The organism is Rhizobium sp. BR 315 (assembly GCF_050577975.1).
Taxonomy (GTDB): Bacteria; Pseudomonadota; Alphaproteobacteria; order Rhizobiales; family Rhizobiaceae; genus Rhizobium; species Rhizobium miluonense.
On sequence record NZ_JARWKZ010000002.1, the window covers coordinates 230195 to 287555 of the forward strand.

General features: G+C 60.2%; 50 protein-coding genes (2 of these 50 cut by a window edge). 24 read left to right on the forward strand and 26 right to left on the reverse strand.

Annotation, left to right across the window (positions count from 1 at the left end):
* The 4 genes from kynU to QD409_RS03585 all read right to left on the reverse strand — a co-directional run.
* Positions 1 to 1131: the 5' portion of a kynureninase gene (kynU, locus tag QD409_RS03570; protein ID WP_092845616.1), read on the reverse strand. 117 nt of this gene lie to the left of the window's left edge; the window shows 1131 of its 1248 coding nt (coding positions 1–1131); the start codon lies at positions 1129 to 1131; the stop codon falls past the left edge of the window.
* Between the two features lie 19 nt (positions 1132 to 1150).
* A complete protein-coding gene (locus QD409_RS03575) occupies positions 1151 to 2074 on the reverse strand; it encodes an ABC transporter permease (RefSeq protein ID WP_092845674.1) in 924 nt (307 codons plus the stop codon).
* 7 nt (positions 2075 to 2081) lie between these two features.
* Positions 2082 to 2861, reverse strand: coding sequence for an ABC transporter ATP-binding protein (locus QD409_RS03580; protein ID WP_092845618.1), 780 nt, complete (start codon positions 2859 to 2861; stop codon positions 2082 to 2084).
* 88 nt (positions 2862 to 2949) lie between these two features.
* Complete coding sequence (locus QD409_RS03585; protein ID WP_092845620.1) at positions 2950 to 3936, reverse strand: ABC transporter substrate-binding protein; 987 nt, start codon at positions 3934 to 3936, stop codon at positions 2950 to 2952.
* A 185-nt stretch (positions 3937 to 4121) separates the two neighbouring features.
* Here QD409_RS03585 and QD409_RS03590 point away from each other — a divergent pair, with 185 nt between their 5' ends.
* Positions 4122 to 4889 (forward strand): GntR family transcriptional regulator, encoded by a 768-nt coding sequence (locus QD409_RS03590; RefSeq protein WP_092845676.1) that lies wholly within the window; start codon positions 4122 to 4124, stop codon positions 4887 to 4889.
* Between the two features lie 44 nt (positions 4890 to 4933).
* Here QD409_RS03590 and QD409_RS03595 read toward each other — a convergent pair whose 3' ends face one another.
* Positions 4934 to 6157 carry a TIGR03862 family flavoprotein gene (locus QD409_RS03595; RefSeq protein ID WP_092845622.1) on the reverse strand — a complete coding sequence of 408 codons (1224 nt, stop codon included), beginning with the start codon at positions 6155 to 6157 and terminating at the stop codon, positions 4934 to 4936.
* Between the two features lie 257 nt (positions 6158 to 6414).
* Here QD409_RS03595 and QD409_RS03600 point away from each other — a divergent pair, with 257 nt between their 5' ends.
* From QD409_RS03600 to QD409_RS03615, 4 genes are all read left to right on the forward strand, one after another.
* Complete coding sequence (locus QD409_RS03600) at positions 6415 to 7122, forward strand: TetR/AcrR family transcriptional regulator (RefSeq protein WP_092845624.1); 708 nt, start codon at positions 6415 to 6417, stop codon at positions 7120 to 7122.
* 128 nt (positions 7123 to 7250) lie between these two features.
* Positions 7251 to 8408 (forward strand): Gfo/Idh/MocA family protein, encoded by a 1158-nt coding sequence (locus QD409_RS03605; RefSeq protein ID WP_092845626.1) that lies wholly within the window; start codon positions 7251 to 7253, stop codon positions 8406 to 8408.
* A 12-nt stretch (positions 8409 to 8420) separates the two neighbouring features.
* Entirely contained in the window at positions 8421 to 9596 is a 1176-nt protein-coding gene (locus QD409_RS03610; protein WP_092845628.1) for a dihydrodipicolinate synthase family protein, read from the forward strand.
* Between the two features lie 29 nt (positions 9597 to 9625).
* Entirely contained in the window at positions 9626 to 10450 is an 825-nt protein-coding gene (locus tag QD409_RS03615; RefSeq protein ID WP_092845630.1) for a sugar phosphate isomerase/epimerase family protein, read from the forward strand.
* A gap of 86 nt (positions 10451 to 10536) precedes the next feature.
* On the opposite strand, the gene QD409_RS03620 is transcribed toward QD409_RS03615, so the two are convergent.
* The 8 genes from QD409_RS03620 to QD409_RS03655 form a co-directional block, all read right to left on the reverse strand.
* On the reverse strand, positions 10537 to 11643 hold the full coding sequence (locus QD409_RS03620) for a branched-chain amino acid ABC transporter substrate-binding protein (RefSeq protein WP_092845632.1): 1107 nt from the start codon (positions 11641 to 11643) through the stop codon (positions 10537 to 10539).
* A gap of 293 nt (positions 11644 to 11936) precedes the next feature.
* On the reverse strand, positions 11937 to 13340 hold the full coding sequence (locus QD409_RS03625; RefSeq protein ID WP_092845634.1) for an FGGY-family carbohydrate kinase: 1404 nt from the start codon (positions 13338 to 13340) through the stop codon (positions 11937 to 11939).
* The gene (gene rhaM, locus QD409_RS03630; protein WP_092845636.1) at positions 13337 to 13663 is read right to left on the reverse strand and encodes an L-rhamnose mutarotase; all 327 of its coding nucleotides are present in this window, start codon (positions 13661 to 13663) and stop codon (positions 13337 to 13339) included. Before rhaM ends, QD409_RS03625 begins: the two co-directional genes overlap by 4 nt.
* The gene (locus tag QD409_RS03635) at positions 13660 to 14676 is read right to left on the reverse strand and encodes an ABC transporter permease (RefSeq protein WP_430761899.1); all 1017 of its coding nucleotides are present in this window, start codon (positions 14674 to 14676) and stop codon (positions 13660 to 13662) included. Before QD409_RS03635 ends, rhaM begins: the two co-directional genes overlap by 4 nt.
* Positions 14673 to 15677 (reverse strand): ABC transporter permease, encoded by a 1005-nt coding sequence (locus QD409_RS03640; RefSeq protein WP_092845640.1) that lies wholly within the window; start codon positions 15675 to 15677, stop codon positions 14673 to 14675. The genes QD409_RS03635 and QD409_RS03640 overlap by 4 nt, the downstream gene beginning before the upstream one ends.
* 112 nt (positions 15678 to 15789) lie before the next feature.
* A complete protein-coding gene (locus tag QD409_RS03645; protein ID WP_092845678.1) occupies positions 15790 to 17325 on the reverse strand; it encodes a sugar ABC transporter ATP-binding protein in 1536 nt (511 codons plus the stop codon).
* Between the two features lie 74 nt (positions 17326 to 17399).
* Positions 17400 to 18395, reverse strand: coding sequence for a rhamnose ABC transporter substrate-binding protein (gene rhaS / locus QD409_RS03650; protein WP_092845642.1), 996 nt, complete (start codon positions 18393 to 18395; stop codon positions 17400 to 17402).
* 53 nt (positions 18396 to 18448) lie between these two features.
* Positions 18449 to 19261, reverse strand: a complete 813-nt coding sequence (locus QD409_RS03655) for a DeoR/GlpR family DNA-binding transcription regulator (RefSeq protein WP_068393884.1) — start codon at positions 19259 to 19261, stop codon at positions 18449 to 18451.
* A gap of 207 nt (positions 19262 to 19468) precedes the next feature.
* On the opposite strand from QD409_RS03655, the gene QD409_RS03660 reads away from it, so the two are divergent.
* The 3 genes from QD409_RS03660 (at position 19469) to QD409_RS03670 (ending at position 24270) form a co-directional block, all read left to right on the forward strand.
* Entirely contained in the window at positions 19469 to 21565 is a 2097-nt protein-coding gene (locus tag QD409_RS03660) for a bifunctional rhamnulose-1-phosphate aldolase/short-chain dehydrogenase (RefSeq protein ID WP_092845644.1), read from the forward strand.
* Positions 21566 to 21629: 64 nt separating this feature from the next.
* Positions 21630 to 22922 (forward strand): L-rhamnose catabolism isomerase, encoded by a 1293-nt coding sequence (rhaI, locus tag QD409_RS03665; RefSeq protein WP_092845646.1) that lies wholly within the window; start codon positions 21630 to 21632, stop codon positions 22920 to 22922.
* A gap of 556 nt (positions 22923 to 23478) precedes the next feature.
* A complete protein-coding gene (locus QD409_RS03670; protein ID WP_092847436.1) occupies positions 23479 to 24270 on the forward strand; it encodes an HpcH/HpaI aldolase family protein in 792 nt (263 codons plus the stop codon).
* Between the two features lie 155 nt (positions 24271 to 24425).
* Here the strand turns inward: QD409_RS03670 and QD409_RS03675 are convergent, their stop codons facing one another.
* Complete coding sequence (locus QD409_RS03675) at positions 24426 to 24572, reverse strand: hypothetical protein (RefSeq protein ID WP_167667966.1); 147 nt, start codon at positions 24570 to 24572, stop codon at positions 24426 to 24428.
* Positions 24573 to 24777: 205 nt separating this feature from the next.
* Here QD409_RS03675 and QD409_RS03680 point away from each other — a divergent pair, with 205 nt between their 5' ends.
* Entirely contained in the window at positions 24778 to 24993 is a 216-nt protein-coding gene (locus QD409_RS03680) for a hypothetical protein (RefSeq protein WP_092847433.1), read from the forward strand.
* Between the two features lie 45 nt (positions 24994 to 25038).
* Here the strand turns inward: QD409_RS03680 and QD409_RS03685 are convergent, their stop codons facing one another.
* The 5 genes from QD409_RS03685 to QD409_RS03705 form a co-directional block, all read right to left on the reverse strand.
* Positions 25039 to 26100, reverse strand: coding sequence for a class I SAM-dependent methyltransferase (locus tag QD409_RS03685; RefSeq protein WP_092847431.1), 1062 nt, complete (start codon positions 26098 to 26100; stop codon positions 25039 to 25041).
* 183 nt (positions 26101 to 26283) lie between these two features.
* Complete coding sequence (locus QD409_RS03690; protein WP_092847429.1) at positions 26284 to 26835, reverse strand: glutathione peroxidase; 552 nt, start codon at positions 26833 to 26835, stop codon at positions 26284 to 26286.
* A gap of 162 nt (positions 26836 to 26997) precedes the next feature.
* The gene (locus QD409_RS03695; RefSeq protein WP_092847427.1) at positions 26998 to 28785 is read right to left on the reverse strand and encodes a gamma-glutamyltransferase family protein; all 1788 of its coding nucleotides are present in this window, start codon (positions 28783 to 28785) and stop codon (positions 26998 to 27000) included.
* A 198-nt stretch (positions 28786 to 28983) separates the two neighbouring features.
* Positions 28984 to 30426, reverse strand: coding sequence for a M81 family metallopeptidase (locus QD409_RS03700; protein WP_092847424.1), 1443 nt, complete (start codon positions 30424 to 30426; stop codon positions 28984 to 28986).
* 7 nt (positions 30427 to 30433) lie between these two features.
* The gene (locus tag QD409_RS03705) at positions 30434 to 31465 is read right to left on the reverse strand and encodes an ROK family protein (RefSeq protein WP_245297991.1); all 1032 of its coding nucleotides are present in this window, start codon (positions 31463 to 31465) and stop codon (positions 30434 to 30436) included.
* A gap of 503 nt (positions 31466 to 31968) precedes the next feature.
* On the opposite strand from QD409_RS03705, the gene QD409_RS03710 reads away from it, so the two are divergent.
* The gene (locus QD409_RS03710; protein ID WP_092847414.1) at positions 31969 to 33465 is read left to right on the forward strand and encodes an MDR family MFS transporter; all 1497 of its coding nucleotides are present in this window, start codon (positions 31969 to 31971) and stop codon (positions 33463 to 33465) included.
* Between the two features lie 60 nt (positions 33466 to 33525).
* Here QD409_RS03710 and QD409_RS03715 read toward each other — a convergent pair whose 3' ends face one another.
* Positions 33526 to 34311 carry a FadR/GntR family transcriptional regulator gene (locus QD409_RS03715; protein ID WP_092847412.1) on the reverse strand — a complete coding sequence of 262 codons (786 nt, stop codon included), beginning with the start codon at positions 34309 to 34311 and terminating at the stop codon, positions 33526 to 33528.
* A gap of 424 nt (positions 34312 to 34735) precedes the next feature.
* Here QD409_RS03715 and QD409_RS03720 point away from each other — a divergent pair, with 424 nt between their 5' ends.
* A complete protein-coding gene (locus tag QD409_RS03720) occupies positions 34736 to 36190 on the forward strand; it encodes a DHA2 family efflux MFS transporter permease subunit (RefSeq protein WP_092847464.1) in 1455 nt (484 codons plus the stop codon).
* A 21-nt stretch (positions 36191 to 36211) separates the two neighbouring features.
* Here QD409_RS03720 and QD409_RS03725 read toward each other — a convergent pair whose 3' ends face one another.
* On the reverse strand, positions 36212 to 36352 hold the full coding sequence (locus QD409_RS03725) for a hypothetical protein (protein ID WP_159432158.1): 141 nt from the start codon (positions 36350 to 36352) through the stop codon (positions 36212 to 36214).
* Positions 36353 to 36609: 257 nt separating this feature from the next.
* Between QD409_RS03725 and QD409_RS03730 the strand changes: the two genes are divergently transcribed.
* The gene (locus tag QD409_RS03730) at positions 36610 to 37656 is read left to right on the forward strand and encodes an NAD(P)-dependent alcohol dehydrogenase (RefSeq protein ID WP_092847410.1); all 1047 of its coding nucleotides are present in this window, start codon (positions 36610 to 36612) and stop codon (positions 37654 to 37656) included.
* Between the two features lie 170 nt (positions 37657 to 37826).
* Positions 37827 to 39569 (forward strand): cation:proton antiporter, encoded by a 1743-nt coding sequence (locus QD409_RS03735; protein ID WP_092847408.1) that lies wholly within the window; start codon positions 37827 to 37829, stop codon positions 39567 to 39569.
* A 71-nt stretch (positions 39570 to 39640) separates the two neighbouring features.
* Here the strand turns inward: QD409_RS03735 and QD409_RS03740 are convergent, their stop codons facing one another.
* A complete protein-coding gene (locus tag QD409_RS03740) occupies positions 39641 to 40552 on the reverse strand; it encodes an acetamidase/formamidase family protein (RefSeq protein ID WP_092847406.1) in 912 nt (303 codons plus the stop codon).
* 388 nt (positions 40553 to 40940) lie between these two features.
* Here QD409_RS03740 and QD409_RS03745 point away from each other — a divergent pair, with 388 nt between their 5' ends.
* Together QD409_RS03745 and QD409_RS03750 are read left to right on the forward strand one after the other, a co-directional pair.
* On the forward strand, positions 40941 to 41945 hold the full coding sequence (locus tag QD409_RS03745; protein WP_425348530.1) for an alpha/beta hydrolase: 1005 nt from the start codon (positions 40941 to 40943) through the stop codon (positions 41943 to 41945).
* 351 nt (positions 41946 to 42296) lie between these two features.
* On the forward strand, positions 42297 to 43130 hold the full coding sequence (locus QD409_RS03750; protein WP_092847462.1) for an alpha/beta fold hydrolase: 834 nt from the start codon (positions 42297 to 42299) through the stop codon (positions 43128 to 43130).
* 83 nt (positions 43131 to 43213) lie between these two features.
* Here the strand turns inward: QD409_RS03750 and QD409_RS03755 are convergent, their stop codons facing one another.
* Positions 43214 to 43387 (reverse strand): hypothetical protein, encoded by a 174-nt coding sequence (locus QD409_RS03755; protein ID WP_086005378.1) that lies wholly within the window; start codon positions 43385 to 43387, stop codon positions 43214 to 43216.
* 915 nt (positions 43388 to 44302) lie between these two features.
* Between QD409_RS03755 and htpG the strand changes: the two genes are divergently transcribed.
* From htpG to QD409_RS03775, 4 genes are all read left to right on the forward strand, one after another.
* Positions 44303 to 46189: a molecular chaperone HtpG gene (htpG, locus tag QD409_RS03760; protein WP_092847402.1), complete on the forward strand. Its 1887-nt coding sequence runs from the start codon at positions 44303 to 44305 to the stop codon at positions 46187 to 46189.
* A gap of 277 nt (positions 46190 to 46466) precedes the next feature.
* The gene (locus tag QD409_RS03765; RefSeq protein ID WP_092847460.1) at positions 46467 to 47240 is read left to right on the forward strand and encodes a siderophore-interacting protein; all 774 of its coding nucleotides are present in this window, start codon (positions 46467 to 46469) and stop codon (positions 47238 to 47240) included.
* A 330-nt stretch (positions 47241 to 47570) separates the two neighbouring features.
* Positions 47571 to 49307, forward strand: coding sequence for a type I secretion system permease/ATPase (locus QD409_RS03770; protein WP_092847456.1), 1737 nt, complete (start codon positions 47571 to 47573; stop codon positions 49305 to 49307).
* Positions 49304 to 50614, forward strand: coding sequence for an HlyD family type I secretion periplasmic adaptor subunit (locus tag QD409_RS03775; RefSeq protein WP_092847399.1), 1311 nt, complete (start codon positions 49304 to 49306; stop codon positions 50612 to 50614). The genes QD409_RS03770 and QD409_RS03775 overlap by 4 nt, the downstream gene beginning before the upstream one ends.
* A gap of 29 nt (positions 50615 to 50643) precedes the next feature.
* Here QD409_RS03775 and QD409_RS03780 read toward each other — a convergent pair whose 3' ends face one another.
* Together QD409_RS03780 and QD409_RS03785 are read right to left on the reverse strand one after the other, a co-directional pair.
* Complete coding sequence (locus QD409_RS03780; protein WP_092847397.1) at positions 50644 to 52086, reverse strand: family 16 glycosylhydrolase; 1443 nt, start codon at positions 52084 to 52086, stop codon at positions 50644 to 50646.
* 210 nt (positions 52087 to 52296) lie between these two features.
* Positions 52297 to 53292, reverse strand: coding sequence for an ABC transporter substrate-binding protein (locus QD409_RS03785; protein ID WP_092847395.1), 996 nt, complete (start codon positions 53290 to 53292; stop codon positions 52297 to 52299).
* Between the two features lie 406 nt (positions 53293 to 53698).
* On the opposite strand from QD409_RS03785, the gene msuE reads away from it, so the two are divergent.
* From msuE to QD409_RS03805, 4 genes are all read left to right on the forward strand, one after another.
* On the forward strand, positions 53699 to 54259 hold the full coding sequence (msuE, locus tag QD409_RS03790) for an FMN reductase (RefSeq protein WP_092847451.1): 561 nt from the start codon (positions 53699 to 53701) through the stop codon (positions 54257 to 54259).
* 61 nt (positions 54260 to 54320) lie between these two features.
* The gene (locus QD409_RS03795; protein ID WP_245297990.1) at positions 54321 to 54497 is read left to right on the forward strand and encodes a hypothetical protein; all 177 of its coding nucleotides are present in this window, start codon (positions 54321 to 54323) and stop codon (positions 54495 to 54497) included.
* A 58-nt stretch (positions 54498 to 54555) separates the two neighbouring features.
* Positions 54556 to 55140: an RBBP9/YdeN family alpha/beta hydrolase gene (locus QD409_RS03800; protein WP_092847392.1), complete on the forward strand. Its 585-nt coding sequence runs from the start codon at positions 54556 to 54558 to the stop codon at positions 55138 to 55140.
* 116 nt (positions 55141 to 55256) lie between these two features.
* Entirely contained in the window at positions 55257 to 55916 is a 660-nt protein-coding gene (locus QD409_RS03805) for a peroxiredoxin (protein WP_092847390.1), read from the forward strand.
* Positions 55917 to 55976: 60 nt separating this feature from the next.
* On the opposite strand, the gene QD409_RS03810 is transcribed toward QD409_RS03805, so the two are convergent.
* A complete protein-coding gene (locus QD409_RS03810) occupies positions 55977 to 56879 on the reverse strand; it encodes a LysR family transcriptional regulator (protein ID WP_092847388.1) in 903 nt (300 codons plus the stop codon).
* 93 nt (positions 56880 to 56972) lie between these two features.
* On the opposite strand from QD409_RS03810, the gene QD409_RS03815 reads away from it, so the two are divergent.
* Positions 56973 to 57361, forward strand: the beginning of a protein-coding gene (locus tag QD409_RS03815; RefSeq protein WP_092847386.1) for an aldo/keto reductase. It continues 646 nt past the right edge of the window; the window shows 389 of its 1035 coding nt (coding positions 1–389); its start codon is at positions 56973 to 56975; the stop codon falls past the right edge of the window.

Here is a 57361-nt window from a genome sequence, read left to right on the forward strand (position 1 = left end):
AAAGCCGAAGCGCAGTGTCGAGGGCGCGCGGAAGTCGCCGATGACGCCGCGCTCGATCAGCGCCTGCATGATCTCATAGCCATTGCTGTGGGTGAAGGAGACCTGGCTGCCGCGTTTCTCGCTGTCACGCGTGGTGTCCAGAACGACGCCATACTGGCCGCATTTCGCTTCGACCAGCCGGATGAAGAGATCGCTGAGCGCTATGCTTTTCTGGCGCAGCGCGTTCATGTCCACTTCGTCCCATATGGAGAGGGCACCCTTCAGCGCTCTTAAGGACAGGATGGGTTGTGTGCCGCAAAGAAAACGCTTGATGCCGGCATCGCCGTCAAAGTTTCGCTCGAAAGCAAAGGGGCGGGCATGGCCCCACCAGCCGCTGAGCGGCTGGGCGATCGATGCGAGATGGCGGCGGGCTGCATAGATGAAGGCCGGAGCGCCGGGGCCGCCATTCAGATATTTATAGGAGCAGCCGACGGCAAAGTCGGCACCCGCGCCGTCGAGATCCACAGGAAGCGCGCCGGCACTGTGGCAAAGATCCCAAATGACCAGTGCTCCGGAGGCCTGGATGCGCTTTGTCAGCGCTGCCATGTCGCGCAACTCGCCGCTCTTGTAGTTGACATGATTGACGAGCACGACGGCGACATTCTCGTCGATCAGTTCCTCGATAGTGTCGGCATCGCGACCTTCGAGACGGAGCGTGACACCCGGACGGGTCGAAGCGACGCCCTCGGCCATATAGAGATCGGTCGGGAAACTATCGCCCTCGGCAACGATAACGTTGCGGCTTGGCCGCATCGTCAGAGCGGCATGAAGCGTCTTGTAGATGTTGATCGACGTCGAGTCGGTCACCACGGTCTGGCCTTCGGCGGCGCCGATCAGCCGGCCGATGCGGTCGCCGAGTTCGAGTGGCAGGTGAAACCATCCGGCGCTGTTCCAACTGCGGATCAGGCCGTTCCCCCATTCCTCCATGGCAGCCTGCCGCACTTCGGCAAAGACTTCGTGTGATGCCGCGCCGAGCGAGTTGCCGTCGAGATAGATGACGCCCGCCGGCAAGGCAAAGCGGCTGCGGAAGGCGCGCAGCGGGTCGGCCTCGTCCATAGCCTCGATGGCTGCGAGATCGGGAAGGCTGTCCATGATGCTGTTGCCTCTTGATTTATTCGCGAATGGTTTCCCGGGCGACTGCCCCGCCGCGGCTGCGGCGGATGCTGGGCAGTGCGAGCATGATGAGCACGAAGAGGCCCGTGGCGAGCTTCAGGTTCGGCGGCGGCATGCCGGCGGCGAGACACAGCGATACCAGCTGATAGTAGATGATCGATCCTACGAATGGGGCCAGCAGCTGTCGCAGCACGGTTTGCTTGCCGGTGAAAGCTTCGCCGATCATGAGGGCAGCAAGGCCGTTGATCAGGATGCCGATACCCATATTGACGTCGGCAAAGCCTTGCGACTGCACCATCAAGGCGCCACTGGCAGCGGAAAAAGCGCTGGCGATACCGACGCCGCCGATGGTGGCAGCCCAGACGTTGATGCCTTGCGCCTCTGCCATATCTGGATTGGAGCCGACGGCGCGCATGGCCGTGCCCTTTTCCGTCTTGAAGTAGAGATTGAGGGCGACCAACACGATGAGCGCGAGCAAGCCTGCAATGACGATCTTGCTTGCGGGAAAGCCTGGCTCGGTAAACGGCACGACGTCGAATACGGTTGGCGAACCGAAGACGGACAGGTTGGACTTGCCCATGATGCCGAGATTGACGCTGTAAAGCATGGTCGACATCAGAATGCCCGCAAGCAGCGTATGAATGCGGAAGCGTAGATGGATGAAGGCCGTGCAGCAGCCGGCGGCGAGGCCGACGACGAAGGCGACGGCAATGGCGAGCGGCGGCGCAACGCCGGCTGCCAGCAATATGCCGCAGACGCAGCCGCCGAGCGGAAACGCGCCTTCACTGGTCAGATCCGGAAAGCTCAGCATCCGGAAGGGAATCATGATGCCGAGGACGACGAAGCTCAGAATGAAGCTCTGCGCCAGCGTCACCGGGATGAGCGAGACGAAGCTCGAAACGGTAGTCTGAATGAAATCCATCATGATGTCAGCTCACCAGCAGCATGCGGTCGGTCTTGACGGCGAAGTGACCGATGAGTTCGGGTACGGTGATGCGCCGCTTGCCTTCGCCGGTAATTTCGAGATGAACGCGCCCGGCATCGAGCATGATGATGCTGTCGCCGAAATCGACGGCGTGCTGCATATTATGCGTCACCATCAAGGTCGTCAGCTTCAGTGCCTCGACGGTGCGAACGGTTGCCTGCATGACGATCTCTGCCGTGCGTGGATCGAGTGCTGCGGTATGTTCGTCGAGCAGCAGCACGTCGGGCGAACCGCCGACCGCCATGATGAGGGACAGCGACTGGCGCTGACCGCCCGAAAGAAGCTCTACCTTGGTATCGATGCGATTTTCCAGGCCGAGGCCGAGAACGGCGAGGCGCTCTTTATAGGCTGCAAGACGGGCGGCGTTCACGCCGGAGCGAAATCTCCTGCTCTTGCCGCGCAGCTCCGCGAGGAGCATGTTCTCGCCAACCGTCATGCTGGCGGCGGTTCCCTTCATCGGATCCTGAAACACGCGGGCAAGGCGCGCGGCGCGCTTGTACACCGGGATGTTCGTAACGTCATTGCCATTAATGAGGATCTGACCGGAATCGAGGCTGAGCGCGCCGGAAATCGCGTTGAGCATGCTGCTCTTGCCTGCGCCGTTCGAGCCGATGACGACGCCGAATTCCCCGGGCTTGAGGGAGAGTGTCAGGCCGTTGAGCGCGACCTTTTCGTCGGGTTGGCCTTTGTAGAAAACCTTGCGCGCGGATTTGATATCCAGCATCCGTGCCTCCCCTGCAGTGTAGGGTTATAAAATGGCGGCGTCCTTGACGCCGCCATGGATCGGGTTGATCCCTCGAAAATGCCGCTTATTACTTCGTGAAGCAATTGCAATCGGCAAGCGAAGCAGGAACTTCGGCGCCGAATGCCTTCAGGACGGCCTTGTTGATCAGCGGCGCATGGTCGGCATAGGCCGGGCGCGCGGGCTTGATCGTCTTGGGATCGGCGCCCTTCAGGATCTGCGCAGCGATCTTACCGGCATTTTCGCCGACCTGTATATAGTTGACGGCGAAGCTTGCCGGCACGACGCCACTGCGAACCGCTGCGTCATCGGAATTGACGATCGGGATCTGCGCCTGACGGGCGGCGGCGGCAACGGCGGGGATTGCCGGCTGCAGCAAGTTGGAGGCGGGCGTGTAGATCACGTCAGCCTTGCCGGCGAGCGAGGCGATGCGCTGCTGGATGTCGTTGACGTTGTCGACGCCGACGGGCACGACTTCGAAGCCGGCGGCGGGAGCCGCTGCCTTGACCTTATCGATCAGGGCGACGTCGTTAGCTTCGCCCGGATTGTAGGGTACACCGATGCGCTTGGCATTCGGAAACAGCTTCTTGGTGAAGGTCAGAATTGCAGAGATGTCCTGCAGGTCGCTCGAGCCGGTGATGCCGACGTCACCCGCATCCCAGGACGGGACCAGCTTGGCGGCGACAGGATCGGTTACAGCGGTAAAGACGATCGGAATGCCGGAGCCGGCAAGCGCCTTCTTGGCGATCTGCGACACGGGCGTCGTGACCGTATACATCAGCTTCGGATGTTCTGCCTGCAGCTTGGCGATCATCTGCGGCACAAGCGAAGCATCGAAGCTCGTATTGCTTTCGGAATAGACGACGTCCTTGCCCTCGACGAAGCCGTTCGCGGCCAGCGCCTTCTTGAAGCCGGCGATCGAGGCGTTCAGCTGCGGATGCTCGCCGAAATTGGCGATTGCGATCTTGATGGGCTCGGCCGATGCAGTAGCGATGCTTGCCATGAAGGCGCCGGCAATCAAGACGCCGGACAGCCATTTGGATGTGGAATTGCGCATGTTTTCCTCCCGGGTGTGTCAAGGAGCCGCGTTCCCTCCGGCTCTCTTGGCGCGGATCATAGCGACTGCAGCAAGCCTGTCAATTTGCGATATATGATATGCACTGCGCCAATCTTTAATATATATTTCCCCGCCACGGCGGTTTTATATATAATCTTAGCCTGAAGATGACGGGGATGAGGATCATGCAGGACAAGGATACGTTGAGCAAGACGGAGGCAGCTTATTTGCTGTTGCGACGCGATATCCTTAATACGAGGCTGAGGCCCGGCGCATCTTTGCGGCTTGGCGCTCTGCGGGATAGCTATGGCCTTGGATGGACGCCGCTTCGCGAGGCGCTGTCACGGCTGGAGGCCGAGAAACTGGTGACGGCCGTGAGCAATCGCGGCTTTGCCGTTGCTCCTGTTTCGCGGGCGGAACTGGAAGACCTGATGCGGGCGCGCATGATCGTCGAAATGCCGTTGCTCCTGGAATCGATCGAAAAGGGCGGCCCGGATTGGGAATCGGCTGTCGTGATAGCTCATTATCGCCTGTCTCGCTGCAAGATCACACCCGATGACGCTTCGGATGAGGTGGCCGACGAATGGGACGAGAAGCATACGGCCTTCCATGCGGCACTCCTGAGTGCGGCGACCTCGCATTGGCTTTTCCGTTTCCAGTCCACCATTAGCGACCAGCTTCGCCGTCATCACCGTTTTCTCGGTCTGACACCGACGCAGCGCGCCGCCGCCGGCCTGAGCCTCGGCTATGAGAAGGCCGCTGCCGCCCTGCAGGACGCGATGGCGATCGAGCATCATACGGCGCTGATGGACGCAGCGCTCGACCGCGATCTCGATCGCGCCAAGGCGCTGATGACCGAACATATTGGCTATTCACTGCAGGTCTATATCCGCTCCGAGGACGAGGTGGACGTGAAGGAAGGGCCGAAGCGGCTTATTGATACGCGACCGTAGGAATGTCGGCGCCTCCGTTCATCGCGGGGTGATGAGCCAAGCGCTCAGGCCCGCGTCGTTTGACGCTTGAGCCAGGCATCCATGCCTTCGGCCGCAGCGCGTCCCGTGGCAAAGCAGGCTGTTAGGAGATAGCCGCCGGTCGGCGCTTCCCAGTCGATCATTTCTCCGGCGACAAATATGCCGGGGAGCTTTTTCAGCATGTAGCTGTCGTCGATTTCGCTCCAGCGGATGCCGCCGCACGACGAGATGGCTTCGGCAATGGGCCTCGGTCTAGACAGTGGAATCGGCAAGGCCTTGATCAGACGAGCGAGGCTTTCCGGATGCGAAAGGGTAGGGGGTTCGGCAAGTTCGCGGACGAGGCCGGCCTTCACGCCCTCGATCCCCGCACCCTTGCGCAGGCGGTTGGAAAGGCTGGCCTTCGGATCCTGTCGGGCCAGATCGCTGGCCAACCGCTCGCCCGTGCGTCCGGGCGCGAGATCAATGACGAGCGCTGCGCTGTTTCCGTTTGCCAGCCGGTCGCGCAAGGCAGCGGCATGCGCATAGACGAGGCTGCCTTCGATGCCGGCTTGCGATATGACGAATTCGCCGGGAAAGGTTCCAGCCTCCGAGGTTGCCGTCACCGCCTTGAGCGGCGCGCCGGCGAAACGGTCTTTGAACGGAGCGCTCCAGGCGACGTCGAAACCGCAATTGGCGGGTTGGAAGGTGGTGACATCGATCGCCTTGTCTCGAAGCCTGTCGACCCAAGCGGCATCCGAACCTAATCGGGGGTAGCTGGCGCCGCCAAGTGCGAGGAGGACAGCGCCATATTCGACGATGCTTTGCCCCTGCGGCGTTTCGAAAATCAGGCGGTCGTCGGCGAAGCCAGACCAGCGGTGCCGCATCATGATGTTCACGCCCCGCGCCTCCAGCCGGGCGAGCCAGGCGCGCAGCAGCGGCGATGCCTTCATGGCCTTCGGAAAGACGCGACCCGACGAACCGATGAAGGTCTCCGTTCCCAATCCGTCGGCCCAGGTTCTGATATCGTTCGGTTTGAAACCATCCAGAGCGGCGCGCAGTCGGCGTGACGCCGCGCCGAAGCGACTGGCGAACAGGTCGAATTCTTCCGAATGGGTAATGTTCAGTCCGGATTTGCCGGCGAGCAGGAATTTACGCGCGACCGTCGGCATACTGTCGTAGACGGTCACTCGGTGGCCTGACGCAGACAAGATTTCTGCCGCCATCAGCCCTGCAGGGCCGCCGCCGATGATTGCGATATGCTTCTCAGCCATGAGCTATCCGGTGTCAGTTCCTCTTCGCTCTCTTGAGCCGGACCGGCGGCGAAAGCAAGGTCGCCGCCTTCATTTGTCAGGGAAATCCATGCGGTGTCCGATCGCGCAGCCGGGCATATATCCACATTTCAATCGATATAACCGTCTGGTTACTACGAGCAGGACATCGCAAGGGACTGTCAACTTATGCGATGATCGGTTACTTATCGGCGAGAAGAAAGGCGTCGCAGCCTTGAGAGATGCCGCCAGGAGCCATAATGCCGGAAGCCAGAACCGTAAAGCGCCGCACGAAGAGCGAAGACCCTGCAAATGCGGATCAGGCATCCTCGCGAGCGTCATCGGAACGGCCACGTTTGAGAGATGCGGAACGCACCAGCAAGGCGATCCTTGCGGCCGCAACCAAGGAATTTGCCGAGCGCGGCTATGGCGGCGCACGCGTCGATGCCATTGCCGAGCGCGCCAAGATCAACAAGCGGATGCTCTACCACTATTTCGGCGGCAAGGACGCGCTGTACGTCGCCGTTCTCGAAGGCAGCTACATCGCCATCCGCTCGGCTGAGGCAAGGCTCGATCTTTCCCATCGCTCACCTGCAGACGGCATGCGGGAGCTGGTTGTTTTCACCTGGCAATATTTTCTGGATCACCCTGAATTCCTTGGTATTCTCAGCACGGAAAACATGCACAAGGCCCGCTTCCTGAAGCGGTCGGCGCGCATTTTCGAGCTGCATTCGCCGCTGGTTTCCGAGATCTCCGGCCTGCTCGATCGCGGGACTGCTGCAGGCGACTTCCGTGCCGACTGCGATCCCGTCAAAATTTATATGAGCATTGCAGCACTAGGCTCGTTCTTCCTGACGAACCGCTGGACGCTGTCGACGATCTTCCGGCGCAACCTTTCCGAGAAGGCGGAGATCGACGCCTGGGGCGAGCACATCGTCGACGTCATTTTTGCCTATCTACGCCCCTAGGCGCCCTCTCTACACAAGTTCGATAATCTCGGGTGATCTGCACTGCGGCTATTGACGTTGGCCGTTGACAGCACCGCTTTGCCATGTCAGTTATGTAACTATATAGTTATTTACGGGAGGAATGACTTATGGCAACGAAGCCGATCGGTATCATCATGCATGGCATCACCGGCCGCATGGGCTACAATCAGCATCTGGTGCGTTCGATCCTGGCGATCCGTGAGCAGGGTGGGGTCCTGTTGGCAAATGGCGACCGGCTGATGCCCGAGCCGGTGCTTGTCGGCCGCAATGCGGAAAAGATCGAGTCGATCGCCCGCAAGCATGGTCTTTCCAAGACGACGACCGATCTTGATGCCGCTCTTGCCGATCCGAATAACACGATCTTCTTCGATGCCGGCTCGACGCAGATGCGCGTCGAACTGCTCGAGCGGGCGATTGCCGCCGGCAAGCACGTTTATTGCGAAAAGCCGATCTCGGAAACGCTGGAGGAGGCGCTGTCGGTCGCCGCCTCCGCGGAACGCAGCGGCGTCAAGAACGGCGTGGTCCAGGACAAGCTATACCTGCCGGGCCTGCGCAAGATCGCCATGCTGCGCGACAGCGGCTTCTTCGGCAAGATTCTCTCCGTGCGCGGCGAGTTCGGCTACTGGGTGTTCGAAGGCGATTGGGGCGTCAAGGCACAGCGTCCTTCCTGGAACTACCGCAAAAAAGAGGGCGGCGGAATGATCCTCGATATGCTGCCGCATTGGCGCTATGTGCTCGACAATCTGTTCGGCGAGGTCAAATCGGTGAGCTGCCTCGGCGCCACCCATATTCCAAGCCGCGTCGACGAGAACGGCAAGACCTACGTCGCCGATGCCGACGATGCCGCCTATGCCACGTTTGAGCTGGAAGGCGGGGTCATCGCTCATATCAATTCCTCCTGGGCGGTACGGGTTCGTCGCGACGATCTCGTCACCTTCCAGGTCGACGGCACGCATGGTTCTGCCGTCTGCGGCCTGATGCGCTGCTGGACGCAGCATCGGGTCAATACGCCGAAGCCGGTCTGGAACCCTGACCAGCCGCAGCCGATCAACTTCTTCGACACTTGGGATGAGGTGCCGGACACGCAGGTCTTCGACAATGGTTTCAAGGCGCAATGGGAAGATTATCTGCGCCATATCGCCGAGGATACGCCGTGGAAATTCACGCTTCGCGAAGGCGCCAAGGGCGTGCAGCTGGCGGAGCTGGCGCAGCAGAGCTGGGCCGAGCGCCGCTGGGTTGATGTTCCCGCACTTTCTGCTCGCTGAGGAGCCGGCATCATGACGAGAAGCCTTCGCTTGCCAATGGCTGGCGGCACGGTTGCCGATTTCACGCCGATCAATGCGCCGTTGAGCGCTCCCCTTAAGCCGGCCGGCGGCCATCGGTTCAATCGTGTTGCCTATGCCGCCGCTCACGTCGTCGTCGATCCTTTCGCCGACAACGATCCCTGGCTCGACCGAAATATCGACTGGGAGCGGACCATCGCCTTCCGCGAATATCTCTGGGATCTCGGTCTCGGCGTGGCGGAGGCGATGGATACGGCGCAGCGTGGCATGGGTCTCGATTGGGCCGGTGCAAAAGAACTGATCGCGCATGCGCAATCCGCGGCTCGCGGACGGCCGGATGCCATGATCGCCTATGGCGCCGGCACAGATCACCTGCCGCCAGGCCCGGATGTCACGATCGACGATGTCATTCGTGCCTATGAGGAGCAGGTTGCCTATGTCGAAGGGCAGGGTGGCCGCATCATCCTGATGGCAAGCCGCGCGCTTGCCGCGGCTGCCAAAGGCCCTGACGACTATGTCCGCGTCTACGACCGCATTCTCGGACAGGTCAAGGAGCCGGTGATGATCCACTGGCTCGGCTCGATGTTCGATCCGGCCCTCGCGGGCTATTGGGGATCGACTGACGATATGCAGGCGATGGAAACGGCCGTCGCGATCATCAACCGGAACGCCGCCAAGGTCGATGGCGTCAAGATCTCCTTGCTTTCGGCCGAGAAGGAAATCGTCATGCGCCGGCGGCTCCATCCGTCGGTGAAAATGTATACGGGCGATGATTTCAACTATGCCGAACTGATCGCCGGCGACGAGCAGGGCTATTCGCACGCGCTGCTCGGCATCTTCGATGCCATCGGTCCGGCTGCGAGTGCCGCCCTGGCGAAGCTCGCCGACAACGATCTCGATGCCTTTCATCAGATCCTGGCGCCGACCGTTCCGCTGTCGCGTCATATCTTCAAGGCGCCGACACGCTTCTACAAGACCGGCGTCGTCTTCCTCGCCTATCTCAATGGTTTTCAGGATCACTTCCAGATGCTTGGCGGCCAGCAGAGTACGCGCTCCATCCTGCATCTCTCGGAGCTTTTCCGATTGGCGGATGCCGCCCGCGTACTGCGCGATCCGGATCTGGCGGTGCGTCGGATGAAGACGATCCTGGCCACCGTCGGCATCGAATAGCGGAAAAGCGATTGGGGAGGAGCAGCGCAATGGCCCTAAAAGGTCTATCCATCAATTTAGCGACGGTGCGCCAGCAATATGACATGCGCCAGGCGGTCGAAGCCTGCCTGAAGCAGGATATCGTCGCGATCGCCCCCTGGCGCGATCAGGTTCACAAGATCGGCCTTGGCGAAGCTGCTAGGATCGTTGCCGATAACAAGCTCAAGGTGACCGGCCTTTGCCGCGGCGGCATGTTTCCGGCTGTTGATGCCGAGGGCCGGGTAGCCGCGATCGACGACAACAAGCGGGCGATCGATGAGGCGGCGGCACTGAATGCCGATTGCCTTGTTCTCGTCGTCGGCGGATTGTCTGGAGGATCGAAGGATATCGCTCATGCCCGCGAGATGGTGGCCGATGGTATCGCGGCGATCCTGCCGCATGCCCGCAGCGCCGGTATTCCGCTGGCGATCGAGCCGCTGCATCCGATGTATGCTGCCGACCGGGCTTGCGTGAACACGCTGGAGCAGGCGCTCGACATTTGCGATCTTCTCGGCGACGGCATCGGCGTTGCCATCGACGTCTACCATGTCTGGTGGGATCCGAAGCTTCATGAGCAGATCGCGCGTGCCGGTGCTGGCGGGCGAATCCTGGCGCATCATATCTGCGATTGGCTGGTCCCAACCACGGACCTGCTGCTTGATCGTGGCATGATGGGCGACGGCGTTATCGACCTCAAGCGCATCCGCGCCGAGATCGAGAAAGCGGGCTTTTTCGGTCTGCAGGAAGTCGAGATCTTTTCCCAAAACAACTGGTGGAAGCGACCGGGTGAAGAAGTTCTGTTTACCTGCGTCGAGCGTTTCCGCACCGTTTGCTGAATCGTAGCGGTTCACGCATGGACCACCAATAATAAAGCCGGGCCAACGAGTGGCCCGGCTGCATTGCAAAGCATTGAAGTAACGGCTTATTCGGCCGAAACGATCTTGCCGTTTTCCCACTTGTAGAGCGAGAAGCTCTGCGAGGTGAGGTCGCCGGTTTCGCCATAGGTAACCTTGCCGATGGCGGTATCGACAGGTTCGCCCTTCTTCAGCGCGGTGGCGACGGCTTCGGCGTTGTCAGCCTTGCCGGCCTTCTCGATACCAGCCTTCAGCACCTGTACGGCGGCAAAGGCGTTGAGGGTGAAGGCTTCCGCCGGAATGTTGCGTGCCTTGAGGGCCGCAACGGCCGTCTGCGAATCCGGGTTCTTCAGAGCATCAGAGGCGTTGGTGAAGAGGGTGCCGGCAGCCGAGTTGTTGGCGATCGCCCAGTATTCGGTGTTGGACAGGCCGTCGCCGCCGATGATCTGCGCCTGGACGGAGATGTCATGCAGCTGGCGGGCCAGAAGGCCGGCTTCCGGATGGTAGCCGCCGAAGTAGATCAGGTTGACGCCTGCCTGCTTCAGCTTTGCCGTCAGGGCGCTGTAGTCCTTTTCGCCCGGGGTCAGGGAGTCGGCGAGCACTTCGGTTACGCCGCCCTTGTTGAGGGTCGCCTTGAAGGCTTTTGCCAGGCCCTTGCCGTAGGCGCCCTTGTCGTCAAGGATAGCGATCTTCTTGTCCTTGAAGTTCTTCACCACGTAGTTGGCAGCGACAGTGGCCTGCTGGTCGTCGCGGCCGCAGGTGCGCAGGATATTGGTCAGTCCGCGATTGGTCAGGTCCGGAGCGGTTGCGGTCGGCGTAACCATCAGGATGCCGTTTTCGGCAAGCGCATCGGAAACCGGGATGGCAACGCCCGACGTGACTGGGCCGACGACGAAGTGGATGCTGTCGCCGACGAAGCCGTTGGCAACGGACACACCCTGCTTCGGGTCGCCGGCGTCGTCGCCGAGCTTCAGAACGAGCTTCTGGCCGAGAACGCCACCGCTCTTGTTGATTTCGTCGACTGCGGTCTGCGCTCCGTTTTTGACCTGTTCGCCGTAGGCGGCGACCGGGCCGGTCAGCGGCGCGATGAGGCCGATCGTGATGTCCGCATGCGCGAGAGGTGCGAAGGCCAGCGAAGCGACGAAGGTCGCGGCCGTCAATGTCTTCAGACTCATGTTATCTCTCCTTGGATGGGCGCGGCATCGCCCTTTGAACCCCCCACCTGTCTCGAAGCGCAACTGCCGTAAGCGCCTCCCTAAGGAGACAGGACTGGCATCGAAGCCGATGATCGCTTTCGGACATTTTTGACCTTGAAAGCGTTCATGAGAGTATTTTCTCTAGGAATGTTGCGACGATTCCGCAAGAAAATAACCGTCGCGAAGACAATTTCGGCGATTTTTCGGAAATTTTCATCGAGTGATGGTTGCTGCAATCTTACAGGCATGGGTTGCGATCACTGCCGCCACACCTATCTGATCGGCTGCCCGCCACAGCTCAGCGCCTCGCGCCATGCTTCTCGATAGTTGGTGAGCCCGGGCAACTCGGCGCGAACAGGTGCGCTTGCCATGGTGGTGTGGGGGCGAATGCCGGTCAGCAGGGCGGCGCCCTGGCTCGTTCCCGTCGAGCCGGGCAGAGCGATGACCTCGGCGCCGGTCAACGCGGCCAGGGCAATCAGATAGGCGCCATTGGTGGCAAAAGGGCCCTCGACGAAGACCGGTCCCTTGGCGCCGATCAGGCCGAGGCAGGCTTCGGTCATCAGAGCGAGATAGAGGCTGACGGCCGCCAGGCGTTCGGCTGTGTCCATCGAGGCCTCACCGATCCAGCGCATCTTGCTGCCTGGAAATGGCCCGGACCCCGCGACGACATTCGGCAGCAGCATGAAATTCTTTTCGATCACCCTTTCGAGCGCACCTGCAATGGCGTCTGACGGCGCCGTGCCGATCTTCGCCGCCAGGATCTCGAATTCGCGACCGCCCATGAAACGGGAGGAAGGCACAGCGCGGCCATAGGCATCGACATTGGCAAGGACATCGCGCTCGGGATCGAGATGGTCGAGATCGCCGCCGACGGCAAAGCTGATCACCCATGTTCCCGTCGACACGACGGCGAAAGGCGCGTCGTTGTCGACAAGATGCGGCAGCAGCGATGCGTTGGAATCATGGATGCCGCAATAGACAGGCACCGGTGCGACAAGGCCGATCTCGGCGGCAAGCGCGGGCAGCACCGGTCCGAGAGCGTCGAATGCCGAGCGTACCGGCGCCATCAGTTCGCGAATGCCGAGCGTGTCGACGAGGGAGGAATAGGCTCCAGCCGTCGGATTCCAGAGATCGGTGTGGCAGCCGAGCGAGGTGACTTCATTTGTGGCAATGCCAGTCAGGCAAAACGCCCAATATTGCGGATAGGTCAGGATTGTCGCGACGCGAGCGAAATCCTCCGGGAAGGTGTTCTTCTGATAGTGGAGCTGCGCGCCGACATTCAGGCCACCCGAGAGCTCTGGCGAGAAGGTTTCGGCAAAAGCCGGGCGCAATTGCGCATAGGCCTCCTGAACGGCTTGCGGATAGCTGTGTTCGTAATCGAGCACGGGCAAGGCAAGACCGCCTTGGGCATCGAGCAATACAGCCGAGGCGCCATGCGTGGTGATCGATATGGCATCGAAGCCGGGCGCCGCTGCAAAGCTCTTCAATGCCTCGATGATGAACCCCCAAAGCCTTTCGATATCGTAGTGCGGATAGGGGGCGGTCTTCAGCACGCTATTGTTCGTTTTGACGACAGCGATTTCCGCGCCGGTCCGGGCATCGAGGACGACGACCTTGGCATTGGTCTTGCCGATGTCGATCACGGCGATATTGCGGTAGGCCTTAAAGTCGCTCATGGCAGATGAAAAACCGTGACCAGATCGCTCTGAACGGGCGAGTTATCGGGATTGGTCGCCATGATATCGGCCATATGCGCCCACCATTTCTTCATGACGGGATGCTCGGGCAAGCTCGCCATGGTGTGATCCTTCGGCCGAGTCAGCACGCCGAAAAGCGTGTTCGTCTCGCGATCGAGATGGATGGAATAATCGCTGGCTCCCGCCTGATGCAGCAAGTCCACAAGTTCCGGCCAGATTTCGTCATGGCGCTTCCTGTATTCCGCTTCCATGCCTGGATTGAGCTTCATCTTGAAGGCGTGGCGTTCGAGGGCTGCGATCATTTGGAGCTCATGGTCCTGATGCGCCTTGCGACGATCGGCAGGGCGATGGTGATGATGAGGAGGAGGCCGATGAAGATCGACATGACGATGCCCGGAACGTTGAGCAGGCCGAGGCCGAAGGTGACGAGGCCCATCACGAAGGCGGCGATGACGACTCCGCCGATCGTCCCCGAACCGCCCAGGATCGATACGCCGCCGAGCACGACCATCGTGACCACTTCCAGTTCCCAGCCGAGTGCGATCGAGGGGCGCGTGGAGCCGAGGCGCGAGGTGAGGCACACGGCGGCAATTCCGCTCATGATGCCGGTCAGGAGGAACAGGATGAATTTGACCCGCTCGACCGGAATGCCGGAGAAGCGTGCGGCGAAATCATTATTGCCGATCGTATAGACTTGGCGACCGAAATTGGTGGCATGCAGCAGGATAGCAAAAGCGATCGCCAGCACGATGAAGAGCACGAATTCGAAGGAGAAGACCCAGACGACATAGCCCTGGCCGAAATAGGCGAAACTATCCGGATAGTTGCCATAGGCCTGATCGCCAAGCACGATATAGGAGATGCCGCGAAACAGGCTCATCGTGCCGATGGTGACGACGATCGACGGCAGTTTCAGTGCGGAAACGAGGAAGCCGTTGAAGGTGCCGCAAACCAGGCCGACGCCCAGGCCGATGGCGACGAGGCCCGGCGTGCCGACGCCCACTTGCGCGGCAGCGCCCATAGCCGTCGAGGCGAGCGCGATGATCGCTGCGACCGAAAGGTCGATTTCGCCCGCAATGACGAGCAGCGCCATGGCAAAGGCGATCATCGCCTTTTCGGTGAAATTGAAGGTCGCGTCCGAGAGATTGTAGGGATCGAGGAAATAGGGCGAGGCCAGCGAATTGAAGATGAAAATGGCGACCGCGACGCCAAGGAGCAGCGTTTCCCAGCTTGCCAGGATGCGTTTGAACGGCGTCCCGAGGCGATCCGGAATGACGCGTTTTTCCGCCGTTGCCGCTTGCGAACCGTTGCTCATGCGCTTGCCCCCTGGCTGGCGGTGTCCTTTGCGGCCTGATCTCTAAGGATGATGCGGCCGCGGTTGCGTTCGCGCCTAGCGTTGAAGACGACGGCAAGGATGATGACGGTGCCGGAGATCGCCATCTGCGTGAACGGCGAGATGCCGATGACCGGAAGGGCGTTCTTGATGACGCCGAGGAACAAGGCGCCCAATACCGCACCGGCCACTGAACCGACGCCGCCCGCAATCGAAATGCCGCCGATGACGCAGGCTGCCACGCTATCGAGCTCGAAGCCGTTGGCGATATCGACATAGGCGACGGCGTAGCGCGATACCCAGAGGTAGCCGCTAAGGCCGGCGAGCGCGCCGGATAGGACGAAGGCGAGGAAGCGCGTCCAGCCGACGTCGATGCCGGCATAGACGGCCGCAACCGGATTGCCGCCGCTGGCATAGGCCGAGCGGCCGAACTGCGTATAGCGCAGCACCAGATACATCATGAGCACGATCGCGATGCCGATCCAGGCAAGCACCGGCAGGCCGAGAAGCGGCGTGCGCGGCACGTTCAAGAAGATCGGCGTGAACTGGTGCGCATTGACCCAGGCGCCACCCGACAGCACGAAGGCCATGCCGCGATAGATCGTCAAAGTGCCGAGCGTGACTACGATCGGCGGGATTTCCAGGGCCCAGACGAGATATCCGTTGATGGCGCCGAGAACTGCGCCCATCAGGATCGCCATGACGACGAGCGCGATCAGTGGAATGTCGGGATAGGCCGCGTTCAGCATCGCAACCGCCATGCCCGTCAGTGCCAGGTTTGCGGCGACGGACAGATCGATCGACTTCGTCAGGATGACCGTCATCTGGGCGAGGGCCAGAATGATGAGGATCGAGGTGTCGTTGAAGATATTGGCGAGATTGGCGGGCTCGGCGAAGCCGACCGCACGCGTTGCGAAACCGGCGATCATCACGACGATGATGATGGCGAGCAGTGTTTCGCGCTTTCTGAGGATGCGTGGCATCCCGTCCTCCCTAGAGCATCTTGCAGCCAGGCGTCCTCACCTGGCGTCGCACAAATGCGGCAAAAACAAACAAGGAGAGCGTTCTGGCTGATCGAAGAAAAGCCATGACGCTCTATGCGTTGCCCGTGGCGGCGCGTACCAACGTTTCCGGCGTCAGCCCCTCGCGCTCGAACAGGCCTGCAGACAAACCTTCCTTCATGACCAGCACGCGATCCGACATGCCGAGGATCTCGGGCAGTTCGGAGGAGATCATGATGATACTGAGGCCTTCGGCCGCCAGCTCGCTGATGAAACCGTGGACGGCTGCCTTGGAGCCGATGTCGATACCCTTGGTGGGTTCGTCGAGAATAATGATCTTCGGCTGTGTCGCGAGCCACTTGCCGATGACCACCTTCTGCTGGTTGCCGCCGGAAAGCGTGCCGACCGGCACGGAAAGGGCGGCAGCGCGCAGATCGAGCCTTTCGGCATATTTGCGCGCAAGTGCGAATTCGTTGGCGGCCTTCAGGAAGCCCTTTCGCGAGGTGCGTCCGAGCGACGGAAGCGATATATTCTGGTAGATGGGCATCGGAAGGGCGAGGCCATGGCGACCACGCTCCTCCGGCACGTAGACGATGCCGGCGCCGATGGCGTCCTGCGGCGAGCGCACATGGATTTCCTGTCCATCGAGCGTCAATCGCCCGGACAGCGGCTTGGTGATGCCGAAGAGCGATTGGCAAAGCTCGGAGCGCCCGGCGCCGATCAGGCCGTAAACGCCAAGGATCTCGCCGCGCCTAAGCTTGAAGGAGATGTCGCGGAATTCCGTGCGGTGACAGTATCTGTCCACTTCGAGAACGGTGTTGCCGATGGTCACGGGTACTTTCGGAAAAGCGTCCTTGACATCACGCCCGACCATCATGCGGACGATCTCGTCCTGTGGCGTCGTTTTCAGATCGCCGTGGCCGACGTCGCGGCCGTCGCGGAAAACGACGAAATTGTCGGCGATTTCATAAAGCTCGTCGAACTTGTGGCTGATGAACAGGATGGCCTTGCCCCTTGCCTTCAACCCTTCGACGATGCGGAAAAGATCGTCGATCTCCTTGCGGGACAGGGCGGCGGTGGGCTCGTCCATGATGACGATGCGGGCCTCGATCGACAAAGCGCGCGCGATCGCAACAAGGTGGCGCTGCGCAATGGAGAGGTCCTTTAATCTGGTCGCGGGATCGATCGCGCTTTCGAGCGATTCAAGAAGCTGCCTCGACCGGCTGTTCATCGTTTTCCAGTCGATGGTACGCCAGGACGTGCGCGGCGGATGGCCGAGGAAGATGTTTTCGGCAACGGTTAGCTCATCGAAGAGCACTGTCTCCTGATGGATGGCCGTGACGCCGGCATCGATGGCGGCCTGTGCACTGGCGAAAGCCGTCGGCGTGCCGTCGACGAGGATTTCGCCTTCGTTCGGACGGTAGATGCCGGTCAGGATTTTGACGAGGGTCGATTTGCCCGCGCCATTTTCACCGATAAGGGCGGTCACCTTGCCGGGGTAAAGCGAAATGCTGACGCCATCCAGCGCCTTGACGCCGGGAAAGATCTGAGAAATGCCGCGCATTTCCAGAATGGCCGTATTGCTCGCGGTTGGTGCGTCCGCTAGGGAACGTTGAAGGACTGTGGTCATCAGCAATGTACCGGATCAATGAAGCCAGGTCCGGCGGCTGATGCCGCCGGAGAGCTGCGGATGCTTGTCTTCGATCAGAAAACCTTGGAGAACTGATCGATGTTCGAAGCGTTGTAGACGAACGGGTCGGCCATGGCGGCTTCGCCGTTTTCGCCAACCTTGATCTTGCCCATGCGACCGGCATTGATCTCGCTGCCCGGCTTGCCGTCGGTCTCGCCCTTGACGAGGCGATAGGCGATCTGCGTTGCAGAGTAGCCAAGATCGATCGGGTTCCAGATCGCAAATTCCTTCGTCGCGCCGGACTTGATCGCGCCGGCCATCTCAGACGGCAGGCCGAGGCCGGTCACATAAACCTGGCCGATCTTGCCGGCATCCTTGACGGCCTGCGAAGCGGCAAGCACGCCGACCGTCGTCGGGGCGACGATGACCTTGACTTCCGGATGCGAGGTCAGGAGGCCCTGGGCTTCACGATAGCTCTTGTCAGAGAGATCGTCACCATAAACGGTCGTGACCAGGTTGAGGCCCGGGAAGTCCTTGAGCTGCTTCTTCATCTCGCCGATCCAGATGTTCTGGTTCGTCGACGTCGTTGTGGCCGACAGGATGGCGAAGTTGCCCTTGCCGCCGTCGAGATGATCCTTGGCGAGCGTCAGGCACATCTTGCCGATTAGCTCATTGGACGATGGGTTCAGCTGCAGGATACGGCCGGCCTTTGCGACGCCGGAATCCCAGGAGATGACCTTGATGCCGCGCTGCGTCGCCTTCTTGAGGGCCGGGACGACTGCATCGGGATCGTTTGCCGAAATCGCGATGGCATCGACGCCCTGTGCGATCAGCGAGTTGATCACTTCGATCTGGCCTTCGGCCGTGGTCGAGGTCGGGCCGGTGTAGATCACCTGCACGCCGCCGAGATCCTTGGCAGCTTCCTGCGCGCCCTTGTTGGCGGCTTCAAAGAAGCCGTTGCCCAGCGACTTCACCACGAGGCCGATCTTGATGTCTTTTGCGCTGGCCGTGCCAGCCATCAGTGTCGCGGCGAGCGCGACGCCGATCGCCAGTTTCTTTGCTATATTCATGTCTCTTCCTCCCAAGTTGATAGGCTATGCTTCCCCCGTCACAGCCGCGTCCCTTATGCGACCGACGGGGAATCTTCCTCCTCGGCCTCAGCCGAAACATTCGCGATAATCAGCGATACGCCTGCGCCCTCGATCATCCGCACCGTGTCTGCCGAAATGCCGTCATCGGTAATGATCGTAGTCACCTGTTCGAGTGGGCAAAGGATCAGGCTGGAGCGCTGACGGAACTTGCTGGAGTCGACCATGACGATGAGTTCATCGGCCTGGCGCATCAGCTTCTGCTCGCTCTGGATCAGCAGTCCGTCGGCCTCCATGATGCCGAGCGGGCCGACACCCTGTGCGCCAAGGAACATGCGCCGTGCGTAGAAATTGCGGGTCGTGTCATTGTCGAAGGGCGACAGGATCAGGCTCTGCTCGCGATAGATCGCGCCGCCCGGAACGGTCACCGTATTTTTCGAATGCTTGACCAGATGTTCGGCAATGGCGAAGGAGTTGGTCATCACCTGCAGCCGGAAGGCCGAGATGTAATGAACGAGCTGAAAGGTGGTCGTGCCGCCGTTGATGATGATGGCATCGCCCGGATTGCACAATTCAGCGGCCTTGCGCGCAATTGCGCGTTTCTTATCGATGTTGACAGATTCCGAAACGCGGAAGGGGCGACCGGCAAGGCTGCCGAGCTGCGCAGGGTGGATTGATTCGGCGCCGCCGCGGACGCGGCGGATCTTTCCCTGCACATGTAGGGCGGCGATATCACGGCGTATCGTCGCTTCCGAAGCCTCTGTCAGCTCGGAAATATCCTGAATCGTCACCACAGGTTTTTCCTGTACGGCGCTCAGAATAATGCGATGGCGTTCACGTTCGTGCATCGGCTCCTCCTTGAGGGCGGTTATTTCGCAAATATGGCAATGTGTCAATCAGAAACGATCATAAACTTTCATATTGCATCGCAGCATTATCGAATATGATCGTTTTCGATTGACAAGGTGACTGTGCGTGAGCGATACCCTGCTCACAAAGAGTGGTGCCATCATGATCCGGTCCGCTCGCAAGACTTGATTTCAAGGGAGGATGACATGGCGGCTGACGTTCAGCTTCTGAAGAACCGTTGGGATGAGGCATATGCGGCCGGCCTCGATGAGCCGGGCAAGCTGCTTTATCGATCGAATCTGCTCGGTGCAGACAAGCGTATCACCAACTATGGCGGCGGCAACACGTCGGCCAAGGTCATGGAAGCCGATCCGCTCTCCGGCGAAAAGGTTAGAGTACTCTGGGTCAAGGGTTCCGGCGGCGACGTCGGCACCATCAAGCTCGACGGTTTCGCGACGCTCTACCAGGACAAGCTCGACAGCCTGAAGAATATCTATCAGGGTGTCGCCGACGAGGATCGCATGGTCGGCTTCCTGCCGCATTGCACCTTCAATCTCAATGCGCGCGCCGCCTCCATCGATACGCCGCTTCATGGCTTCGTGCCGTTCATCCATGTCGATCACATGCATCCCGATGCCATCATCGCCATTGCCGCCGCGAAGAACTCGCGCGAGCTGACGCGCGAAATTTTCGGCGACGAAATCGGCTGGCTGCCCTGGCGCCGTCCCGGCTTCCAGCTCGGGCTCGATCTCGAAGCCTTCGTCAAGGCGCATCCGAATGCCAAGGGCGTCGTGCTGGAAAGCCATGGCCTCTTTACCTGGGCCGATGATGCCAAGGCCTGCTACGAGTTGACGCTTGCAATCATCAACAAGGCGATCGGTTGGTTTGCCGCCAAGACCGAGGGCAAGACCATTTTCGGTGGCGCGGTCGCTGATAGCCTGCCGCAAGCGGAGCGCCGTGCAATCGCCTCCCGGCTGATGCCCGAGATCCGCGGCCGCATCGGCAAGGCCGAGCGCAAGCTCGGCGATTTCGACGATCAGGATGCCGTGCTCGAATTCGTCAACTCCAAGAGCCTTCGTCCTCTCGGGGCGCTCGGCACCAGCTGTCCGGATCATTTCCTGCGCACCAAAATCCGCCCGTTGATCGTCAATTTCGATCCCGCAAAGCCCGATGTCGATGCGGTCATTGCCGGTCTCGACAAGGCACTGGAAGATTACCGCGCCGACTACGCGCGCTACTACAGTGATTGCAAGCATGACAATTCGCCTGCGATGCGCGATCCGAATCCGGTGATCTTCCTCGTTCCTGGCGTCGGCATGCTTTCCTTTGCCCGCGACAAGGCGACCGCCCGCATTGCCGGCGAATTCTATGTCAACGCCATCAACGTCATGCGCGGCGCATCCACGGTCTCCGAATATCAGGGCCTGCCGGAGCAGGAAGCCTTCGATATCGAATATTGGCTGCTGGAAGAGGCAAAGCTGCAGCGCATGCCGAAGCCGAAGAGCCTGGCGGGCCGCGTTGCCTTCGTGACCGGCGGTGCCGGTGGTATCGGCCGCGCTACGGCAGCGCGTCTGGTAGGCGAGGGTGCCTGCGTGGTTCTGGCGGATATCGACCAGGCGGCGCTTGAGAGCACGCAGGCGGATTTCGCCAAGATGTACGGTGCCGATGCGGTGCGCAGCGTCAAGCTCGATGTGACGAAGGAAGATGCCGTCATCTCCGCTTTTGCCGAGGCTTGCGTCGAGTTCGGCGGGGTCGATATTCTGGTATCGAATGCCGGGATCGCATCGTCTGCACCGATCGAGAGCACCGAGCTTTCGATGTGGAACCGCAATATCGACATTCTCGCGACCGGCTATTTCCTCGTCTCGCGGGAAGCGTTCCGGCTGTTCCGCCGTCAGAACCTCGGCGGTAACGTCGTTTTCGTCGCATCGAAGAACGGTCTCGCGTCGTCGCCGAATGCTGCCGCCTATTGCACGGCAAAGGCTGCCGAAATTCATCTGGCCCGATGCCTGGCGCTGGAGGGTGCGGAAGCCGGCATCCGCGTGAACACGGTCAATCCCGATGCCGTTCTTCGCGGCTCGAAGATCTGGAACGGTGAATGGCGTGAACAGCGCGCCGCCTCCTCGAAGATCGAAGTGGACGAGCTGGAAGAACATTACCGCAAGCGCTCGATGCTGAAGCTGAATGTCTTGCCTGAGGACATTGCCGAGGCGATCTATTTCCTGGCTTCGGACCTGTCCGCCAAGTCGACCGGCAACATCATCAACGTCGACGCCGGCAACGCACAGAGCTTCACGCGCTGACATCAAACGGCCCGCGCCAGCATTACGCTTGCCGGCGCGGGCCTTCATCGTTTGGGAGGAAAGAATGGCCGAATACAGGATTGCGCCCGATCTGGTTGCTGCAGAAAACGGCAAGCGCGCTGCCGCGCTGAAATCTGATTATGAGGCGCTTGGCGCCACGCTCGCCCGGCGCGGCGTCGACATCGAGGCTGTGACCAAGAAGGTTTCCGAATTCTTCGTTGCGGTTCCGTCCTGGGGTGTCGGCACCGGCGGCACGCGCTTCGCCCGCTTCCCCGGCACAGGCGAGCCGCGCGGCATCTTCGACAAGCTCGACGATTGCGCCGTTATTCAGCAGCTGACCCGGACGACACCCAAGGTTTCGCTGCACATTCCCTGGGACAAGGCGGACCCGCGCGAGCTCAAGGCCAAGGGCGACGCACTCGGCCTCGGCTTCGACGCCATGAACTCCAATACGTTCTCCGACGCACCCGGCCAAGCTCATTCCTACAAGTTCGGCTCGCTCAGCCACGTCGATGCGGCAACCCGCGCCCAGGCCGTTGAGCACAACATCGAATGCATCGAGATCGGCAAGGCGATCGGCTCGAAGGCGCTGACCGTGTGGGTCGGCGATGGCTCGAACTTCCCGGGGCAGACGAATTTCACCAAGGCGTTCGAGCGCTACCTCGCCGCTATGGCCGACATCTACAAGGCCCTGCCGGATGACTGGAGACTGTTCTCCGAGCACAAGATGTACGAGCCGGCCTTTTATTCGACCGTCGTTCAGGACTGGGGCACCAACTATCTGATCGCGCAGACGCTCGGCCCCAAGGCGCATTGCCTCGTCGATCTCGGCCATCACGCGCCGAATACGAATATCGAGATGATCGTCGCGCGCCTCATCCAGTTCGGCAAGCTCGGCGGATTCCACTTCAACGATTCGAAATATGGTGACGACGATCTCGACGCCGGCGCTATCGAGCCCTATCGCTTGTTCCTCGTCTTCAACGAGCTGGTCGATGCGGAGCGGCGCGGCGTCAATGATTTCAATCCGGCGCATATGATCGACCAATCGCACAATGTCACGGACCCGATCGAGAGCCTGATTTCCAGCGCCAATGAGATCCGTCGCGCCTATGCGCAGGCGCTGATCGTCGACCGAAAGGCACTCGGCGATTATCAGGATGCGAATGACGCACTGATGGCATCGGAAACGCTGAAGCGCGCTTATCGCGCCGATGTCGAGCCTATCTTGGCTGAAGCACGCCGCCGCGCCGGTGGCGCCATTGATCCGGTCGCGGCCTATAGGGCGAGCGGCTATCGTCACAAGGTTGCCGCCGAGCGCCCGGCTTCTGTCGCCGGTGGCGGTGGGATTATCTGAGACTAGGGGTGCTGGCCGACGATAGCGCCGGCACCCATCCTGCCCGGCGGCGCCCCATCCGCATGTGTCCGGATGGGTCATCAAGGCATGCGCCTTTGATCGGTCTCGATCGTATATGCGAGAAGGATTGACTTAGCGCCACTGGACGCCATGATCGCATGGCATCTGCGTTTTATGCATTCTTCAGCATGACTCGAGCTAAGCGTGATCCCGTCGCGAAACGCCGCCCGCGGCGGCCTGCTGGTGTGTTGTCAGGGCTGCGTGATCGCTTCGGCTCCTCTCGTGTCGCCGCCGCGTTGATGGCGCGGTTGACTGTCTAAACTCGGAAGATATCCGACATATTTGTCATGTTCCTCTGGCAGATTCCCAATCGACTACGGGCTGCCCAAACGAGCTTGTCGAAGTCTCGCTTTCCCGGTTTGTGTATGTTGGTTGTTCACTTTCGAGTGATTCGACAATGAGAATTGAGTATTGTCGCTTGCAACGGCTCGCCGTGATTTGACGGTTGAGGCTGCCTTTGAAGATAGAGCCTGTTGTTGATAGGTGAGGAAAGACGATGACGACTGACATGAACGGTTTTGCCGGACGCCTGAAACGCCGCGAGAATGGCGGCATGATCTCCGGCTGGGTCGGCATACCCGACGCGATGCTCGTCAATCATCTGGCGCAGGAAGATTTCGATACGGTCGTGTTGGATATGCAGCATGGCATGTGGGACATGACATCGGCCGCCAACGGCATTGCCTATGTGCGCCTGGCCGGCAAGCCGGCGATTGCCCGTATTCCGGTCGGCGATTTCGCCGCCGCCTCGCGGCTTCTCGATGCCGGCGCTTCCGCCATCATCGCGCCGATGATCAATTCTGCCGATGATGCACGCGCCTTGGTGAAGGCAACCAAGTATCCGCCGCTCGGCGAGCGCAGCTGGGGGCCGTCGCTTGCTCTCAATCACTTCGGCCTCTCCGCCGAAGATTATCTGCAGACCGCCAACAGCCTGACCGTCACCATTGCAATGGTGGAAACTCGAACCGCTCTGGATGCGATCGACGAGATCCTTGCGGTTGACGGTATCGACGGCATCTTCGTCGGCCCCTCGGATCTTTCCATCGCGCTTTCGAATGGCGCCCGGCTTGCACCGGACAGCGCCGCGATCGATCAGGCGCTTGCAACCGCGCTCGCACGTTGCCGCGCCCACGGCAAGGTGATCTGTGCCTTCGGCGGCAATGGCGCCCGCGCCGGAGAATATCTGAAGCTCGGTCTCGACCTGGTCATCGCCGGCACGGAAACTGCGCAGCTACGAGCGGGAGCGCGAACGGCCATTCAGGCTGCGCGCAAGATCGCTCAATCATAATCGGTTGGTTTGGCGAAGAGGCATGTCCGGAAGAGTCTCCGGGCATGCCAATGCGGTCCTGCGATGTTGATCAGCACTTTCGGATCGGCGTTATCAATAGAATACAGATCCGAAGCCTTCTGCGAGCGAGATTATGTGATGGATGCTAAGCCTCATCAGTTTACGAGCTTTACGTAGCAGGGATTATAGGACTCTCCGCCGCAATCGCCGCGAGCTTTCGCTGGCGTGATTGTATTCTGCGTTGCGATCAGCACGAGCGCGACGGCAATGACGGTCAATACGGTCTTGGTATACTTGTCCATGAGTTTCCCCCGGTGATGGAACGATTAACGATCTGCACCTTAAAATTGCTTTTCTGAATGCTGCCTGAATATCGATGCTTAAGGTTGTACCCTGATGTCGCGCGACGGGTATTGGATCGGCAGTCCAAACATACATCTATCCCTCCGGCCTTGACCGCAGCCCGTGCTTGCATCGTCGTCTGGCTGCGGGCATTCTCAGGCCGACATGGTGGAGCGGAATGAATTCTCGTCAAGCCTGCCGGCGATGTTCACCATCGTCGAGCCCATGGGCTCGGACAATCTGATCTGGGGCCAGGTCGGCAGCGAAACGCTGTCGGTGCGCATCGACGCCGACGAGGACGTCGCGCTCGACAGCGAGCAGCCGGTTTATTTCCAGCCGGCGCTCGCGTCGCTGTTCGGCGAAGACGGGCAGCGTCTGTAAAGCATCATCTGTGCCGGGCGTTCGACGAAACGCGCGGCACAATTTTCATACCTTGACTTCAAAGATCATGTTGAACGGCGTTTCGGTCGCCTTGCGGAAATGCGAATAGCCGGCATCCATGGCAACCTTGCGCAGTTTCAACTCGCCGGCTTGAGCGCCCAAGCCCAGCCCGACTTCCTGCGACAGCGAGGCCGGTGTGCAGATCATCGTCGAAGCGCCGTAGTAGACGCGGCCGACCGGGTTGAGATTGTCCTTCAGGCAATCATGCGCAAAAGGCTCGACGATCATCCAGGTGCCGTCGTCGGCGAGGCTCTCCTTGACATGTTTGCCGGCACCGACCGGATCACCCATATCGTGCAGGCAATCGAACATCGCCACGAGATCGTAGCCGGCGGCCGGGAAATCCTTGGCAGTCGCCTGTTCGAACGTAATGCGGGTGTCGACGCCGGCTTCCTTCGCCGCAGCTTTCGCTCGTTCGATGGAGGGGAGATGATAGTCGAAGCCGAAGAAGGTCGAGTTCGGATAGGCCTGCGCCATCAGGATAGTCGAGGCACCGTGCCCGCAGCCGACATCGGCAACGGCGGCGCCGGCTTGAAGCTTTTCATGCATACCGTTCAGTGCGGGTATCCATTCCGTGACGAGATGGCTGTTGTAGCCCGTCCGGAAAAAACGCTCCGTGCCGCGGAACAGGCAGGCGCTGTGCTCATGCCAGCCAAGGCCGGTGCCGGTCTTAAAGGCGTTGGCGACCTTCGGCTCGTCGATCCACATGGATTGAACGACATCGAAGGCACCTGCGAAGAAGGCGGGGCTGTTTTCCTCCGCAAACACCATGGCCTGTTCCGGCGTCAGATAGAAGCGCTCGGTCTCGTCGTCATAGGTGACATAATCGGCCGCGGCCTGCGCCGACAGCCATTCGCGTACATAGCGTTCTTTCACTCCGATCTTGTCGGCCAATTCCGCCGACGTCATCGGCGTTCCGTCAGCCATGGCCTTGAAGAGGCCTAGATGGTCTCCGAGTGTTACCAGCACACCCGAGACCGCTGCACCGAGATCGCCAACAAGGCGTCCGACTAGATTATCGAGTTTCTGCATATCAGGTTCGCGCATAACATCCTCCCATCAGATTGATGCAGCGTTCCGTCCGGACATATTCGGATACGGAAACTTACTCCCCGGTGGAAGGGCAGGCAACTACGCCATCCGGCTGAGCGTGCTTCGCCCGGCCTTGCGAGAGGCGCAACTCATTGATGTCATCCGCTATTTTGGAAATTCACAAGGTGCCGAGGTGCCTCAGTCAGCGCGAGCGAGCTCTCTTTCCAGAGCGGAGAGCAGGCGCGGATCGTCTGCCGTCACGTCAGGCGCGAAGCGAGCGGCAACCTTGCCATTGCGGCCGATCAGGAATTTCTCGAAATTCCAGACGATGCCGCCGTCCTGTCCGGTTTCGAGGCCATGTTTTGCCAGGCGTTCGCGCATCGGACCGTCGCCGGTCGTCTCGACGCCGGAGCCGATCAGGCTGTTGTAGAGCGGATGACGCTCTTCGCCCGTGACCGCGATCTTGGAAAACATCGGGAACTGGACGTCATAGGTGAGCGTGCAGAAGCTCAGAATATCTTCGTTCGTGCCGGGTTCCTGCCCCTTGAAGTCATTGGCGGGGAAACCGGCGATGACGAGACCCGCGTCGCGATTGGTCTCATAGAGCTTTTCCAATCCTTCGTACTGCACCGTCAGCCCGCATTTGGAGGCGACGTTGACGACCATGATGACCTTGCCGCGGTAGTCGGCAAGCGTCGTATCGCTGCCGTCGATCCTCTTTACCGGAATATCGAGCACGCTGTCGGTCATTAGGTTCACTCCAGATAAGATGAAAACACGCCATGGATATTTGCCTGGATTTGACGGACGTCAAGGCCATAAACGGGCTTGGGTGGCGTCTTCAGTTCGTTAACGCCCGGATTGCACCTTATGCCGCAGCGCGAGCGCAACGGCCGGCCACGCCGTCGCCGCTTATCTCCCGACGGCATAGGCCTGCATCAGGCGTGGCGTTGCCGCGGCACGCAGGAGGCCGTCGGCATCGCGCCTTGCTGCGGTCAGCCGGCCGACGGTCCATTCCGGTGCGACGGTCAGCTTATGACCCTTCCTGCGGAGCGTATCGAGCACTGCGGCGTTGAAATTCGCTTCCGCGGTCAGGCCGCCCGGCTCGCGCGTGCGCGGATAGAAGGAGCTTGGGAAATGCGTGCTGTGGAACAGCGGCTTGTCGATCGCTTCCTGCAGGTTCAAGCCATGATGGACATAGCGCAGGAAGAAGGACAGCTGCCATTGCTCCTGCTGATCGCCGCCGGGCGTGCCGAAGGCAAGCGTCGGACGCCCCTCATACGACGCTATCGTCGGGGTGAGCGTCGTGCGCGGCCGCTTGCCCGGAGCAAGCGAAGAGGGCAGGCCGGGCTGCAGCCAGAACATCTGGGCGCGTGAATTCAGGCAGAAGCCGAGGCCGGGAACAATGGGAGAGGATTGCAGCCAGCCGCCGGAAGGCGTCACCGACACCATATTGCCTTCGCGATCGATGACGTCGATATGCACGGTGTCGCCGCGCTTCTCGGTCAGATGCGACATCGTCGGCTCGTAGACCGCGCCGCTCTTGGCTTCCGGCACCTCGAGCATCCTCATGGTGAGATCGTATTGATCCTCGAAGCCAGCCAGCTTGCCGGGGCTAAGGGCAAGCGAAGCTTCCGGTGTGATCAACTTGCGGCGTTCGTCGGCATAGGCATCCGACAGCAGGGTCTCGAGCGGTACGGCGGTGAAATTCGGATCGCCGTAATAGACTTCCCGATCGGCAAAGGCGAGCTTCATGGCCTCGGTAACGGTGTGGACGAAATCGGCGCCGGCAGGCTCCATGCCGGCAATGTCGAAGCCCTTGAGCAGCGCCAGTGCCTGCAGGAAGACAGGCCCCTGGCCCCAGGGGCCTGTCTTGGCGACGGTCCAGCCATGATAATCATAGGTTTGCGGCGCCTCGATCGTGGCACGCCAGTTGGCCATGTCATCGGCCGTCAGCACGCCCTTGTGGCGCTCGCCGCTCGCATCCATGACCTCGGCCTTGCTGAGATAGCCGTCGATCGCTTCCGCCACGAAGCCGCGATAATAGGCATCGCGAGCAGCCTCGATCTGCGCGTCCCGGTCGCTCTTGCCTTCCGCCTCGGCGACGACGCGCTTCCAGGTCTCGGCGAGAACCGGATTCTTGAAATTGGACCAGGGTTCCGGTGCGGCTCCGCCGGGAAGCCAGGTCTCGTAGGAAGTCGGCCATTCCTTGCGATAGAAATCGGCAAGCCCTGCGATGGTGGCGCAGACGCGCGGCAGTACGGGATGGCCTTGCTCCGCGTAGTGGATCGCCGGTTCGAGAACGTCGCGCACGGTCAGCCTGCCATAATTGCGCAGCATCAGCATCCAGCCGTCGAAGGCGCCGGGAATGACAGTGGCAAGCAGGCCGTCACCGGGAATGAGCTTCAGCCCTTCGCGTGTATAATGCTCGATCGTTGCGCACGCCGGCGCCGACCCCTGAGCGCAGATGACCTCGACCTTGTCATTTTTCTTCGGGTAGAGGATGGCCGGCATATCGCCGCCTGGACCACAAAGATGCGGCTCGACGATCTGCAGCACGAAACCGGTCGCGACCGCGGCGTCGAAGGCGTTGCCGCCTTTTTCGAGAATGCTCATGCCGATGGCTGACGCGATCCAGTGCGTCGAGGTGACGACGCCGAAGGTGCCGAGGATTTCTGGGCGTGTGGTGAAGGCGGTCATCGGGGGCATCCTTTCGGTTTGTGCACGCTTCGCGCGGGTCAGGCGCACCGTGCCGAACAGAACTTCGCCGCAAAGTTCCTTTTGCGCAATTCCGGCGATGCAGAATGCTTGTGCGCAACGTGGTCAGGCGGTCGCGAAATAGAGCGCCTGACCATCGTCCGAAAAGATCTATGCTCGGTCGCTGAACGCTCCGAGACGTCAGCGACCGACCGTGCGCGCCGAAAGCGCAGTCTCCGGCGTAAAATCGAAATCCTTGTCGAAGGGATAAGTCGGCTTGACCTTGCGCAGCCGCGGCAGGCGTTCGACGAACTGATCGACGACGCCGGGCGACAGCGCCATCAGGTTCGGATTGGCGATCGGCGCCAGCTCCGGCGAGAGATAGCCGGACTTGACGACGATGATCTTCGCCTTGTGCGGATCGAGGCCGAGGCGAGTAAAGTCGACGATATTGTGATAGGGGCGGCGCTTGGCCGACAATACGAGATCGATGCCGCCGATGGAAACGACAGCCTGGGCGTCGCTTGCCTCCGTGGTATCGAGCAGGAACTTGACGGTAAAGCTGCCCTTCACCGGCTGGCTTCCCTTCGTGTCGAGTGAAGCGCCGACGGAGAGATCGAGGGTAGCGCCGATGCCGGCCGCATAGCAGGCTTCCGTCGCCGCCTTATCGGCAATGCCGGCGAAGATGACGCCCTTGGCATCCTTGGTGATCAGTTCGGCAAGTACGTCCGCGCGGTCGCCGACGCCGCCGCCGGTTGGGTTGTCACCGGATTCAGCCAGAACCACAGGCGCAGTCGCGCTGGCGATTGCCTGGGCGACGCAATCCTCGATCGAGCCGGTTTCGCAACCGAAAACAAAGTCCTTGCGCACATCCCAATAGGCCCGCGCCAGGCGTTTCGCTTCACGCTCCAGAACCGCTCGATCCGTGCCCGTCATGATGGCGGCGGCCGTAGTGCGCGGCTCGTCCGCCCACACATAGCCGACCATCAGCGATGCATCCCAGACACCGTCGATAGCGTCGATCCCGGGCAGCATGTCGTAAAGGCTCTTGGCCGGTTCATCGACGGTGCTGGTGCGCTCGCCCGGCAGCACCACGGGGATCGGTGCCCAGAGCAGGATCGGCTTCACGCCGGTTTTCAGGCTTTCCGTCAGCATCCTGACGGCGCGACGCATGGTCTCTTCGACGTCGATATGTGGCGCAGTGCGGTAGGTGGAGTACATGTCGAGCGCATCGATAATGCGCTGCGTGACGTTGCCATGGAGATCATAGCTTGCCGAGACCATGCAGTCGTCGCCGACGAGGGCGCGCGCAGCACTGATCCAATCGCCTTCCGCATCTTCCATGCCCTCGACATACATGGCGCCGTGCATGGCGAGATAGAGCCCGTCGAGCGGCAGCAACGGCTTCAGGCGCTCCAGGAATTCCGCCTTGAAGGTCTCGTATGTGTGGCGGGCGACTGGGCCGCCGGCGATGGCCCTGGCGTGAATGGTCGGCAGGAATTCGCCATCGTAATCTTTGAGGAAAGCGAAATAGGGCGCATCGGCGAGCTCTTCGCCACGAAGGACGCGGAAATCCTTCTCCTCGTTCAGGACGGGATTATAGGTGCTGCATTCGATATGAATGCCTCCGACGGCAATGCGCATGGGAACCTCAATTCGGTGTGGGACCAATCAGAAAATTATGGGCGGCGATGCTCGCGGCCCCCCGTGCCCAGAGGTCGCCATCGACGCGCTGCGTGCGGATCGGCGTCTGGCCGGCATAGCGCGGCAACACATTCGCCTCGACGGACTGCCGCATGACGGTGCCGAAAAGGCCGTCAAAACGGCCTTCGACGTGGGTAATCAGGATCATGCCGGGATCGTTGAACTGGATCAGATGAGCGATTGCCAGGCCAAGCGCATTGCCAGCCCGATGCAGGACGCGGATCGCGGCCGCGTTTCCGAGCGACGCTTCGGTTTCGAGATCGTTCATGGAATGGCAGGAGAGGCCTTCCGCCTTTGCCATTTCCTTGATCGCCTTCAGCGAGGCCACGGTGTCGAGGCAGCCGCGCTTGCCGCAGCGGCAGGGCGAGCCGCCGGGCTCTATGGTGCAATGAGCAATCTCGCCGGCGCCGCCGTGATTGCCGCGATAAAGCTTGCCGCCGATGAAATGGGCGCAGCCGATGCCGTCATCAAAGGAGACGACGCTGAAGTTCCGGATATCGCGGGCGTTGCCGAACAGCTTCTCGCTGACGGCGACCGCTTTGGCATCGTTTTCGATAAAAGTATCGATGCCGCTTTTTTGGCGGATGATGTTTGCCAGCGGCACGTCCTGCCATCCAAGCAGAGTGGACTGGACGCAGCTCGCCTGCCTTTCATCGACGAAGCCGGAAAGAGCAACGCCAAGCCCGTAGAGTTTTTGCGCAGCGTCCTTACGCTCCGCAAGCAGTTTCGGCAGCGCCTCGGAGATCAGATCGGCAATCACCTCCGGATCGCGTGACAGCGGCATGGTCCGGCGCGCGACGATATTGCCGTTGAAGTCGCTGAGCACCATCGGCGCCGGGTCTTCGAGCAAGGATATGCCGACGAAGAAGGCGCCTTCCGGATGCAGATCCAGCAGGATTGACGGGCGGCCCTGGCCATGAACCGTCTGCGTCTCGTGCAATACGCCAAGGGAAATCAGATCGCGGGCAATTCCGCTCATGGCCGCTTTGCTCAAGCCCATGGAAGTCGCCAAAACCGTGCGGCTCGATGGGCCGGATTGGCCGATGACCCGCAAAAGCTGTTGCTGGGAAGAGGTTAGCAATTCGACGTTCCGTCTGGATTTCAGGTGGTTTTTTCGACACTAAGTTCAGTAATTGAACAAATCAATGGAAATAAATTTTCTATCCGCCTAATTGTAGGCCGTTGCATCGAAGAGTTGCCGGATAGCTTCCTTTGAGAAGGGAAGCGTGAAGCCGCGTTTCCCGGAGCTGTCTCAATTGGCGGGATCGATTTCCCGACCCGGTCTCCATGGCGGGCGGTCGCGTTTAAACAGTTGACATTCACCACCATCAATATGCAATGCTTGTGGTAACGATTCAGCAGGCAAAAGCCCCTCCCGTCGCCTCGTCCCCTGACGTCGATTCCAAAATCAAGCGCTCGATCATGGCCGTCCGACGGCCTGCGCGTGTTCGGTGCGGGGCGTAGCAGTCAGAAAGGAATGCCATGTCCAGCACGGTCGGCCGCTCGAGACGCCCGTTGGTCATCGTCTCGATCATGCTCGCGACTTTCATGGTCGCCGTCGAAGCCACCATCGTCGCAACCGCCATGCCGCGTATCGTCGGCCAGCTCGGCGGCTTTACCTATTATAGCTGGGTGTTTTCCGCGTTTCTTCTGGCGCAGTCCACAACCACGGTCATCTACGGCAAGCTCTCCGACATTTTCGGGCGCAAGCCCATATTGATCTGCGGCATCCTCATTTTTCTGGTGGGGTCGACACTTGCGGGCTTTGCCTGGTCGATGGCTTCGCTAATCGTCTTCAGGTTGCTGCAGGGTCTTGGCGCCGGCGCAATCCAGCCCGTGACGATGACTGTCGTCGGCGATCTCTACAAGCTGGAAGAGAGGGCCAAGGTGCAGGGCGCGCTTGCCAGCGTCTGGGCGGTCTCAGCCGTTATCGGCCCGCTCGCAGGTGGCATCATCGTCGACAATCTCTCCTGGGCCTGGATTTTCTGGATCAACCTGCCTGTCGGCGCGCTCTCCATCGCCGGTTTCATGATCTTTCTGCACGAGTCCGTCACGCCGCGCGAGGCGAAGATCGATTATCTCGGCACGATCCTGTTTTCGATATCGATCGTATCGCTGCTTGTCATCCTGACCGAGACCGATGCGGGCTTTGCGGTTCTCTGTCCGCTTGCGATCGTCTTCATCGTCACTGGTATTTTGTTCCTGTGGCAGGAGCGGCGGGCACCGGAGCCGATTATCTCCATCGCACTTTGGAGCCGCAGGCTGATCGCGACCAGCAATGCCGCCACCCTGCTTGCCGGCATGGCCCTCATCGGCCTGACCACGGTTCTGCCAATCTATGTCCAGGGCGTGCTTGGCCGTTCGCCGCTCGAGGCCGGCTTCACCCTGACGATGCTGATTGTCGGCTGGCCCCTGGCCGTGATGTTGTCGAGCAGGTTCTTCCGCACCTTCGGCATCCGCAGGACATTGCGTGTCGGCAGCTTCATGTTTCCATTCGGCGCGCTCTTTCTCTTGTTCCTGACGCCGGAGAGCAGCCCGGTGATTGCGGGTATCGGTTCGTTCCTGATGGGCTTCGGCATGGGGCTCATCAGCCTCACCAGCGTCGTGCTCGTTCAGGAAAGCGTCGAGTGGTCGATGCGCGGTAGCGCCACGGCATCCATCATATTCTCACGCAGTCTCGGCAACACCCTCGGCGCGACCGCGCTCGGTGCGATCATGAACGTCGGTATTGCGCATTACGGCAGCGGCGAACTGGCAAACCGGCTTCACGATATCCTCAATCAGCCGACGGGCCTTTCCGACCTCGTTGCCGATCCGGCGATCAGAAATGTTTTCGACGCAGCGCTGCATTGGAGCTTCTGGGGTGTCGTCGTCGTGGCCGTCACGACCTTCGCAACCATCTGGCTCATTCCGGTTGCCGATGACGCCGGTCGCCGGTCGTCCGTCAAAACGGACGCGCAAGACGCGATGACGCATTGATGCGACGATGCCGGCCCGGTCGTCTCTTCCGGTGCCGGCATTTGTTTCGCGCCAATGCGATCAGAAGTCGCGATAGTTGACCAGCCAGGAGTCCAGCAGGCGCCGCGAGGCCAGAAGCGCGGCATCAGCGTCACGCCCAGCGATCGCATCGAGAATGGCCTTGTGATAGGGCAGGGCGCTCTTCTGGCCTTCCGCGACGTCTTCATGGCCTGACAGCGTCCGGTTGGCGTAGATTCCGACGGCGATCAGGTCGATCAGCTGCGAATAGATCATATTGTGCGTGGCGGCGAAAATGGCCGTATGAAAGCGCAGATCGGCATCGGCATTGGTGTTGATATCACCGATACTTGAAACCATATCCTCGTAGGCGGAGCGAATGGCGGCAATATCTTCATCTGTACAGCGTGCGGCGGCGCGCGCCGTCGCTTCTGGCTCGAGCGCCAACCGCAGGTCCTTGATGGAGCGCATGATTTCCACCGAGGGGCCAGTCTCGTAGTACCACACCATGACATCCGTATCGAGGTGATGCCAGTTGGAGCGTTCCTTGACGCGCGTGCCGACGCGGGTTTTGATCTCTACCAGCCCCTTGCCGGCAAGGCATTTCATCGCTTCGCGGATAACGGTGCGGCTGATGCCAAATTGCTCGACCAGATCCGGCTCGTTCGGCAATGTCGTGCCGACCGGGTAGCGCCCGCCGACAATGCGGCGACCGAGTTCATGGACGAAATAGCCGAAGACGCCGCGACGAGGGGTCGTGCCGTATTTTCGCACAAAAGCATCGAATGGTGACTGCGTTATGATCAGTTTCGACTCCGGAGCAGACACTGCGTCAAGGCCATGTTTCATTATGTGGGGCTCTCATTCCTGTTGATGCGCATCGCGAGACCAATCATCAATCCATGCCGGCTCGGGAGGCTTCATGCTGGTGTCTCGGCTTCATTGAGGCTGTTCCATAGGGTTGTTGTATCAATGCTGCCGTTCTTCGTGCGGCATGTTTCGACGGAAAACCCTAACATGTCTTCCGCACGACTGCCTACTGGCACAGACTGACTGGCCTGTTCATTGATGTGATCCGCAGATGCGTCGCGTTTCGGCCCGTTCGCATCGTGAAAGGTGATTGCATGACGATCAAATTGCGCACCATCTCCCTATCGAAACGTGATCGGTCAAATGATCGGATCGGGCGATTTCGGCCTATCGGAAACGTTGCAGAACCGTTTAAATGCGGAAAAATGCGAGGCGGATTCGGAGTAGTAGGCGGATGAATGACATGTCCACGCGTGGGCAAAAGGAGGAAACACGGGCAGCAGGCTCGCGGTCGCTTATGATTGCTCTGCTCGTGGCCGGCGCTTTCTTCATGGAAAATCTGGATGGAACGGTCATCGCGACGGCCCTGCCGCAGATGGCCATTTCCTTCGGTGCCCGCCCCGTCGATCTCAATATCGGTATGAGCGCCTATCTCCTGACCCTCGGTGTCTTTATTCCCATCAGCGGCTGGATCAGCGATCGCTTCGGCGCGCGGCTGGTGTTCACCACCGCAGTCGTCATCTTCACGCTTGCCTCGGTTCTCTGCGGTTTTGCCAATGGCGTCGCCTCCTTCGTCGCCATGCGCATCCTGCAGGGTATCGGCGGGGCGATGATGGTGCCGGTCGGCCGCCTGGTCGTTTTGAACAACACGCCCAAGGACAAGCTGATCTCGGCGATCGCGACGATTACCTGGCCGGCTCTGGTGGCGCCGATCCTCGGGCCACCGCTTGGCGGCTTCATCACCGATCATGCGAGCTGGCGCTGGATCTTCTTCCTCAATCTGCCCCTCGGTGTCCTGGCGTTCGTCTTCGCGCTCACGCTCATTCCGAAAACCAAGAACACGGCGCGCCCACCCTTCGATTGGGTCGGCTTCGCCGTCAGCGGCATCGGTCTGGCAAGCCTGATGTATGGGTTGGAGCTGATCGGGCGCCCTGATCCCGCATGGCTGGAAGCTTCGTCCTATGTGATCGTCGGTCTCGTCCTGCTTGCCGTCGCCGTCTTTCATTTTCTCCGGACAGAGCACCCCCTCATTGATCTCTCCGGGCTCCGGCTTCCAAGCTTCGCGATCACCATCTCCGGTGGGTCGCTGTTCCGCATCGCCATCGGGGCCGTGCCCTTCCTGCTGCCGTTGATGTTTCAAGTCGGCTTCGGACTTAGCGCCTTTCACGCGGGGATGCTGACCCTGGCGGTCTTTGCCGGCAATCTGGCGATGAAGCCGGCGACGACGCCGATCTTGCGGCGCTTCGGCTTCAAGCCGGTGCTGATCGTCAACGGCATTTTGAATGCCGTCTTCATCGCCGCTTGCGCCTTGTTCTCGCCGGATACGCCGCTCTGGTTCATCATACCGGTGCTGTTCATCGGCGGCATGTGCCGGTCGATGCATTTCACGGCCTTGAATACGATCGCCTTTGCCGACATTCCGCCGCAGCAGATGACAGGCGCCAATACCCTGTTCAGCACGATCTTTCAGCTGACCATGGGCATGGGCATTGCCGTCGGCGCCATTGGCATCCGTATCGGCCAGGCGATCAGCGGGCCGCTTGGCGCAGCCGGCATCGTCGCCATCGAGTTTCGTCTCGCCTTCATTCTGCTTGGAATTATCGCGCTTCTCGCCGTGCTGGATTGCCTGCCGCTCGATCGCAAGGCTGGCGACAATGTTTCGCGCAAGCCGAAAGCTAGCGCGAGGAAGGCGGCGTGACGCCGTTGCTTACTAAGATGCTCAATAGGGGTACTGGATAAGATTGTAGTGCAGCAATAGTGCGGGTATCGCCATCAGGATAATCAGAAGCATTGCAAAGCTTGCCGTGCGCACCATTTTCATCCGGCGAACACGCTGACCTGTCCAATCGTATACTGCCATAGTGAGCCCCTCCTCTCGTCGATTATTAGAAAGACAAGAAATGGAACGCCAGTCAATATTGGCAATAGGTCCGTTAAATAATGAGCTTTCCCTAAAATTCATGGATGCGAGGTTGGTGCATTGCGCCGTTTGAATGCGATTTAGCCTGCTGCTGCGCAAAGATCGTTTCGCGGCATCCATTCGGACGGGTATAACGGACAGGAAATTCGGCTCTGCGGCAGCGGGGTCGGTGACGGCTTTGAAAGAGGAAAAACGTGATGAGCAAGGTGCGTGCCCTGGTGTTGGAGCGTCAGCATGAGCTGGCGATCCGAGATATCGAACTGCCGCAGGAGGCCGGGCGGGGAGAAGTCAAGATCAAGATCCATACCGTCGGTGTCTGCGGATCTGACGTTCACTATTACACGCACGGCAAGATCGGCCCGTTCATCGTCAACGAGCCGATGGTGCTCGGCCATGAAGCCGCTGGCACCGTGGTCGAAGTCGGCGCCGGAGTGACGCATCTGAAGGTCGGTGATCGCGTTTGCATGGAGCCGGGCGTTCCCGATGCCAATTCCAAGGCGAGCCGCCTCGGCATGTACAATGTCGATCCCGCCGTCACCTTCTGGGCGACGCCGCCGATTCATGGCGTGCTGACGCCCTTTGTCGTTCATCCGGCCAATTACACTTTCAAGCTGCCCGACAATGTCAGCTTTGCGGAGGGCGCGATGGTCGAGCCCTTCGCTGTCGGCATGCAGGCGGCGACCAAGGCGCGCATTACGCCCGGCGATACGGCCGTGGTGCTTGGGGCCGGTCCGATCGGTATCATGGTGGCGGTTGCAGCACTTGCCGGCGGTTGCGCGCGGGCGATCGTTGCCGATCTTGCCCAACCGAAGCTCGATATCGCTGCCCAGTACCAGGGTGTCATCCCCGTCAATATTCGCGAAAAGAACCTGATCGAAGAGGTCAACCGCCTGACGGACGGCTGGGGTGCCGATGTCATCTTCGAATGCTCTGGTTCGCCCAAGGCTTGGGATACCGTGATGGAGCTGCCGCGTCCGGGTGGTGTCATCGTCGCCGTCGGTCTGCCGGTCAATCCGGTCGGCTTCGACGTTTCCACCGCCTCGACCAAGGAAATCCGCATCGAGACGGTCTTCCGCTATGCGCATCAGTATGAGCGCTCCATCGCGCTGATCGCTTCCGGCCGCGTCGATCTCAAGCCGCTGATCTCGGAGACCTTCGCCTTCGAACAATCCATCGAGGCCTTCGACCGCGCCGTCGAGGCCCGGCCGAGCGACGTAAAGTTGCAGATCGTTCTCGACCAGTAAGCGTCGACTGTCACATCGCCTTGTCTTCAGCCTGATATCGGGCCGTGTATCGGCAAGGCGATGTTTCCTCTCAGTTTCATATCACCGGTAGACGGCCCGGCAGAAGCGATGCTAGGTAGCCTGAAACAAAGAGGAACAGGCTTTAACGCCGTGAAACGGGAAGGACCGCCGTGCCGCACGACGTTGCATTGATCGCATTGATTGCCGCCGGCTTCGTATTCGCGGCTGTTTTCGGCTATGTGGCCGACAGGCTACGTCTGCCGCCGCTGGTCGGCTATTTGGTTGCCGGCGTTATCATCGGTTCATCCACGCCCGGCTTCGTCGCTGACATCTCGCTGGCGTCGCAATTGGCCGAGATCGGCGTCATCCTCCTGATGTTCGGCGTCGGTCTGCATTTCTCCGCCGCCGACCTTTTGGCGGTGCGCGGCGTCGCCATTCCCGGCGCCATCGGCCAGATCATGATCGCCACGGTCCTGGGTATCGGTTTGACCTCGCTCTGGGGATGGAGCATCGGCGCAGGCGTGGTCTTCGGGTTGAGCCTCGCCGTTGCCAGTACGGTCGTGCTCCTGAAGGCGCTGGAGGAGCGCAATCTGGTGAGTTCGACGAATGGCCGTGTGGCTGTGGGTTGGCTCATCGTCGAGGATCTGGCCATGGTGCTCGCTCTCGTCCTGCTGCCGGCCTTCGCCGGTGTCATGGGCGGCCATGCGGAGGCAGGCGATCATGCGGCTTCGGGTTCGATCTGGCTGACGATCGGCATGACGCTCGTCAAGGTCGTGGCTTTCGCCGCCGTCGCGATCTTCCTCGGCCCGCGCATTGTGCCCTGGCTGTTGACGTCGGTGGCGCGCACCGGCTCGCGCGAGCTGTTTACGCTGTCGGTTCTGGCGATCGCGCTCGGCATTGCCTTTGGCGCCGCGGAAATATTCGGGGTTTCCTTCGCGCTCGGCGCCTTCTTTGCCGGCCTCGTAATGAGTGAATCCCATCTCAGCCACAGGGCAGCAGCCGACTCCCTGCCATTGCAGAATGCCTTTTCGGTGCTGTTCTTCGTTTCGGTCGGCATGCTTTTCGATCCATCGGTCCTGATCCGCGAACCGCTGATGATCATCGGCGTGCTGGCGCTGATCATGCTGGGCAAGTCGATGATTGCTTTCGGCGTCGTGCTGTTGCTGCGCTATCCCGCCAGCATGGGCTTTGCAGTGGCAGCCGGCCTGGCGCAGATCGGTGAATTCTCCTTCATCCTGGCCGGGCTCGGCGTTTCGCTGGGTCTATTGTCCCGTGAAGGGCAGGATCTCATTCTCGCAGGCGCGATCCTGTCGATCACGCTCAATCCGCTGGCTTTCTTTGCCATCGAAAAACTAGAGAAATGGACGTTCTCCCGGTGGCCGTCGCTGGCGAACAAATACGGCATGGCAAAGCAGGATGGCCTTCGCCGCGAACTGGCCGTCATCAACAAGCAGCGCGAGGAGCGCGATCGCCAGCATAATCTCGAGATCGAGCAGCTGATCGAAACATTCCCGATGTTTGCCGAGTTGGACGATAATGCGCATGAAGAGCTTCTTCTGCTCTTCCGGCCGCGATCGGCCTCGCCGGGCGACCGTGTCATCCGCACCGGCGATCGTGGCGACAGCATGTTCTTCATCGCCTCCGGTGCCGTCGAAGTACAGCTTGAGGATGACGAAATCCCGCTCGGCGCGGGTTCCTTTTTCGGCGAAATGGCGCTGCTGACCGGCGCGCGCCGCACCGCCGATGTCGTTGCTGTCGATTTCTGTCAACTCTTCGTGCTGGAGCGCCGCGACTTCAACCTGTTCATGTCGCGGCATCCGCAGCTGCGCGCTGCCGTCAGCCACATGGCGCGGGAGCGGCAGGAGAGCAACGTGTCGCGCCAGCGGCGCGACCAGTCGCTCGATGCCGGCTGATATCCGGCTGGCGCATGAGAGGCTTCACGCATTCCGGACGGAAAACCGCTGCGCACTTTTCCTGAAAGTGCTTACCGGCGCGTCAGCCAGGATTTCGAAACGCGGCAGGCCATGGTGTAAGCCGGGTCGAAGACATTGCCGACATCGTAGCGAACGACCTGACCGAGCAGATGGCTGGCGGCCGTCTTGTCCAGCCCGTAGTCCGAGCCGAGCCAGCGCAGCATTTCGCTGGTGGCGTGTTGCAAGGCCTGGTCGAGCGGGCGGGCATTGCCGATGGTGAAAATATCGTCCGCCGTTTCGCCGCGCGGCCAGATGATCGTCTTTTTCTTTTCCACGCTGAGCCGCACCGTCACCTCGAAGGTGGTTTCGATCCCCGTGCCGACGATCTCTCCATCTCCCTGCACGGCATGGCAATCGCCGAGGAAGAAGAGCGCGCCGGGTGCCGCCACCGGAAACCAGATGGTCGTGCCTTGTCCGAGCAGCCGATAGTCCATGTTGCCGCCGAATTCGCCGCTTGTCGCGGTCGATATGGCCTGGCCGAGCGAAGGCGCGACCCCGAAGCAGCCGATCATCGGTGCGAGCGGCAGCGTGAAGGCCTCAAGGCCGGCGACCGGTTCGGCAAGCCTCGTCGTCAGGGCTTCGCGATCGATCTGCCAGATGACCTTCTCGCTCGCGGGCAGCGCGCGCACATCCTGAGGATCGACAACATTGCTTGCGACGACGCTGCGGGTGAAACCCGTATCGCGCGTCGGTACCATGCTCAGGATTTCGACCTTGAGGGAATCGCCCGGTTCCGCGCCTTCGACGAAGATCGGACCATTCATCGGATTGGGGCCTGAGATGCGGTGAACGCCATGCTTGTCGTAACCGGCGGCATCCAGCGTTTCGGTAATCACGGTATCGCCGTCGGCCACATGCAGGGCCGGCGGCAGCGAACCGATGACATTGTAATAGAGAGTGGGGGTGAAACGGTGCGTCGCCATGTTGCGGAACCTTGTTAACAATTTCGTTCGGCCAGACCCTATGACAGCTTTGCCGTGTCGGGAAAGGCCGTGTTCGCGTCTATTTGCAGAACATTGGATCGAAGTCTGGAGGACCGTAGCAAGCCTTGATCCGGATGCAAGTCTGGTATGGGCATGAAATGCCAGATGCGTGGCTTCGAGCAGCCGCATCAAATCATACTGGCTGGTCTCTTCTTTGGCGGCATACTGGGCAGTCCGGCAGATGGAAATCAAGTTCATATCGCCTGCAATACTTGACACAAGTCGCATTTCTGCGACCGTGGCATCACGACATCGTGTGCGGCCTTGCGGGAAAAAGGCTATTTGTATGAATGAGTTCCGGTCATTTCGTTTCATCTTTCGTTTTGCCATGGCAATCGGTGTCCTGATAGCTGCCGGCCTCTCGACGGAGCTGACGACATCAAGGGCGCAGGCGTCCGATGTCGAGCAGCAGACGAAGGCATCGAGCGAGCAGGTCGAGAAGCTGATCGGCGCCATTCGTCAGAATGGCGCTATGTCCGACAAGGATCTGGTGCAGCGGCGCGCTGACTTCGAAAAGCTGATGGCATCGACGCCGGATCCGACACGCGTGCAGATTCGTCATGTCGATGCCAATGGGATCGACGCCAATCTGGTATGGCCGGCCCGGTTGCATCACCCTATCGGCCGACGGGCAATTCTCTATCTGCATGGCGGCGGCTTCTATAGCGGTTCGCTCAGAACGCACCGCAACATCGCCGCCTTGCTTGCCAAGGCTGCATCGGCCGATGTGCTGCTGATCGACTATCGCCTCGCACCCGACTACGGCTTTCCGGCACAGATCAACGATGCCATGGCCGCCTACCGCTGGCTTTTGTCTTCCGGATACAAGGCCGGAAACATCGTGATTGCCGGCGAGTCGGTCGGAGCGACCCTGGCTATCGAGGTCGTCCTGAACCAGATCCGTTTTAACGGGGCGCTTCCCGCTGCCGTCATTGCCATGAGTCCGGTGACCGATTTTGCCGGAACCGGAGAGTCGCTGGCCGCCAACGCTGCCCAGGATCCATTCATGGGCAAGGCCGAGTTGGCAGTCATTCATGATGCCGTTGCGCGCGGCCACTCAGCCGTCGATCCCGATCTGTCGCCGCTCTATGCCAGTTTTGCCCGCTTTCCGCCGCTGCTGATCCAGGTTGGATCACGCGAGACGCTGCTCGACGACAGCAGGCGGCTGGCGGACAAGGTGCAGCAGGCAGGCGGGAATGTCAGCCTGGAAGTCTGGCCCGGCATGATCCACCAATGGCAGATTTTTCCCTTCTGGCTCGACGATGCCAGGAAGGCGGGGGGAAGAGCCGCCGAGTTCGCGAGTTCACATTTTGCCGACAAGCCCGGGCCATAGGCCCGGGCGGCGGCAACGCGGCCATCGAAATTGGGTAAGGAATGGAGCCGGCAGGCGTGGATTGTCCGCCGTCCGCCGCAGCATCGTCCCGGCTCGAGTTTTATTTATCGCGATAAATGATAGCGGAACAAGTTTCTGATGGACAGCGCGACGGAACTCGTTTATGCATTTAAATATCGCGATAATAGATCGCGTGATAAATTCATGGAGATTGAAATGAGCCAGTCGATCCATCAAGCTACTCGCCGGGGTGTCATGGCAGCCGGGCTGGGCCTCGTCGCCGCAGCCGCCACGCCGTTCGCTCAACCTGCACAAGCCTCCAAAAAGCAATCTTCGAAAGGTAAGGACACAATGAGCAGCAGCACGATCACCACCAAGGATGGAACTCAGATCTTCTACAAGGATTGGGGAACGGGCCAGCCGATCGTCTTCCATCACGGATGGCCTTTGAGCTCCGATGACTGGGACGCCCAGATGATATTCTTCCTCAATCAGGGATATCGCGTCATCGCCCATGATCGCCGCGGCCACGGCCGTTCTAGCCAGACGGCAACCGGCAACGAGATGGATACCTATGCAGCCGACGTTGCCGCGCTTGCCGAGCACCTGGACCTGAAAGGCGCTATTCATGTCGGCCATTCGACCGGCGGCGGCGAAGTTGCCCGCTATGTGGCTCAGTATGGCGGTCATGGGCGCGTTTCGAAGGCTGTGCTGATTGGCGCCGTGCCGCCGATCATGGTCAAGTCCGACAAGAATCCCGGCGGCCTGCCGCTTGAAGTCTTCGACGGCTTCCGCGCTGCACTTGCCGCCAACCGCGCGCAATTCTTCCGTGATATCCCCGCAGGCCCGTTCTATGGCTTCAACCGCCCGGGCGCTGCCGTTTCGCAGGGCGTGATCGACAATTGGTGGCGTCAGGGCATGATGGGTGGAACCAAGGCGCATTACGATTGCATCAAGGCCTTCTCCGAGACGGATTTCACCGAAGACCTGAAGAAGATCGAAGTGCCGACGCTCGTCATGCATGGCGATGACGATCAGATCGTGCCGATCGCAGACTCGGCGCTTCTCTCCGTCAAATTGCTGAAGAACGGCACGCTGAAAGTCTACAAGGGCTTGCCGCACGGCATGGCGACGACCCATGCAGACGTCATCAATGCGGACTTGCTCGCCTTCATCAAGGCCTGATGTGATCGCAGGGCAGGGGCAGGGCGTCCGCCGAAAGGCGGGCGCTTCACAGCCTGCCGGGTGCTGTTACCACCCTGGCCGGTTCAGCTGTCGAGTTTCAAAGAGAGCTGAACGGCGCGCGGCAATGGCGGTAGCGGCCGGCTGATTTCGACACGGCGCGTCCAGTTGGCGCGCCGTTCCTGTTCGCGCTCCCGAAGGGCCTTCGAGACAGCGACAAAGGTCATGGCACGTTCGATGACTTGTTCGGCTTTCGTCATGGATGCCTCCATTTGTTCACTTTATGTTCTCATGAGAACTTCATGGAGTCAAGCCGGTGCGCGGCAGGCTCCCTCGCATCTGCAGCTTGGCGGCATCGGGCAGCTCGTTGGCCTTGATCTGTGAAATATCGCGAGCGTGGAAGCGCCGGCGCATTGGCCTGACCTGCATCATCGACCGGACCCGCCGCGAATGTGGGCATGCTTCCAATCGGATGTCGGCGATCGACTAACTTGTGGCTCCGCGGCTCTCCGTTTCCACAGCGACTTCATCATGGAGGATGGCTTGTGCAGACAGGTTTGCGGCAATCGCAGTCCGTGCACGTCGGGCAGCGGTTGCTTCTGCTGCCTGTCGAAAGGCAATGACGTTGCCTCCCCAAACGGCAGGCAACAAAAAAGGCCGGAGCGAAACGCGCCGACCTTCCTGATTGTCGCTCCTACACCAATGCCAGTACATCCGTGGTCAGAAGAGCAAAGCGACCGAAACATTGCGAGCGGCTAATTTGTTAGCGCTCACCAGCAACGTTACGGAGCTTATATAGTTCAATATTCCGGCCAATGCAAGTGATGGGAGGTTTACACTGTTCGACTGCCGTTCCTATCCAATGACGGAACGCTGGAGATGACCTGCAGCTTGCGTCTGCCGGCGAGGCGGTTTCGTCATTGGCTGGAATGAACCTGCATGCCGCTGCCGATCTTATGACAGTCGTTGCTGCACCGCGCCGCAGGCGTGCCGCACTGATGCAAATCCTGTATGATAGGCCCAAATGGAGGAACCGCCGGGCGAATGATTTTACCTGTGAAAGAAAGGCCATTCGCCTGTTTTGAGCTTGGCGTGACAACGCCCGCTTGAAATTTCTTCCGTCATCCGCCACCTGTTCGGCGCGACTTTCAACATTCCCAGGAGACTAGACGCATATGACAACCACCGCAGAAATGACCGCCGAGAGCCACGTCTTCGAGGCCGACGTTGCCCGCCTTCTGCATATGATGGTTCACTCGGTTTATTCGGACAAGGATGTATTCCTGCGTGAGCTGATCTCGAACGCAGCCGATGCCTGCGAGAAGCTGCGCTACGAGGCGATTGCTCATCCCGGCTTGCTGGCGAACGATCCCGACAGCCGCATTCTGCTGACGCTCGATGCCGATAACGGCAAGCTCGTCGTGGAAGATAACGGCATCGGCATGAGCCGTGACGAAATGATCGAGGCCCTCGGCACGATCGCCCGCTCCGGCACGCGCGCCTTCATGGAGCGCATCGAGGCCAACAAGCAGGGCGAGGGCGCCCAGCTCATCGGCCAGTTCGGCGTCGGCTTCTATTCCTGCTTCATGGTTGCCGATCACGTCGATGTCGTTTCGCGTCGCGCCGGCGCCGAAGACGCCTGGCTCTGGTCTTCCGATGGCAAGGGCGGCTACAGCGTCTCCCCCGTCGACGCAAGCGCGGCTCCGGCGCGCGGCACCCGCATCACGCTGCATCTGATGGAAGATGCCAAGAGCTATGCATCGCGCTGGACCGTCGAGCGCATCGTCAAGGAACAGTCGGGCCATGTGCCGGTGCCGATCAAGATCGCCGAGAAGCCCGGCGAGGAGGCCACGCAGCTCACCGACGGAACCGCACTGTGGACCAAGTCGAAGAACGACATCACAGCCGAGGAATATACCGATTTTTATCGCGGCGTTTCGGGCCAGTATGACGAGCCGGCGCTGACGGTGCATTTCCGCGCCGAAGGCCGCCATGAATATTCGGCGCTCGCCTTCGTGCCCGGCTCGCAGCCGTTCGATCTCTTCGACCCGGATCGCAAGGGCCGCATGAAGCTCTATGTGAAGCGCGTCTTCATCACCGATGAGGCGGAATTGCTGCCGCGCTATCTCCGATTCGTCCGCGGTCTTGTCGACACGGCCGACCTGCCGCTTAACGTTTCGCGCGAGATGATCCAGGAAAGCGCGATCCTGTCGGCGATCCGCAAAGGCGTCACCAATCGCATCATTACCGCGATCGAGAAGCAGGCGGAGAGCGACCATGATGCGTTCCTGAAAATCTGGGAAAACTTCGGCAGCCTGATCAAGGAAGGGATCTACGAGGATTTCGAGCGCCGCGCGCAATTGCTGGCTTTGTCGCGCTTTCGCACGACTGCATCTGCGGACGGCTATCGCTCGCTCGCCGATTACGTCAAGGATGTGAAGGAAGGCCAGCAGGCGATCTACTATCTGGTCGGCGGCAGCCTGGAGCAGCTGAAGGCTTCGCCACAGCTCGAAGGCTTCCGCGCCCGCGGCATCGAAGTTTTGTTGCTGACAGATTCCGTCGACAGCTTCTGGGTCACCAATGCTCCGGAATTCGAGGGCAAGAGCTTCAAGTCGATCACCCAGGGTTCCGCGGATCTCACGCAATTCAAAAAGCAGGATGAAGACAAGCCGGAGAGTGCGACGGCTCCGGCCGACGTGCAGGCCTTCATCGATTTCGCTAAGGAAAAGCTTGCCGACGAAGTCTCCGACGTGCGCGCCTCCGATCGCCTGATCGAAAGCGCCGTCTGCCTGGTTGCTTCCGAGCAGGGCTACGACCGGCAGCTCGAGAAAATCCTGCAGGGGGCCGGTCGCTTGCAGTCCGGCGCCAAGCCGATCCTTGAAGTCAATATGGAACACCCGGTCGTCAAGGCGATCGCTGCCAAGATCGATGCACCCTCGCTGCGTGACGATGCGGCGTTCCTGCTGCTCGACCAGGCGCGTGTGCTCGATGGCGACAAGCCGGCGGATCCGCGCGCTTTTGCCGAGCGACTGGTGCGGGTGATGGAAAAAGCGCTCCGGTAATCAAGGCGGCCGGCGCGGCTCGAAAAGACGCGCCGGCCTCTTCAGCCGGGGATCACAGTACCGCTTCGTCCCTCGCGATTAAAATCTTGTCTAAAATAATCATCTTTTTATTGCTAGATGGGCGTTCCTCTTCTATAGAGAAACGCGAATTGGCTGGGCATCGTCCCGCCACGTAAGCGTTAACGTCACTCAACGCGTATGATCGAACGGCTCTGCGGCTTCGGTCTGCGCGACTGTGTCCTGCGGATCGAGACCAAAGAGCCTCGAAAGGATGCAGATGGATACTCCACACACGTCAAATCCGATTGGTTCGGCTCCGAAGATCGAGCGCGTACGCCATGAGCTGAAGCGGCGCTCCTTGACCGTCGCCAGCGTCGTGAACGTCACACCCGGCATGCTGCGCATCGAGTTCTCCGGGGAGGATCTCGCCGACTTCGTCAGCCTCGCGCCCGACGACCACATCAAGGTCTTCGTTCCGGGTTCGGGCGAGGAAATGGAACGACGCGACTATACGCCCCGTCGTTACGATACCGTTACCCGCACGCTCGTCATCGATTTCGCCGTTCATGAAGCAGGCCCCGTTACCCAATGGGCGCTTGAAGCCAGCGTTGGCGACAGGCTGGAGATCGGCGGCCCCCGTGGTTCCGCAGTTATCTCCAACGACATCAAGAATTGGCTGCTCATCGGCGACGAAACGGCCTTGCCGGCAATCGGCAGACGCATCGAGGAAGCCGGCGGCGATGCACACATCACAGCCATCGTCGCAGTTGCTGACGAAGCCGAGCATCAGGTTCTTCAAGGTGAAGCGCGGGTGACGATGCATTGGGCGCATCGGCCCTTGTCGCGAGCGACCGATGCGTCTGCGCTGATAAACATTCTTCGTTCGGTCGAGCTAACGGCCGGTACCTTTGTCTGGATTGCCGCCGAAGCCTCGGTGACACGCGCGCTGCGAACCTATCTCGTCGAAGAGCGCGGCTATCCGCTGAGCTGGATCAAGGCATCCGGCTACTGGGTGAAAGGCAAAGCGGATACAACCGAGAAGTTCGAATAAGGCTGGATATGGCAGGCGCTTATGAAAAAAACGCCTGCCAGTCCTGATGTGACGACCGGCAGACCTTGCCGATGAATGTTCCTGCTCCATCTGATGGCACAACTGTCCGGTAGCTCGATGCCAAGATTGGCTTTACCGGGACTGGAATCAGGGAAGATTTCGGCTTCCTAAATTGCGTGGGATCGCCGAAGGTTAGGTGCAAAATGGAAACGGCGGCGAAGTCATCACCGGTCCTTTTGCAGGTTCCAAGCGCCGAGCGGGAGGCGGTGCGGACGAACGTTGTGCAAACTCCTGTCGCTCGCGACGGCCAATATTGAGGATCGAGGCGAGGTGCTTGCCGTCCCGAAAGAACCGCCGCAGACCTTCGTCGCGCTGATGCTCTTGTCATTGCGCAAGGCCTTCTTCAGCATCGCTCTTGCCAGCGCCGCCATCAATGTGCTGGCGCTGACCGGCTCCTTCTTCATGCTGCAGGTGTATGACCGGGTCATTCCGAGCCGTAGCCTGCCGACGCTTTCCGGACTTGTCGTCATCGTCGCGACGCTGTTCCTGTTCCAGGGAGCGCTGGAGCTGCTGCGCTCCATGCTGCTTGCGCGGATCGGCATGTCGCTCGACGAGCGATTGAATGGAAGGGTCTTCCGCTCGCTCTTGTTCCTGCCAACCCAAAAGCAGACGTCGGATGATGGATTGCAGTCGGTTCGTGATCTGGAGCAAATCCGTTCTTTCCTGTCGGGCAGTGGTTCCACCGCGTTTTTCGACCTGCCCTGGATGCCTTTCTACCTGATACTCTGCTTTCTGTTTCACGTCTGGATCGGCGTCACCGCCCTCTGCGGCGCTGTCCTGCTCGTCGGCATCACCTTGCTTGCCGAAACACTGTCGCGACGGCCGGCGCTCGAGGCGGCAAAGTCTTCAGCCGCGCGTCTCGGCTTCGCGCAAGCAGCGCGGCGAAACTGGGAAGCCGCAATCTCGATGGGATTTGCAGGCCGGCTGACCGAGAAATGGGCTGCAATGAACGATGACTACCTGAGGCATCAGGCTGCCGCGGGTACCATCGTCGGCGCGCTGACGATCGCGGCAAAGATGGCGCGCATGATGCTTCAATCTGCCGTGCTCGCGGTCGGTGCGATCCTCGTCATTCGCCAGGAAGCGACCGGCGGCATCATCATAGCAAGCTCGATCCTGGTGACGCGAGCGCTGGCTCCAGTGGAGCTTGCGATCGCTCAGTGGAAGGGTTTTGTTGCAGCCCGTCAGGGCTGGGCGCGGCTTGCAGCCCTCCTCGATGTCGCGCCGGACGGGCAGCATGTACTCACTCTGCCGGCACCGGTGAACGAACTCGGCGTCGAAAATATCAGCGTGATATCTCCCGGCGGTAGAGACTTCATCCTGCGCAATATCTCGTTCAAAATATCGGCCGGCACGGTGCTTGGCATCATCGGCCCGAGTGCATCGGGCAAATCGTCGCTTGCTCGGGCGTTGACCGGCCTTTGGCCGATTGCAATCGGCACCGTCAGGCTCGACAAGGCGGGGTTGTCGCAATGGGATGCGAACGAGCTCGGCCGGCATGTCGGTTACCTGCCGCAGGATGTCGGTCTCCTCGAGGGCTCGATCGCCGACAATATTTCCCGCTTCGTGAAGGACGTAGCGCCCGAGCCGGTCATAAGAGCGGCGAAGGCTGCCGGCGTCTATGACATGATCGTCAAGCTCCCCGATGGCTTCGATACGATGATCGGGGAGGCGGGATCGCGGCTCTCAGCCGGCCAGAGGCAGCGCATCGCCTTGGCGCGCGCTCTTTACGGAGATCCGTTCCTGGTGGTGCTGGACGAGCCTAATTCCAACCTCGATGCCGAGGGTGAGGCGTGCCTGACCGCAGCGTTGACGGGTGTGCGTGAGCGTGGCGGTATCGCCGTTGTCATCGCCCACAGGCCAAGCGCGCTTGCAGCTGCCGATACGGTGATGATCGTTGCCGGCGGCCAGGTGCAGGCATTCGGCCCGAAGAAGGATGTTCTCGGATTGCCGCCCAAGCCTGCCGGACCGGCAACTCTTGCGATCGCCGGCGGGGAAGCACGATGAGCGAGACGCCTTCGCCATCAACCGAACGCGCCATTCGCCGGCTGTCGCTGTTTGTGGTGATCGCGATATTGCTGCTGTTCGGTGTCATGGGAGGCCTCGCTGCCGCCACCAAAATTTCCGGGGCGGTGATTGCCTCCGGCAGCCTGGTGGTCGACAGCTATGTGAAACCGGTGAAGCATCTGAAGGGCGGCATTACCAGCACGATCTTCGTGAAGAATGGTGATCATGTCGATGCAGGCCAGGCGCTTGTGCGGCTGGACGACACGCAGACCAGGGCCAATCTCGCCATCATCCGCAAGCGCCTCAACGAATTGTCAGCGCGCACCGCGCGCCTGGTGGCCGAGCGCGACGGCAAGGACGAAATCGCCTTTCCGGCCGATCTGCTTTCCGCGATCGGCAGTGAGGATGTCAGGGCCATTCTGGCCGGAGAGCGACAGCTTTTTCGAGACCGCTTGGCATCACGCGAAGGTCAGAAATCGCAGCTGCGCGAGCGAATTCAGCAGTTGAATCAGGAGATCGAAGGTCTTGTGGCGCAGGAGCAGGGCAAGCGAAGGGAAATTGCTTTGATCGCCAAGGAGCTAGGTAGCCTCGAAGGTCTGCTCAACCAAGGCATTATTTCGGCAACCAAGGTCTTTTCGCTGCAGCGTGAAAGCGCTTCGCTGAATGGCGATCTCGGCAATCTCGTCTCGTCGATCGCCCAGACCCGCGGTAAGATCGCTGAAACAGAATTGCAGATCCTTCAGATCGATGCCGATCGCAGCTCGCAGGTCTCCGAACAGCTGCGCCAGGCGGAGAGTGATACCGGGCAGTTTTCCGAGCGCCTGGTTGCTGCCGAGGATGATCTCAAACGGATCGACATCAGGTCGCCGCAGGCCGGCATCGTGGATCAATCGAGCGTCCATGCCGAGGGCGCGGTGATCTCGCCGGCCGAGACGATCATGCAGATCGTCCCCGACAGGGATGCGCTGGTGGCCCAGCTGAAACTTGCGCCGCAGGATATCGACCAAGTCGCCGTCGGACAGTTGGTATCATTGCGGTTTCCCGCTTTCAATCAACGGATCACGCCTGAGCTGAACGGGCATGTGGAGACCGTCTCTGCGGATCTGATGACCGATCAGCGTTCGGGCCAGAGCTATTATGTCGTGCGGGCAAGGGTGCCAAAGCAGGAATGGGGCCGCCTGGGGCAATTGACGCCCCTGCCGGGCATGCCGGTGGAGGCCTTCATGCAGACAGGCCAGAGAAGCGTCCTGGCCTATCTGACGAAACCGATGACCGATCAGATCAAGCGCGCATTCAAGGAGGATTAGGGCACCTCAATGAGGTGCCCTTGTCGTCTTTAGATGTGCCAGTCCGTCGCCGTCGTATGGGTGGAATGGGTTGAAGCGGCGAGCTGGGCGGCATGGTCGTCCAGCGAATAAGCCTTGATGTAGTCGATCTTCATCTCGGATCCGTTCGGCAGCCCGTCCGTCGGAGTGCCCGCCACGCCGCCGACGGCGAGGTCGACCAGCATATACATCGGGCTGTGCATATCGGCAGGCGTAGCGGCATGGGCGACCGCAACGTCGTCGAAATACCAGACGATCTGATCCTTTTCCCAGAGCACGCCGTAATTGTGGAAACCGTCGGTGCTCGGTACCTCGACCGGGATCGAATTCATCGTGTGCTGACCGGTGGCATTCGAATGAACCGTCACGTTGACCGTATCGGGATTTTGCCCGCGCATTTCCACCACGTCGAGTTCCGGCGGCCAGGATCCGTCCTCCGGCAGCAGCCAGAAAGCAGGCCAGACGCCCTGGTTATGCGGCATCTCCGCCCGCATTTCGAAATAACCGTAGGTCTGAGAGAAGGTAGAATGAGTGGTCAGAATGCCTGACGTATAATCATGGTTCTCAACGATCGATTTCAATGCATCCGGGGTTTGTTTTGCCGTGATCGTCAGGATGCCGTCGGAGACGGAAAACGGGTTTGCGGATGCCGTCGGCCCGTAGGCTGGATTGACATACCATTGCAACTCGCCGTTCAGGCTGCTGCCCTTTTCCGGCGCCCAGGAATATTTCGCATCCCAGGTGCCTTGGGTTCCCTGGTGCAGCGAAAGCGTATTGAAATCGTCCGAAAAGGTCTGCGTCAGCGACGATCTGTCAAGCCCGAGCTGGAACTGGTCTGCGTGAAGATCGGAGACGGTCTTGTTGGCGAGGACCAGGCTTTCGCCATTGCCGAGATCGAGCCGGACATTGGCACCTTCCTGGGTGGAATGGCTGACGACCTGATCGAATGACGTCAAGGCATACTGATTGAGCCTGACCTTGTCGTCGTCGCTGAAATCGGTGATGAGGTCGCTGCCATTGCCCTTGGTGATGATAAAGGTATCGGCGCCGCCGCCGCCGGTGAGCACGTCGTTGCCGGCGCCGCCGTCGATCGTCTGGCTGCCACTGCCGCCTGTGATGATATTGTCGGCATCATTGCCATAGGCATGACGATTGTTGCCCGTCACCGTGAGATTTTCGAAATTGGCAGGCAGCGTGTAATCCATCCAGGTGTTGATGGTGTCGATACCGGCGTTGGGCGCTTCATAGGCGCGGTTGATGCTGGAATAGAGATAATAGATATCGTCGCCGGTACCGCCCGTCATCGTCACATTGACGGAGGCGTCGCCCCACATGGAGTCGTTGCCGGCGGTACCGTTGAGCACCGGACCCGAGCCGGTAGCGGAAAAGAAACCAGTCGATGAGTCGCTGTAGTAAAGTGGTTGTCCAAGAGCATTCAAGACAGATTTACGCATGAGAAGCCTCTTCCATGTGCCGGATTATCTCCTCCATCGACCTAATATGTCTCCCCACTCATATGCATCAGATAGCGTGCTTTGTTTTTCTGCCCACCCCCTGGAGCCAGTTTTTTCGTCGTATTATCCAGGTCAGCTCACGGGATCGCATGCGAGCATGGCATACGGGGTAGCGACGCGATCGTGTGTCGCGTCGCCGGGGTTGTTCTCTTAGAGAGAAGCCTTCACCTTCTGGGCGATTTCCGGACTGACCCAAGTCGTCCAGATGTCCTCATGGGTCTTCAGAAAATACTTCGCAGTATCTTCATTGGTGCCCTGATTATCCGTCTGCCATGCAAGGACGCTGTTCACCACATCATTCGTCCATTTCCGCTTCTTCAGATAGTCCGCAGCGACCCCGGCTTTCTCGGCGAATTGCTTGGTGACGACGGTAAAGACTTCCGAGACGGGGTAGGAGTTGACCTTCGGGTTGGCGCAATCGATCACCGAGGTGCAGGCATCCCATTCGGCCTTGTCGTGGGGAACGCCGAAAGACAAGCGTACCATCGGGTACTTGCCGAGGATTGCGGTTGGCGACCAGTAATAGCCGAGCCAGCCGGTCTTCCTCTCGAAGGCATTGGCGATCGTACCGTCGAGCGCGGCGGCAGAACCTGTTTCGACGATTTCAAATCCCTTTTTCTCGCCATCGAGCGCCCGGAAAAGATTGCCGAGCGAGGCCTGGCATTGCCAGCCGGGCGGGCAATTGTAGATGACGCCCTTCTTCGGATCATTCGGCGAGGGGAAGAACTCGGGATGTTCCAATGCCTGCTGGACGGTCTTGATTTCGGGATGGGCGTCGGCCAGGAATTTCGGAATCCACCAGCCGTCCTGGCCGCCTTCGGAAAGAATGCCGGCCGCGATAACCAGCCTGCCCTCGGAAACGGCCTGATCCAGCGGCGTGCGCACCGCATTGATCCAAAGCTCCGGCGCGACGTCGGGCTGGCCCTTTTCGTTCATGGCGGTGAAGGTCGGCAGCGTATCGCCGGTGACAAGGTCGACCGAGCAGCCATAACCTTCCCGGAGGATGATCTTGTCGACATTTGCCGCAACGCCGGCCGACGCCCAGTTCATTTCGGCGATTGAGACCGAGCCGCAATCGGCATGTGCGGCGCCGGCAAAGGTATAGAGTGCTGCAGCGAAGACGGCGGCAGCGATATGCTTTCTCATTTAAGACCCCCAAGGTCCTGATGTTGCTGTTGCGGAAGGGCGTCGCGGCAGAACCCGCCGACTGTTTCCCTTCGCTTTGCGATACCTCGGCTGCGTCAAGGCTATGCCGGGGCCAATCCCGATCAACCGTCACGGTCGGGATGCGTGGGGATTACTGCCATATGCGTGTCCCGGTCATGCGTTGGCGGCATGAAGTTTTTTAGCTTTCCCACAGGAAATGACTTTGAGCGATCGGTCGCCAAGGCGCCTCGGCCTGATAGGCAAGGCTGATCCAAGCGGTCCCGATGCAGGAAACAGATTTCCCCTTTCGGTGGAACTGAGAGATGGCTGTTTCTTTTAATCTACAAAATTTGTGGACAATATTCGCACTATCGAACACATGTCCGACGTTCGGAAAGGGATGAAAATGAGTGCGCCTAAATTGGTCGGCATTGCCGGCAGCTTCAACCGTCCGTCCAAGACCTACGCACTGGTCCAGACCGTCGCCGGTCTGGCGGGCGACCGCTACGGATTTACCAGCAAGGTTTACGACCTGCACGATGTCGGTTCTTCGCTCGGGGTGGCGCAATGGCGCAAGGATCTCGACGCTCAGGCGAAGAACGTGATTGACGATATCGTCTCGTCGGACGCGCTGATCATCGGTTCACCCACTTTCAAGGGATCCTATCCCGGGCTCTTCAAGCATCTCATCGACCTTATCGATCCGCATGAGCTGCGCGCCAAGCCGATCATCATCACCGCGACCGGCGGCGGCGACCGGCATGCGTTGATGGTGGAGCACCAGCTGCGGCCGCTCTTCGGCTTCTTCATGGCCCACACGCTGCCGACCGCGGTCTATGCTGCGGATCGCGATTTCACCGATTACAGGGTTTCCTCCGAACAGCTTTCCAACCGGATCAATGAGGTCGTCGGCGAGTTGGCCGCCTTCTTTCCGCATCGGGTGACGGTGCTGGCGGCCGCTGAATAGCGAGCAACGCCGGTTCGACCGGCAGGTTTTCAATTTTAAATTCAACGAGATGGAGGGTTGCATGACATCGAATATCATCAGTCGCCTGAAGACGATCTTCGGCTTGTCTCCGTTGAGTAAGCGGAAGGGCAGTCCCGCACCCACACACGAGACGTTTGTCGCAAGCTACGACCGGGAGCCTTCGGCCCGCGATTACGAACTCTATTATTGGTGCTCCACGCCGGCGCCCTGGTATTGAACGAAGGCGCCACCGGCTTCGTATTGCGGGTCTCGCCGAAATCGGCTGCGAGGATATCATGAGCAGAGTACTCATCGTGCCCGGATTGTTCGGATCGGGTGAAGGGCATTGGCAGCGCTATTGGCTGCAGGATAAGCCCGACGTCCGGCTTGTCGAGCAAGCCGACTGGGATTTTCCCTATTTCGGTTGCTGGATGGAAAACCTCGAGGCGGCGCTCGAGGATGCCGGTGAAGCCTATCTCGTCGCCCATAGCCTGGGTTGCCTGCTGGCGGCCAGATTGGCGGGGCGTCCGGCTGCGCGAAGGGTGAAAGGCGCGCTTCTCGTTGCGCCCTGCGATATTCCGGTCACCGAAAGGCTGCACGCCGGCCATCTTTCCTTCGGCACGATGCCAACGGAGGCATTGCCTTTTCCCAGCATCACAGTCGGGAGCCTGAACGATATCTATATGACGCTCGACCGGCTGACCATGTTCGGGCGGCTTTGGAATTCCGATGTCCGCAACATCGGCCTTGCCGGACACATCAATATTGCGAGCGGATTTGGACGGTGGCCAAGCGGTTATGGCTTTCTCGAAGCGTTGAAGGCGCGCGCGAGACATCGCAAGCCCCAAGGTTTTTCGGCGACAGTTGCCGCCTCGGCTTGAAAGAGGGCTTTTCACACCGTGCATTCAGCGCCATTGTACTGCCGCGGCTCTTTTGACCATGTCCTCTGCCCGCTGTCCACGACACGCGGTGAGGCTTTTATTTGGGAGGTAATGTGATGAGTTTGCGTATCAATGACATCGCTCCGGATTTCTCCGCCGAGACGACGCAGGGCGAACTTCAGTTCCACGATTGGATTGGCAACGGCTGGGCCGTTCTGTTCTCCCATCCGAAGAACTTCACGCCTGTCTGCACGACCGAACTCGGTGCAATGGCAGGTCTGGAGCAGGAATTCGCCAAGCGCGGCGTCAAGGTCATCGGTATTTCGGTCGACCCGGTCGAAAGCCATGTCAAATGGAAGAGCGATATCAGAACGGCGACCGGCTTCGACGTCGAATATCCGCTGATCGGCGACAAGGATCTCAAGGTTGCCAAGCTCTATGACATGCTGCCGGCCGGTGCCGGCGAAAGCTCGGAAGGACGCACGCCGGCCGACAACGCCACCGTTCGCTCCGTCTTCGTCATCGGCCCGGACAAGAAGATCAAGCTGATCCTCACCTATCCGATGACCACGGGCCGCAACTTCGGCGAAATTCTCCGCGCCATCGACTCGATCCAGCTTACGGCCAAGCATCAGGTCGCAACTCCGGCCAACTGGCAGCAAGGTGAGGATGTCATCATCACCGCCGCCGTTTCCAACGAGGACGCAATTACGCGTTTCGGTTCGTTCGATACTGTATTGCCTTATCTGCGCAAGACCCGTCAGCCGACTGCCTGAGCGGGAGTAACGACAACCGCATTCATCAATGCGGTGCGGCCCAATAGGCCGCACCGTTTTTCAAAGCCTGACATTCTCGCGCAGGAACTCCAGAAGCGTCCGCACGCGCGCTGGCAGCGGGCCACCCTGGCCGATATAAACGGCATAGAATTCCTCGACATCACCGGGATTGAGCTCTTCCAGGACAGGCGTTAGTCGACCGGCTTCAATATCGGATTTGACGGTAAAGGCAGGGAGGCGTGCAAGACCTGCGCCCGCCAGCGCCAGATGGCGCATGGCCTCGCCGTCACCGACCTGTATGCCGCGCGCCGCAGGAAGTGTCATTGTCTGGCTGCCTAGTCTCAGGGGCCAACCTTCCACCGCACGAGAGTAGGAAAAGCCGATGCGGCAATGCGTTTCAAGCTCCGCCGGCGAGCTGGGAACGCCGTGCCGCCGCAGATAATCCGGCGATGCAACGATCATTTTTCGCGTCGTGCCGAGTTTGCGGGCGGTAAGGCTCGAACTCTTGAGCGGCCCGGTGCGAATTGCGACATCCGCCCGCTCTTCCAGCAGATCCACGACCCGGTCGGTGTGCACGAGTTCGAGCGAGACATCCGGATAGAGCGCCATAAAGGACGGGATGAGTGGGGCAAATACGTGATTGCCGAAAGAGCCGCTGGTGTTGATGCGGATATGCCCCGCAACCTGCTCTCCCGCCGAAGCGTGGCGTTCCGCCTCTGCCATATCGGCAAGGATTGCGACGCTGCGCTCGTAGAAGCCACAGCCTTCCGGCGTCAATTGCAGGCGTCTGGTCGAACGATTGATGAGGCGTGCGCCAAGACGCTTCTCCAGCCTCGTGACGAGCTTGCTGACGGCCGAGGGCGTCATGCGGCAGGCTGTTGCTGCCGCGGTGAAGCCGCCAAGCTCCACGGCACGGACGAAGACCTCCATTTCCCCGGAGCGATTGATATCCTGACGGCTCATGATGAATTCAAGTCATAAAACAGTTTCTTTCCGGCAATCTATATCAACGAAGTTGAGGCGTCTATCTATTCAGGACAGCAAAGGAGATCGATGATGGACTACAGAAATCTTGGTGCTTCCGGTTTGAAAGTACCCGTGCTGAGCTTCGGGGCCGGTACGTTCGGCGGCAGCGGCCCGCTATTCAGCGCCTGGGGAACGACCGATGCGACGGAGGCCCGCCGTCTCATCGACATCTGCCTCGAAGCCGGCCTCAATCTGTTCGACACTGCCGATGTCTATTCGGCCGGCGCCTCCGAGGAGATCCTTGGGCAGGCGATCCGCGGCAGGCGAGACGCCGTGCTGATTTCGACCAAGACCGCATTGCCGATGGGGGATGGACCGGCCGACTGGGGCGCCTCGCGCTCCCGGCTGATCAAGGCGGTCGATGCAGCTTTGCATCGCCTCGGCACAGACTATATCGACCTGCTGCAACTCCATGCCTT

Excerpts from the sequence above, each read along its gene's own strand:
- QD409_RS03575 (WP_092845674.1), bottom strand. The coding sequence starts at position 2,074 with ATGGATTTCATTCAGACTACCGTTTCGAGCTTCGTCTCGCTCATCCCG.
- QD409_RS03580 (WP_092845618.1), bottom strand. The coding sequence starts at position 2,861 with ATGCTGGATATCAAATCCGCGCGCAAGGTTTTCTACAAAGGCCAACCC.
- QD409_RS03585 (WP_092845620.1), bottom strand. The coding sequence starts at position 3,936 with ATGCGCAATTCCACATCCAAATGGCTGTCCGGCGTCTTGATTGCCGGC.
- QD409_RS03590 (WP_092845676.1), top strand. The coding sequence starts at position 4,122 with ATGCAGGACAAGGATACGTTGAGCAAGACGGAGGCAGCTTATTTGCTG.
- QD409_RS03595 (WP_092845622.1), bottom strand. The coding sequence starts at position 6,157 with ATGGCTGAGAAGCATATCGCAATCATCGGCGGCGGCCCTGCAGGGCTG.
- QD409_RS03600 (WP_092845624.1), top strand. The coding sequence starts at position 6,415 with ATGCCGGAAGCCAGAACCGTAAAGCGCCGCACGAAGAGCGAAGACCCT.
- QD409_RS03605 (WP_092845626.1), top strand. The coding sequence starts at position 7,251 with ATGGCAACGAAGCCGATCGGTATCATCATGCATGGCATCACCGGCCGC.
- QD409_RS03610 (WP_092845628.1), top strand. The coding sequence starts at position 8,421 with ATGACGAGAAGCCTTCGCTTGCCAATGGCTGGCGGCACGGTTGCCGAT.
- QD409_RS03615 (WP_092845630.1), top strand. The coding sequence starts at position 9,626 with ATGGCCCTAAAAGGTCTATCCATCAATTTAGCGACGGTGCGCCAGCAA.
- QD409_RS03620 (WP_092845632.1), bottom strand. The coding sequence starts at position 11,643 with ATGAGTCTGAAGACATTGACGGCCGCGACCTTCGTCGCTTCGCTGGCC.
- QD409_RS03625 (WP_092845634.1), bottom strand. The coding sequence starts at position 13,340 with ATGAGCGACTTTAAGGCCTACCGCAATATCGCCGTGATCGACATCGGC.
- rhaM (WP_092845636.1), bottom strand. The coding sequence starts at position 13,663 with ATGATCGCAGCCCTCGAACGCCACGCCTTCAAGATGAAGCTCAATCCA.
- QD409_RS03635 (WP_430761899.1), bottom strand. The coding sequence starts at position 14,676 with ATGAGCAACGGTTCGCAAGCGGCAACGGCGGAAAAACGCGTCATTCCG.
- QD409_RS03640 (WP_092845640.1), bottom strand. The coding sequence starts at position 15,677 with ATGCCACGCATCCTCAGAAAGCGCGAAACACTGCTCGCCATCATCATC.
- QD409_RS03645 (WP_092845678.1), bottom strand. The coding sequence starts at position 17,325 with ATGACCACAGTCCTTCAACGTTCCCTAGCGGACGCACCAACCGCGAGC.
- rhaS (WP_092845642.1), bottom strand. The coding sequence starts at position 18,395 with ATGAATATAGCAAAGAAACTGGCGATCGGCGTCGCGCTCGCCGCGACA.
- QD409_RS03655 (WP_068393884.1), bottom strand. The coding sequence starts at position 19,261 with ATGCACGAACGTGAACGCCATCGCATTATTCTGAGCGCCGTACAGGAA.
- QD409_RS03660 (WP_092845644.1), top strand. The coding sequence starts at position 19,469 with ATGGCGGCTGACGTTCAGCTTCTGAAGAACCGTTGGGATGAGGCATAT.
- rhaI (WP_092845646.1), top strand. The coding sequence starts at position 21,630 with ATGGCCGAATACAGGATTGCGCCCGATCTGGTTGCTGCAGAAAACGGC.
- QD409_RS03670 (WP_092847436.1), top strand. The coding sequence starts at position 23,479 with ATGACGACTGACATGAACGGTTTTGCCGGACGCCTGAAACGCCGCGAG.
- QD409_RS03675 (WP_167667966.1), bottom strand. The coding sequence starts at position 24,572 with ATGGACAAGTATACCAAGACCGTATTGACCGTCATTGCCGTCGCGCTC.
- QD409_RS03680 (WP_092847433.1), top strand. The coding sequence starts at position 24,778 with ATGGTGGAGCGGAATGAATTCTCGTCAAGCCTGCCGGCGATGTTCACC.
- QD409_RS03685 (WP_092847431.1), bottom strand. The coding sequence starts at position 26,100 with ATGCGCGAACCTGATATGCAGAAACTCGATAATCTAGTCGGACGCCTT.
- QD409_RS03690 (WP_092847429.1), bottom strand. The coding sequence starts at position 26,835 with ATGACCGACAGCGTGCTCGATATTCCGGTAAAGAGGATCGACGGCAGC.
- QD409_RS03695 (WP_092847427.1), bottom strand. The coding sequence starts at position 28,785 with ATGACCGCCTTCACCACACGCCCAGAAATCCTCGGCACCTTCGGCGTC.
- QD409_RS03700 (WP_092847424.1), bottom strand. The coding sequence starts at position 30,426 with ATGCGCATTGCCGTCGGAGGCATTCATATCGAATGCAGCACCTATAAT.
- QD409_RS03705 (WP_245297991.1), bottom strand. The coding sequence starts at position 31,465 with ATGAGCGGAATTGCCCGCGATCTGATTTCCCTTGGCGTATTGCACGAG.
- QD409_RS03710 (WP_092847414.1), top strand. The coding sequence starts at position 31,969 with ATGTCCAGCACGGTCGGCCGCTCGAGACGCCCGTTGGTCATCGTCTCG.
- QD409_RS03715 (WP_092847412.1), bottom strand. The coding sequence starts at position 34,311 with ATGAAACATGGCCTTGACGCAGTGTCTGCTCCGGAGTCGAAACTGATC.
- QD409_RS03720 (WP_092847464.1), top strand. The coding sequence starts at position 34,736 with ATGTCCACGCGTGGGCAAAAGGAGGAAACACGGGCAGCAGGCTCGCGG.
- QD409_RS03725 (WP_159432158.1), bottom strand. The coding sequence starts at position 36,352 with ATGGCAGTATACGATTGGACAGGTCAGCGTGTTCGCCGGATGAAAATG.
- QD409_RS03730 (WP_092847410.1), top strand. The coding sequence starts at position 36,610 with ATGAGCAAGGTGCGTGCCCTGGTGTTGGAGCGTCAGCATGAGCTGGCG.
- QD409_RS03740 (WP_092847406.1), bottom strand. The coding sequence starts at position 40,552 with ATGGCGACGCACCGTTTCACCCCCACTCTCTATTACAATGTCATCGGT.
- QD409_RS03745 (WP_425348530.1), top strand. The coding sequence starts at position 40,941 with ATGGCAATCGGTGTCCTGATAGCTGCCGGCCTCTCGACGGAGCTGACG.
- QD409_RS03750 (WP_092847462.1), top strand. The coding sequence starts at position 42,297 with ATGAGCAGCAGCACGATCACCACCAAGGATGGAACTCAGATCTTCTAC.
- QD409_RS03755 (WP_086005378.1), bottom strand. The coding sequence starts at position 43,387 with ATGACGAAAGCCGAACAAGTCATCGAACGTGCCATGACCTTTGTCGCT.
- htpG (WP_092847402.1), top strand. The coding sequence starts at position 44,303 with ATGACAACCACCGCAGAAATGACCGCCGAGAGCCACGTCTTCGAGGCC.
- QD409_RS03765 (WP_092847460.1), top strand. The coding sequence starts at position 46,467 with ATGGATACTCCACACACGTCAAATCCGATTGGTTCGGCTCCGAAGATC.
- QD409_RS03775 (WP_092847399.1), top strand. The coding sequence starts at position 49,304 with ATGAGCGAGACGCCTTCGCCATCAACCGAACGCGCCATTCGCCGGCTG.
- QD409_RS03780 (WP_092847397.1), bottom strand. The coding sequence starts at position 52,086 with ATGCGTAAATCTGTCTTGAATGCTCTTGGACAACCACTTTACTACAGC.
- QD409_RS03785 (WP_092847395.1), bottom strand. The coding sequence starts at position 53,292 with ATGAGAAAGCATATCGCTGCCGCCGTCTTCGCTGCAGCACTCTATACC.
- msuE (WP_092847451.1), top strand. The coding sequence starts at position 53,699 with ATGAGTGCGCCTAAATTGGTCGGCATTGCCGGCAGCTTCAACCGTCCG.
- QD409_RS03795 (WP_245297990.1), top strand. The coding sequence starts at position 54,321 with ATGACATCGAATATCATCAGTCGCCTGAAGACGATCTTCGGCTTGTCT.
- QD409_RS03800 (WP_092847392.1), top strand. The coding sequence starts at position 54,556 with ATGAGCAGAGTACTCATCGTGCCCGGATTGTTCGGATCGGGTGAAGGG.
- QD409_RS03805 (WP_092847390.1), top strand. The coding sequence starts at position 55,257 with ATGAGTTTGCGTATCAATGACATCGCTCCGGATTTCTCCGCCGAGACG.
- QD409_RS03810 (WP_092847388.1), bottom strand. The coding sequence starts at position 56,879 with ATGAGCCGTCAGGATATCAATCGCTCCGGGGAAATGGAGGTCTTCGTC.